Source organism: Sphingomonas oligoaromativorans, assembly GCF_011762195.1.
Lineage (GTDB): Bacteria > Pseudomonadota > Alphaproteobacteria > Sphingomonadales > Sphingomonadaceae > Solisphingomonas > Solisphingomonas oligoaromativorans.
Genome location: NZ_JAASQK010000001.1, coordinates 1 through 53,580, shown reverse-complemented (window position 1 = coordinate 53,580; position 53,580 = coordinate 1). Strand labels below are relative to the sequence as shown.

General features: G+C 67.0%; 58 protein-coding genes and 1 tRNA gene (1 of these 59 only partly in view). 35 read left to right on the top strand and 24 right to left on the bottom strand.

The window, feature by feature from the left end; translation table 11 throughout:
• The 3 genes from FHS98_RS00295 to pth all read left to right on the top strand — a co-directional run.
• On the top strand, nt 1–291 hold the end of the coding sequence (locus FHS98_RS00295; protein ID WP_167098131.1) for a TraB/GumN family protein. Its footprint begins 630 nt before the window's first position; the window shows 291 of its 921 coding nt (coding positions 631–921); the start codon falls outside the window, past its left edge; its stop codon occupies nt 289–291.
• Between the two features lie 270 nt (nt 292–561).
• Nucleotides 562–1,185: a 50S ribosomal protein L25/general stress protein Ctc gene (locus tag FHS98_RS00290; RefSeq protein WP_167098128.1), complete on the top strand. Its 624-nt coding sequence runs from the start codon at nt 562–564 to the stop codon at nt 1,183–1,185.
• A 129-nt stretch (nt 1,186–1,314) separates the two neighbouring features.
• Nucleotides 1,315–1,884 (top strand): aminoacyl-tRNA hydrolase, encoded by a 570-nt coding sequence (gene pth, locus FHS98_RS00285; RefSeq protein WP_167098125.1) that lies wholly within the window; start codon nt 1,315–1,317, stop codon nt 1,882–1,884.
• On the opposite strand, the gene gcvA is transcribed toward pth, so the two are convergent.
• Entirely contained in the window at nt 1,881–2,786 is a 906-nt protein-coding gene (gene gcvA, locus FHS98_RS00280; protein WP_167098122.1) for a transcriptional regulator GcvA, read from the bottom strand. The two genes, pth and gcvA, sit on opposite strands and share 4 nt — an antisense overlap.
• 116 nt (nt 2,787–2,902) lie before the next feature.
• Between gcvA and FHS98_RS00275 the strand changes: the two genes are divergently transcribed.
• From FHS98_RS00275 to ychF, 6 genes are all read left to right on the top strand, one after another.
• The gene (locus FHS98_RS00275; RefSeq protein WP_157602554.1) at nt 2,903–3,067 is read left to right on the top strand and encodes a hypothetical protein; all 165 of its coding nucleotides are present in this window, start codon (nt 2,903–2,905) and stop codon (nt 3,065–3,067) included.
• A gap of 94 nt (nt 3,068–3,161) precedes the next feature.
• The gene (gene purC, locus FHS98_RS00270; RefSeq protein ID WP_167098119.1) at nt 3,162–3,941 is read left to right on the top strand and encodes a phosphoribosylaminoimidazolesuccinocarboxamide synthase; all 780 of its coding nucleotides are present in this window, start codon (nt 3,162–3,164) and stop codon (nt 3,939–3,941) included.
• 8 nt (nt 3,942–3,949) lie between these two features.
• Nucleotides 3,950–5,104 (top strand): acyltransferase family protein, encoded by a 1,155-nt coding sequence (locus tag FHS98_RS00265; protein WP_167098116.1) that lies wholly within the window; start codon nt 3,950–3,952, stop codon nt 5,102–5,104.
• On the top strand, nt 5,101–5,331 hold the full coding sequence (gene purS, locus FHS98_RS00260) for a phosphoribosylformylglycinamidine synthase subunit PurS (RefSeq protein WP_167098113.1): 231 nt from the start codon (nt 5,101–5,103) through the stop codon (nt 5,329–5,331). Before FHS98_RS00265 ends, purS begins: the two co-directional genes overlap by 4 nt.
• Nucleotides 5,332–5,343: 12 nt before the next feature.
• Nucleotides 5,344–6,009 (top strand): phosphoribosylformylglycinamidine synthase subunit PurQ, encoded by a 666-nt coding sequence (gene purQ / locus FHS98_RS00255; protein WP_167098111.1) that lies wholly within the window; start codon nt 5,344–5,346, stop codon nt 6,007–6,009.
• A gap of 225 nt (nt 6,010–6,234) precedes the next feature.
• A complete protein-coding gene (gene ychF, locus FHS98_RS00250; RefSeq protein WP_167098108.1) occupies nt 6,235–7,335 on the top strand; it encodes a redox-regulated ATPase YchF in 1,101 nt (366 codons plus the stop codon).
• 39 nt (nt 7,336–7,374) lie between these two features.
• Here the strand turns inward: ychF and FHS98_RS00245 are convergent, their stop codons facing one another.
• Nucleotides 7,375–7,617: a hypothetical protein gene (locus FHS98_RS00245; protein WP_167098106.1), complete on the bottom strand. Its 243-nt coding sequence runs from the start codon at nt 7,615–7,617 to the stop codon at nt 7,375–7,377.
• Nucleotides 7,618–7,726: 109 nt separating this feature from the next.
• On the opposite strand from FHS98_RS00245, the gene FHS98_RS00240 reads away from it, so the two are divergent.
• The gene (locus FHS98_RS00240; protein ID WP_167098104.1) at nt 7,727–8,173 is read left to right on the top strand and encodes a MaoC family dehydratase; all 447 of its coding nucleotides are present in this window, start codon (nt 7,727–7,729) and stop codon (nt 8,171–8,173) included.
• Nucleotides 8,170–9,264: an acyltransferase family protein gene (locus FHS98_RS00235; RefSeq protein WP_167098101.1), complete on the top strand. Its 1,095-nt coding sequence runs from the start codon at nt 8,170–8,172 to the stop codon at nt 9,262–9,264. Before FHS98_RS00240 ends, FHS98_RS00235 begins: the two co-directional genes overlap by 4 nt.
• Here the strand turns inward: FHS98_RS00235 and FHS98_RS00230 are convergent.
• The 5 genes from FHS98_RS00230 to petA all read right to left on the bottom strand — a co-directional run bounded on the left by FHS98_RS00230 (nt 9,209) and on the right by petA (nt 13,032).
• Nucleotides 9,209–9,619 carry an NUDIX hydrolase gene (locus FHS98_RS00230; protein WP_208401884.1) on the bottom strand — a complete coding sequence of 137 codons (411 nt, stop codon included), beginning with the start codon at nt 9,617–9,619 and terminating at the stop codon, nt 9,209–9,211. The genes FHS98_RS00235 and FHS98_RS00230 overlap by 56 nt on opposite strands.
• Entirely contained in the window at nt 9,619–10,161 is a 543-nt protein-coding gene (locus tag FHS98_RS00225) for an adenine phosphoribosyltransferase (protein ID WP_167098098.1), read from the bottom strand. Before FHS98_RS00225 ends, FHS98_RS00230 begins: the two co-directional genes overlap by 1 nt.
• A gap of 109 nt (nt 10,162–10,270) precedes the next feature.
• The gene (locus FHS98_RS00220) at nt 10,271–11,110 is read right to left on the bottom strand and encodes a cytochrome c1 (RefSeq protein ID WP_167098095.1); all 840 of its coding nucleotides are present in this window, start codon (nt 11,108–11,110) and stop codon (nt 10,271–10,273) included.
• A gap of 21 nt (nt 11,111–11,131) precedes the next feature.
• Nucleotides 11,132–12,418, bottom strand: coding sequence for a cytochrome b (locus tag FHS98_RS00215; protein WP_167098092.1), 1,287 nt, complete (start codon nt 12,416–12,418; stop codon nt 11,132–11,134).
• A gap of 26 nt (nt 12,419–12,444) precedes the next feature.
• On the bottom strand, nt 12,445–13,032 hold the full coding sequence (gene petA, locus FHS98_RS00210) for a ubiquinol-cytochrome c reductase iron-sulfur subunit (RefSeq protein ID WP_167098089.1): 588 nt from the start codon (nt 13,030–13,032) through the stop codon (nt 12,445–12,447).
• Nucleotides 13,033–13,233: 201 nt separating this feature from the next.
• Between petA and FHS98_RS00205 the strand changes: the two genes are divergently transcribed.
• The 3 genes from FHS98_RS00205 to FHS98_RS00195 are packed head-to-tail and all read left to right on the top strand — an operon-like array spanning nt 13,234 to nt 15,142.
• A complete protein-coding gene (locus tag FHS98_RS00205; protein ID WP_167098086.1) occupies nt 13,234–13,683 on the top strand; it encodes a tRNA (cytidine(34)-2'-O)-methyltransferase in 450 nt (149 codons plus the stop codon).
• Nucleotides 13,680–14,531, top strand: a complete 852-nt coding sequence (gene hemF / locus FHS98_RS00200; RefSeq protein WP_167098083.1) for an oxygen-dependent coproporphyrinogen oxidase — start codon at nt 13,680–13,682, stop codon at nt 14,529–14,531. The genes FHS98_RS00205 and hemF overlap by 4 nt, the downstream gene beginning before the upstream one ends.
• Nucleotides 14,528–15,142, top strand: coding sequence for a GNAT family N-acetyltransferase (locus tag FHS98_RS00195; RefSeq protein ID WP_167098080.1), 615 nt, complete (start codon nt 14,528–14,530; stop codon nt 15,140–15,142). The genes hemF and FHS98_RS00195 overlap by 4 nt, the downstream gene beginning before the upstream one ends.
• On the opposite strand, the gene FHS98_RS00190 is transcribed toward FHS98_RS00195, so the two are convergent.
• Nucleotides 15,091–15,906: a hypothetical protein gene (locus FHS98_RS00190; RefSeq protein WP_167098077.1), complete on the bottom strand. Its 816-nt coding sequence runs from the start codon at nt 15,904–15,906 to the stop codon at nt 15,091–15,093. The two genes, FHS98_RS00195 and FHS98_RS00190, sit on opposite strands and share 52 nt — an antisense overlap.
• Nucleotides 15,907–16,011: 105 nt before the next feature.
• Between FHS98_RS00190 and lipB the strand changes: the two genes are divergently transcribed.
• The 3 genes from lipB to FHS98_RS00175 all read left to right on the top strand — a co-directional run bounded on the left by lipB (nt 16,012) and on the right by FHS98_RS00175 (nt 17,913).
• A complete protein-coding gene (lipB, locus tag FHS98_RS00185) occupies nt 16,012–16,671 on the top strand; it encodes a lipoyl(octanoyl) transferase LipB (RefSeq protein ID WP_167098074.1) in 660 nt (219 codons plus the stop codon).
• Nucleotides 16,672–16,756: 85 nt separating this feature from the next.
• Nucleotides 16,757–17,023: a hypothetical protein gene (locus FHS98_RS00180; RefSeq protein ID WP_167098071.1), complete on the top strand. Its 267-nt coding sequence runs from the start codon at nt 16,757–16,759 to the stop codon at nt 17,021–17,023.
• Nucleotides 17,024–17,244: 221 nt separating this feature from the next.
• On the top strand, nt 17,245–17,913 hold the full coding sequence (locus FHS98_RS00175) for a hypothetical protein (protein ID WP_167098069.1): 669 nt from the start codon (nt 17,245–17,247) through the stop codon (nt 17,911–17,913).
• Between the two features lie 44 nt (nt 17,914–17,957).
• Here the strand turns inward: FHS98_RS00175 and queE are convergent, their stop codons facing one another.
• From queE to FHS98_RS00145, 6 genes are all read right to left on the bottom strand, one after another.
• On the bottom strand, nt 17,958–18,593 hold the full coding sequence (queE, locus tag FHS98_RS00170) for a 7-carboxy-7-deazaguanine synthase (RefSeq protein ID WP_167098066.1): 636 nt from the start codon (nt 18,591–18,593) through the stop codon (nt 17,958–17,960).
• Complete coding sequence (queC, locus tag FHS98_RS00165) at nt 18,590–19,306, bottom strand: 7-cyano-7-deazaguanine synthase QueC (protein ID WP_167098063.1); 717 nt, start codon at nt 19,304–19,306, stop codon at nt 18,590–18,592. Before queC ends, queE begins: the two co-directional genes overlap by 4 nt.
• A 219-nt stretch (nt 19,307–19,525) precedes the next feature.
• The gene (locus FHS98_RS00160) at nt 19,526–20,422 is read right to left on the bottom strand and encodes an Hsp33 family molecular chaperone HslO (protein ID WP_167098060.1); all 897 of its coding nucleotides are present in this window, start codon (nt 20,420–20,422) and stop codon (nt 19,526–19,528) included.
• A gap of 142 nt (nt 20,423–20,564) precedes the next feature.
• Nucleotides 20,565–21,494 (bottom strand): ornithine carbamoyltransferase, encoded by a 930-nt coding sequence (gene argF / locus FHS98_RS00155; protein ID WP_167098057.1) that lies wholly within the window; start codon nt 21,492–21,494, stop codon nt 20,565–20,567.
• Nucleotides 21,495–21,625: 131 nt separating this feature from the next.
• Nucleotides 21,626–22,816 (bottom strand): aspartate aminotransferase family protein, encoded by a 1,191-nt coding sequence (locus FHS98_RS00150; RefSeq protein WP_167098054.1) that lies wholly within the window; start codon nt 22,814–22,816, stop codon nt 21,626–21,628.
• A gap of 160 nt (nt 22,817–22,976) precedes the next feature.
• A complete protein-coding gene (locus FHS98_RS00145; protein ID WP_167098051.1) occupies nt 22,977–23,825 on the bottom strand; it encodes an ABC transporter permease in 849 nt (282 codons plus the stop codon).
• 62 nt (nt 23,826–23,887) lie between these two features.
• Here FHS98_RS00145 and FHS98_RS00140 point away from each other — a divergent pair, with 62 nt between their 5' ends.
• The 8 genes from FHS98_RS00140 (at nt 23,888) to FHS98_RS00105 (ending at nt 30,756) form a co-directional block, all read left to right on the top strand.
• Entirely contained in the window at nt 23,888–24,613 is a 726-nt protein-coding gene (locus FHS98_RS00140; RefSeq protein WP_167098048.1) for a GcrA family cell cycle regulator, read from the top strand.
• 204 nt (nt 24,614–24,817) lie between these two features.
• Complete coding sequence (gene parE, locus FHS98_RS00135) at nt 24,818–26,797, top strand: DNA topoisomerase IV subunit B (RefSeq protein ID WP_167098045.1); 1,980 nt, start codon at nt 24,818–24,820, stop codon at nt 26,795–26,797.
• A gap of 95 nt (nt 26,798–26,892) precedes the next feature.
• Nucleotides 26,893–27,114: a hypothetical protein gene (locus FHS98_RS00130; RefSeq protein WP_167098042.1), complete on the top strand. Its 222-nt coding sequence runs from the start codon at nt 26,893–26,895 to the stop codon at nt 27,112–27,114.
• Nucleotides 27,115–27,134: 20 nt separating this feature from the next.
• Entirely contained in the window at nt 27,135–28,415 is a 1,281-nt protein-coding gene (locus FHS98_RS00125) for a RelA/SpoT domain-containing protein (RefSeq protein WP_208401883.1), read from the top strand.
• A gap of 355 nt (nt 28,416–28,770) precedes the next feature.
• Complete coding sequence (gene dapB / locus FHS98_RS00120; protein ID WP_167098039.1) at nt 28,771–29,529, top strand: 4-hydroxy-tetrahydrodipicolinate reductase; 759 nt, start codon at nt 28,771–28,773, stop codon at nt 29,527–29,529.
• 2 nt (nt 29,530–29,531) lie between these two features.
• Nucleotides 29,532–30,224 (top strand): endonuclease III, encoded by a 693-nt coding sequence (gene nth, locus FHS98_RS00115; RefSeq protein ID WP_167098036.1) that lies wholly within the window; start codon nt 29,532–29,534, stop codon nt 30,222–30,224.
• A 16-nt stretch (nt 30,225–30,240) separates the two neighbouring features.
• Nucleotides 30,241–30,621 carry a hypothetical protein gene (locus tag FHS98_RS00110; protein ID WP_167100146.1) on the top strand — a complete coding sequence of 127 codons (381 nt, stop codon included), beginning with the start codon at nt 30,241–30,243 and terminating at the stop codon, nt 30,619–30,621.
• Between the two features lie 58 nt (nt 30,622–30,679).
• Nucleotides 30,680–30,756, top strand: a tRNA-Arg gene (locus FHS98_RS00105).
• A gap of 41 nt (nt 30,757–30,797) precedes the next feature.
• On the opposite strand, the gene FHS98_RS00100 is transcribed toward FHS98_RS00105, so the two are convergent.
• Entirely contained in the window at nt 30,798–31,700 is a 903-nt protein-coding gene (locus tag FHS98_RS00100) for a sigma-70 family RNA polymerase sigma factor (RefSeq protein WP_167098034.1), read from the bottom strand.
• Nucleotides 31,701–31,807: 107 nt separating this feature from the next.
• Between FHS98_RS00100 and FHS98_RS00095 the strand changes: the two genes are divergently transcribed.
• From FHS98_RS00095 to FHS98_RS00065, 7 genes are all read left to right on the top strand, one after another.
• Nucleotides 31,808–32,272, top strand: coding sequence for a carboxymuconolactone decarboxylase family protein (locus FHS98_RS00095; protein WP_208401882.1), 465 nt, complete (start codon nt 31,808–31,810; stop codon nt 32,270–32,272).
• Between the two features lie 2 nt (nt 32,273–32,274).
• The gene (locus FHS98_RS00090) at nt 32,275–32,757 is read left to right on the top strand and encodes a carboxymuconolactone decarboxylase family protein (RefSeq protein ID WP_243847788.1); all 483 of its coding nucleotides are present in this window, start codon (nt 32,275–32,277) and stop codon (nt 32,755–32,757) included.
• Nucleotides 32,758–32,893: 136 nt separating this feature from the next.
• Nucleotides 32,894–33,538 (top strand): PepSY-associated TM helix domain-containing protein, encoded by a 645-nt coding sequence (locus FHS98_RS00085; protein ID WP_167100137.1) that lies wholly within the window; start codon nt 32,894–32,896, stop codon nt 33,536–33,538.
• An 11-nt stretch (nt 33,539–33,549) separates the two neighbouring features.
• On the top strand, nt 33,550–34,029 hold the full coding sequence (locus FHS98_RS00080) for a DUF2271 domain-containing protein (protein ID WP_167098031.1): 480 nt from the start codon (nt 33,550–33,552) through the stop codon (nt 34,027–34,029).
• 11 nt (nt 34,030–34,040) lie between these two features.
• Nucleotides 34,041–34,898 (top strand): DUF4198 domain-containing protein, encoded by an 858-nt coding sequence (locus tag FHS98_RS00075; RefSeq protein WP_167098028.1) that lies wholly within the window; start codon nt 34,041–34,043, stop codon nt 34,896–34,898.
• Between the two features lie 11 nt (nt 34,899–34,909).
• Nucleotides 34,910–35,884, top strand: a complete 975-nt coding sequence (locus tag FHS98_RS00070) for an FAD:protein FMN transferase (protein WP_341785996.1) — start codon at nt 34,910–34,912, stop codon at nt 35,882–35,884.
• 106 nt (nt 35,885–35,990) lie between these two features.
• Nucleotides 35,991–36,770 (top strand): IclR family transcriptional regulator, encoded by a 780-nt coding sequence (locus tag FHS98_RS00065; protein ID WP_341785995.1) that lies wholly within the window; start codon nt 35,991–35,993, stop codon nt 36,768–36,770.
• A 4-nt stretch (nt 36,771–36,774) separates the two neighbouring features.
• Here FHS98_RS00065 and FHS98_RS00060 read toward each other — a convergent pair whose 3' ends face one another.
• The 5 genes from FHS98_RS00060 to FHS98_RS00040 are packed head-to-tail and all read right to left on the bottom strand — an operon-like array spanning nt 36,775 to nt 42,505.
• Nucleotides 36,775–38,283 carry an MFS transporter gene (locus tag FHS98_RS00060; protein ID WP_208401881.1) on the bottom strand — a complete coding sequence of 503 codons (1,509 nt, stop codon included), beginning with the start codon at nt 38,281–38,283 and terminating at the stop codon, nt 36,775–36,777.
• Nucleotides 38,283–39,395: a beta-galactosidase BglB gene (gene bglB / locus FHS98_RS00055; protein ID WP_167098025.1), complete on the bottom strand. Its 1,113-nt coding sequence runs from the start codon at nt 39,393–39,395 to the stop codon at nt 38,283–38,285. The genes FHS98_RS00060 and bglB overlap by 1 nt, the downstream gene beginning before the upstream one ends.
• Nucleotides 39,396–39,414: 19 nt before the next feature.
• A complete protein-coding gene (locus tag FHS98_RS00050) occupies nt 39,415–39,729 on the bottom strand; it encodes an L-rhamnose mutarotase (RefSeq protein ID WP_167098022.1) in 315 nt (104 codons plus the stop codon).
• Nucleotides 39,726–41,267 carry a rhamnogalacturonidase gene (locus FHS98_RS00045; protein WP_167098019.1) on the bottom strand — a complete coding sequence of 514 codons (1,542 nt, stop codon included), beginning with the start codon at nt 41,265–41,267 and terminating at the stop codon, nt 39,726–39,728. Before FHS98_RS00045 ends, FHS98_RS00050 begins: the two co-directional genes overlap by 4 nt.
• 2 nt (nt 41,268–41,269) lie before the next feature.
• Nucleotides 41,270–42,505 carry a rhamnogalacturonan acetylesterase gene (locus FHS98_RS00040; protein WP_243847787.1) on the bottom strand — a complete coding sequence of 412 codons (1,236 nt, stop codon included), beginning with the start codon at nt 42,503–42,505 and terminating at the stop codon, nt 41,270–41,272.
• A 47-nt stretch (nt 42,506–42,552) separates the two neighbouring features.
• On the opposite strand from FHS98_RS00040, the gene FHS98_RS00035 reads away from it, so the two are divergent.
• Nucleotides 42,553–43,212, top strand: a complete 660-nt coding sequence (locus FHS98_RS00035; protein WP_167098016.1) for a DUF6250 domain-containing protein — start codon at nt 42,553–42,555, stop codon at nt 43,210–43,212.
• Here the strand turns inward: FHS98_RS00035 and FHS98_RS00030 are convergent.
• The gene (locus tag FHS98_RS00030) at nt 43,199–44,011 is read right to left on the bottom strand and encodes a rhamnogalacturonan acetylesterase (RefSeq protein WP_243847786.1); all 813 of its coding nucleotides are present in this window, start codon (nt 44,009–44,011) and stop codon (nt 43,199–43,201) included. The genes FHS98_RS00035 and FHS98_RS00030 overlap by 14 nt on opposite strands.
• A gap of 2 nt (nt 44,012–44,013) precedes the next feature.
• The gene (locus FHS98_RS00025) at nt 44,014–47,019 is read right to left on the bottom strand and encodes a TonB-dependent receptor (RefSeq protein WP_167098014.1); all 3,006 of its coding nucleotides are present in this window, start codon (nt 47,017–47,019) and stop codon (nt 44,014–44,016) included.
• Between the two features lie 254 nt (nt 47,020–47,273).
• Between FHS98_RS00025 and FHS98_RS00020 the strand changes: the two genes are divergently transcribed.
• The gene (locus tag FHS98_RS00020) at nt 47,274–48,368 is read left to right on the top strand and encodes an aldose epimerase family protein (RefSeq protein WP_167098010.1); all 1,095 of its coding nucleotides are present in this window, start codon (nt 47,274–47,276) and stop codon (nt 48,366–48,368) included.
• Nucleotides 48,358–51,339 carry a beta-galactosidase gene (locus FHS98_RS00015; protein WP_167098007.1) on the top strand — a complete coding sequence of 994 codons (2,982 nt, stop codon included), beginning with the start codon at nt 48,358–48,360 and terminating at the stop codon, nt 51,337–51,339. Before FHS98_RS00020 ends, FHS98_RS00015 begins: the two co-directional genes overlap by 11 nt.
• A gap of 45 nt (nt 51,340–51,384) precedes the next feature.
• Here the strand turns inward: FHS98_RS00015 and FHS98_RS00010 are convergent, their stop codons facing one another.
• Together FHS98_RS00010 and kduD are read right to left on the bottom strand one after the other, a co-directional pair.
• Nucleotides 51,385–52,728 (bottom strand): oligogalacturonate lyase family protein, encoded by a 1,344-nt coding sequence (locus FHS98_RS00010; RefSeq protein WP_167098004.1) that lies wholly within the window; start codon nt 52,726–52,728, stop codon nt 51,385–51,387.
• A 92-nt stretch (nt 52,729–52,820) separates the two neighbouring features.
• Nucleotides 52,821–53,573, bottom strand: coding sequence for a 2-dehydro-3-deoxy-D-gluconate 5-dehydrogenase KduD (gene kduD, locus FHS98_RS00005; RefSeq protein WP_167100120.1), 753 nt, complete (start codon nt 53,571–53,573; stop codon nt 52,821–52,823).
• Nucleotides 53,574–53,580 lie beyond the last annotated feature (7 nt).

Below are 53,580 nucleotides of genomic sequence, written 5' to 3'. Positions count from 1 at the left end.
GTCGATCAGAAGGGCAATGACGCAGCCGATTTCGGCAAGATGCTCGGCGCCTGGTCGCATGGCGACGAGAAGGGCATCTCGGCGAGCTTCGACAAGGACATGAAGAAGTCCGACGTGCTGCGCACCGTGCTGATCGCGCGGCGGGACCAGCATTGGGCCGACGCCATCGTCAGCCGGCTCGGCCAGCCGGGGACGCAGTTCGTGGCGGTCGGCGCGGGGCATCTGGTCGGGCCGGATTCGGTGCAGGCGATGCTGGCCAAGCTCGGCTACAAGGCGGAGCGGGTGGAGTAGGCGCGGCAAACCCGTCATCCCGGCGGAGGCCGGGATCCATTCGACACTCCGCCCACTGCACCCCGCTTGTATATCCAAGCAGCCCCGCATCACACCACAAGCGGAGCGCGTCTGGATCCTGACCTCCGTCAGGATGACGATGAATCGATTTGCCGATTTATCGATTAGTGGACTTATCGATCCTTTTCCCCTATGCGCGCCCGCTTGCCGGTCAGGGTCATCCCTGGAGGCCTGGTCGGCAATGGTACAAACCAATTGGAGAATTGAGCGATGAGCGATCAGCTAACGCTGGCTGCCGAAACGCGCGATCGGGCTGGCAAGGGAGCCTCCCGTCATCTGCGCCGTGAAGGCCGCGTCCCCGCCGTGATCTACGGCGACAACAAGGAACCGGTCTCGATCCACGTCAACGAGCGCGAGCTCATGAAGGCGCTGAACACCGGCCACTTCATGAACTCGGTCGTGATGATCGAGGGCACCGGTGCGGCCATCCGCACGCTGCCCAAGGATGTGCAGCTTCACCCGGTCACCGATCGCCCGCTCCATGTCGACTTCTTCCGCATCGGCGAGCACTCGACCGTCCATGTCAACGTGCCGCTGCACTTCGTCGACGAAGAGCTGTCGCCGGGCCTGAAGCGCGGTGGCGTGCTCTCGATCGTCCGTCACGAGATCGAGCTGATCGTCGATGCGGCGCTGATCCCCGACCAGATCGTCGTCAGCATGAAGGGCTTCGACGTCGGCGAGTCGGTCCACATCTCGTCCGTCGCCCTGCCGACCGGCGCGAAGCTCGCGATCGAAGACCGTGATTTCACCGTCGCGACGATCACCGCTCCGTCGGCGCTGAAGTCGGCCGAAGGCGCTTCGGCTGACGAAGCCGAAGGCACCGCCGAGGCGTAAGCCAGGACACCATCCCTCCGTCACCCCGGCGAAAGCCGGGGTCCAGGGCTGCAAGCGCAGTGCCTGGGGCTCTGGATCCCGGATCAAGTCCGGGATGACGGAAAGGGATCGTCAGCGGAGATCGTGACCATGCAGCTCTGGGTCGGTCTCGGCAATCCGGGCGCGCAATATGCGCTGCACCGGCACAATGTCGGCTTCATGGCGGTGGACGCCATCGCCGAGACCCATGGTTTCGAACCGTGGAAGAAGCAGTTTCGCGGATGGTCGTCGCTGGGCCGCATCGGCTCGCAGCGCATCCTGCTCCTGAAACCCGCCACCTTCATGAACGAGAGCGGCCTGTCGGTCGGCGAAGCGGCGCGCTTCTACAAGCTCGACGTGGGCGCGATCACGGCCTTCCACGACGAACTCGACATCGCCCCCTTTCGCGTGAAGGTGAAGACCGGTGGTGGTGCTGCCGGCCATAACGGCCTGCGCTCGATCGATCAGCATATGGGGCAGGATTATCGCCGCGTCCGCCTCGGCATCGGCCATCCGGGCCACAAGGACCGCGTGACCGGCTATGTGCTGGGCAACTACGCCAAGGCGGAGATGGACCCGCTCGCCGACATGCTCGGTGCCGTCGCGGCGGAGGCCCCATGGCTCGCGGCCGGCGGCGACGCACGCTTCATGAGCGAGGTCGCGCTCCGCCTTCAGGATTAGGACTGGCCGGCCGCGAGATCGCGCGCCACCTCGGCCAGCAGCCATTCCCGGAAGCGCTTGATCTTGGGCACCGAGCGCCGGTGTTCGGGCACCACCAGCCAATAGGCATAGCCTCGTGTCGAGGTCTGCGCGAAGGGACGCACCAGCCGCCCGTCGGCCAGATCGTTGCGCCAGAAGAAGGGCGTGAGCATCGCCATCCCCTGCCCCGCCATCGCGGCATTGCCCTCGTTCGCCTGCGAATCCATGCGCACGCCGGGGCGCATGTCGCCCTCCGCCACCTCGACCCCCGCCTCGCGCAGCCAGTGCGACCACCACGGATCATGCTGCGAGATCATCGGCAGACGCGGCAGATCGGCGGGGCGGAGCCTGTCGCCGCCGTGCCGCTCCAGAAAGGCGGGGCTGCACATCGGCGTGAAATCGACCGGGATCAGCAGGTCCGCCGCCAGCCCCGGCCACGCCCCACGCCCGGCCCGCACGGCGACATCCACTTCGTCGGTGACGAAATCGGTGAGCGCGTCGTCCACCGACAGCCTGACCGCCATCTCGGGATGCGCCATCTGGAAGCCGCCCAGCCGCCATGCCAGCCAGGTGTTCGCGAAGGTGAGCGAGGTGGAGATGGTGAGCATCCCCTCATCCTCGGTACGGAGCTGCGCGAAAGCGGCATCGATCGCATCGAAGGCGCGCCCGATCGGCGCGGCGGCGCGGCGGCCGGCGTCGGTCAGCATCACGCGCCTTTTATCGCGCCGGAACAACGGCACGCCGAGACGCTCCTCCAGCAGGCGGATCTGATAACTGACCGCCGCCTGCGTCATCCCGAGTTCGGCCGCGGCGCTGGTGAAATTCTCGTGGCGCGCGGCCGCCTCGAACACGCGGACGGCGGCCAGGGGTGGAATGCGACGCATGACCGGGATGATAAGGCCAGCTTGTCGATTGCGTCCAGCCTTTCGTTGGCGCGCGCCGGCCAAACTTGCCATTTTCCAGCACGGACAGGGAACCCGCTCTGGGGATGGAGGCGACGATGATCGATCAGGAATTGGCGCAGATGTGGGCCAGCCATCATGTGGCGCTCGGCAAATGGGTGCGCGATGCGGCGCATCAGGTCGGCGACGCGTTCCGTGTGCTGGCGCGCGTCCAGTACGACCGGCCGTGGGATCGGGACGGACAGCCGCGTGCGCGTCATTGAAAAGCCGGTCCGGTTTCGTTAGAGGGCGTCAACGCCCCGGCTGCGTCCGCAAACGCACCGGGGCGTCCGTCTTTTAGGCCGACAGGAACCGCGCATGGCACGCCGCCGCCAGATTTACGAAGGCAAGGCCAAGATCCTCTATGAAGGGCCTGAGCCTGGCACTCTCATCCAGTATTTCAAGGATGACGCCACCGCGTTCAACGCCCAGAAAAAGGGCACGATCAGCGGCAAGGGCGTCCTCAACAACCGCATTTCCGAGCATGTCTTCACGATGCTCGGCAATATCGGCGTGCCGACGCACTTCATCCGCCGCCTCAACATGCGCGAGCAGTTGATCCGTCAGGTCGAGATCGTGCCGATCGAGGTCGTGGTGCGCAACGTCGTGGCGGGCTCGCTCGCCAAGCGCCTCGGCATCGAGGAGGGCACCCAGCTCCCCCGCACGATCATCGAATATTATTACAAGGACGATGCGCTCGGCGACCCGATGGTCACGGACGAGCATATCGCCTGCTTCGGCTGGGCCAGCCAGGAAGAGATGCACGACATCGCCGACATGGCGATCCGCGTGAACGATTTCCTGACCGGGCTGTTCGCCGGCATCAACATCCGCCTGATCGACTTCAAGCTGGAGTTCGGCCGCATCTACGAGAATGATTTCGCGCGGGTGATCCTCGCCGACGAGATCAGCCCCGATGGCTGCCGCCTGTGGGACATGACCACCAACGAGAAGCTCGACAAGGACCGCTTCCGCCGCGATCTCGGCGGCGAAGTGGAGGCCTATCAGGAGGTCGCCCGCCGTCTCGGCCTGCTTCCCGAAGGGGCGGAGAACGCCGTGCTCGACCTGGAGAGCCATCGCAAGAAGCGGGGCCAGTAACCTTCGGCATGAAGGCAGACCGGGCGGACCCGCTCCGCCATGCCATCGGCATCGCCCGTGTCCTGGGCATTTTGGGCATCATCTATGTCCATGCCTGGACCGGGCGGACCGCCGAGGAACTCGCTGTCCTCGACCAGACCCCGCAGGGGGTGCTGCGCTGGGCGCTGATCGAGATGGTCGGCTACAGCGCGGTGCCGCTGCTCGGCATCATCTCAGGCTGGCTCGTCGGCCCCTCCTCCGCCAGGCGGAGCTATCGGGATTTCATCGCCGTCAAGGCGCGGACGATCCTGCTCCCCATGCTGCTGTGGAATGCGATCACGATGGCCGTGGTCGTCGGGCTCGCCGTCTGGGGCGGGCTTGCGGCGCCCGTGCCGAGAAGCTTCGGCGAGACGCTCGACTGGTGGCTCTGCCTCACCCAGCCCAACCCCATCAACGTCCAGATCGCCTTCCTGCGCGACCTGTTCGTCTGCATGGTGATCGCGCCCCTGCTGGCCCGGCTGCATGATCGCTGGCTGGTGGCGCTGCTGCTGGCGACGCTGGGCTGGGCGATCTCCGCTTATGCCTTCCCGCTGCTGCTCCGCCCGCAGATCCTGAGCTTCTTCCTGATCGGGATATTGGCGCGGCGGCACGATTTGATCGAACGGGTGGCGCGGTGGCCGCTCCTCGCCAGCGTCGCGCCCTATCTGGTGATGGTGCCCGTGCTGGTGTGGCTCACCAGTTCGGACGACGCGTGGCTGCACGGTCATCTCCAGCGCGCCAACGCCATCGATCTCGTCATGCGGGTCTCCGCCGCGCTGGCGCTGTGCCGCGTCTCGATGGCGCTGGCGCCGACCCGCGCGGGCGCGTTCATCCTCAAGGGCGAGCGCTACGCCTTCCTGCTCTTCTGCGGCCATATGCTGCTGATGTGGTGCGGCGGGCCGGCGATCGGGCTCTGGACCGGGCCGCTCGGCAGCCCGCTCTATCCACCGCTGCTGATCGCCGAGCCGATTCTCGTCTTCCTGCCCATCCTCCTGATCGGCCGGGCGCTGGAAGCCACCTCACCCGCCCTCGCCAATGTGCTGAGCGGAGGGCGCCTCGCCGCGCCGAAACGCCACGCCCCCTTGCCCCGAAGCGCCGCTTCCGCCAAAGAGCCCGCAAACTCGCCCCCCGGAGCTGCGCCATGAAGACCCGCGTCATCGTCACCCTCAAGTCCGGCGTGCTGGACCCGCAGGGCAAGGCCGTCCACCATGCGCTGACCGGCCTCGGCTTCGACGGCGTCAACGATGTCCGCATCGGCAAGATCGTCGAGCTGGACCTCGCCGACGGCACCAGCGAAGCGCAGATCGACGAGATGTGCCGCAAGCTGCTCGCCAACACGGTGATCGAGAATTACCGCATCGAGCAGGCCTGAGGAGTTCGACCGATGAAGAGCGCCGTCATCGTCTTCCCCGGTTCCAACTGCGATCGTGACCTTGCCGTCGCCTTCCGCGACGTGACCGGCAAGGACGCCGCCATGGTGTGGCATGGCGAGAGCACGCTGCCCGACGGCATCGACGTGATCGGCATCCCCGGCGGCTTCTCCTATGGCGACTATCTGCGCTCCGGCGCGATGGCCGCCCGCTCGCCGGTGATGCGCGCCGTGGCCGAGGCGGCCGCCAGGGGCGTCGCCGTGATCGGCGTGTGCAACGGTTTCCAGGTGCTGACCGAGGCAGGGATGCTGCCCGGCGCGCTGATGCGCAACGCCACGCTCAACTTCGTCTGCCGCGACGTGGACCTGACGGTCGCCAACAGCCAGACGATGTTCACCAGCCAATATGCCGACGGCCAGTCGATCCGCATTCCGGTCGCGCATCATGACGGCAATTTCTCCGCCGACGAGGCGACGCTGGACCGCCTCGAAGGCGAAGGCCGCGTGGCCTTCCGCTATGCCGGCAACGTCAACGGCGCCGCGCGCAACATCGCCGGCATCGTCAACGACGCCGGCAACGTCCTCGGCCTCATGCCCCACCCGGAGCGCATGACGAGCGACGCCCATGGCGGCACCGACGGCCGCCGCATCTTCGAGGGCCTGTTCTCGGCCCTGGCCTGAATCTGGACAGACGCCCGCTTAGGCAATAGCGGGCGTCGCCACCGCCACGGCGAGCAACGCAGCCGCCGCCAGCAGCGCCAATGCATGTTTCATGGCCGCCTCCTGCGCAGGGACGCCGCATCAACGCGCGGGCACGCCAGCCGTTGCCGCGCGAGACTGGCTTTGGCGCGCCTTGTCCGCTAACGGGCAGGGCAATCCCCGTCCATTGACCAAGGTACGCACATCATGGGTTTCCGCTGCGGCATCGTCGGCCTGCCCAACGTCGGCAAGTCGACCCTCTTCAACGCGCTGACCGAAACGGCCGCCGCGCAGGCCGCCAACTATCCCTTCTGCACGATCGAACCGAATGTCGGCCAGGTCGCCGTGCCCGATCCGCGCGCCGACAAGCTCGCCGGGATCGCCGGCTCCGCCAAGATCATCGAGACGCAACTCGGCTTCGTCGACATCGCAGGCCTCGTGCGCGGCGCGTCGAAGGGCGAAGGCCTCGGCAACCAGTTCCTCGCCAACATCCGCGAGGTGGACGCGATCGTCCATGTCCTGCGCTGCTTCGAGGATGGCGACGTCACCCATGTCGAAGGCAAGGTCGATCCCATCGCCGATGCCGAGACGGTCGAGACCGAGCTGATGCTCGCCGACCTCGAAAGCCTCGAACGCCGCGTGCCCAATCTCCAGAAGAAGGGCCAGCAGGGCGACAAGGACGCCAAGGCGCACGCCGCCGTCCTCGCGCCGGTGCTCGATCTGCTGCGCGACGGCAAGCCCGCCCGCCTCGGCCGCCCGAGCGATCCCGAAGAGGCCGCTCTCTTCGATCAGGCGCAGCTCCTGACCGGCAAGCCCGTGCTCTATGTCTGCAACGTGGAGGAGGCGTCGGCCGCCGAGGGCAACGCGCTCTCCGCCCGCGTCTTCGAAAAGGCGAAGGCCGAGGGCGCGCAGGCGGTCGTCGTCTCCGCCGCGATCGAAGCCGAGATCGCCACCATGGCGATCGAGGACCGCGCCGAGTTCCTCTCGGACCTCGGCCTCCATGAGACCGGCCTCGCCCGCGTGATCCGCGCCGGCTATGCGCTGCTCGATCTCATCACCTTCTTCACGGTCGGCCCGAAGGAAACCCGCGCCTGGACCGTCACCAAGGGCGCCAAGGCCCCGCAGGCCGCCGGCGTGATCCACACCGATTTCGAGCGCGGCTTCATCCGTGCCGAGACGATCGCCTATGAAGATTATGTCGCCTTCAAGGGCGAAGCCGGCGCGCGCGACAACGGCAAGCTGCGTTCGGAAGGCAAGGAATATGTCGTCGTCGACGGCGACGTGATGCTGTTCCGCTTCAACGTCTGACCGGCTTCGGGGCGGCGGGACCGATCGCCGCCCCTCCCCTTATTTGTTCTGGTCCACCGCATCGCCGATCTTGTCGGCCGTGCGCGACACGCTGTCCGCCGCGCCGGTGATCGCCTTGTCCCTGGCGTTCCGCTGTGGCGCCATGGTGAAGAGATAGAAGGCGCCGACCGCCACCGCGAACAGCAGCACGATCGCGAGCAGGATCGTGCCCCCGCCGCCCCGCCGTTCGATGATCGTGGTGCGCGTGCCGCCTTCGGCATCGGTGGTGCGATGATCGTCCATAATCAGCCTCTCCCGAAGCCCCGCCTGTTCAGAACCGGCCGCCCCGCGCCCCGGTTCCGCCCTTGGCCGTCCGTTGCGATCTGCTACGCAGGACACAGAGGAGACGGACATGCCTTATTTCGAGGACTTCACGGTCGGCCAGACGGCCTCCTTCGGCCAATATGAAGTGACCCGCGACGAGGTGCTGGAATTCGGCCGGCGCTGGGATCCGCAGCCCTTCCACCTTTCCGACGAGGGCGCCGCCGACACCTATTTCGGCGGGCTCTCCGCCAGCGGCTGGCATACCTGCGCGATGACCATGGCGATGACGGTCGCCGAATGGGACAAGAGCGAGGGCGGCACGCTGGGCGCGATCGGGGTGGATCATCTGCGCTGGCTGCGGCCCGTCCATCCCGGCGACGTGCTGCGGCTGGAGGCGGAGATCATCGAGACGCGCCCCTCCGGCTCGCGGCCGGACATGGGATCGGTGAGGAGCCGCAACACGGTCTACAATCAAAAGGGCGAGCCGGTGATGCGGTTCGAGCCGATCGTGCTCTACCGGCGGCGGGGGGCGTGACAGAAGGGGTGGGCACGGCCGGCGGCCTCGATTGCGCGCCGGGGCAGGCCGCCCGCCACGCCCGTTTCCCCGCACTCGATGCGATGCGCGGCGGGGCCGCCATGGTGGTGATGCTCTATCACATCGGCATCGCATCCGGGCATCCGCAGCTCGCCCCTTTCGGTTTCCTCGCCGTCGATCTGTTCTTCATGATGAGCGGCTTCGTGATCGCGAAGGCCTATGAGCCGCGCCTGCGCGACGGCCTGCCCTTTCGCGCCTTTGTCGGCCTTCGCATCGGACGCATCTATCCGATGCTGGCGGCCGGCGTGCTGATCGGAGCCGCGGTCGCCGCCGTTCGCGGCGGGCCGGCGTCGATCGGCGTCGCGGCGCTGCGCTCCCTGCTGCTGCTTCCCGATTGGAGCGGGCATCTGCTGTTCCCGCTCAACCCCGTCCTGTGGTCGCTCTTCTATGAGCTGGTGGCCAATCTGCTGCATGCATCGCTGGCGCGGCATCTGACGACACGGCGGATCGCGATCGCCGCCCTGGTGGCGGGCGCGCTCTTTGCCGCCGCCATCTATCGCTATCATGAAGCCGGTTTCGGCTGGGGAGCCCAAAATTTCGCGGAGGGGTTCGCACGCGCGGGCTGGGGCTATCTGACAGGCATGTTGATCGCCCGCGTCCGCATCCCGACAGGACGATCGGCTCCCCTGTTCCCTTTGGTGGGGCTGGCGCTTCTGATCGCCCCGGCCACCGGCTTCGTACCCGTGCGCGTGATCGCGATGCTGTTCCTCGCCTTCCCGCTGGCGCTTCTCGGCGCGGTGCGGACGCCGCATTGCCGGTGGCCGCGACTGGCCGCGCATCTCGGCAATCTCTCCTATCCGCTCTACGCCATGCACCAGCCGCTGGTGATGGGCGCGGCGGCCATGATGCCCTCGCCCTATGCGTGGGCGGGCCTCGCCCTTGCGCTGATCCTTCTCGCCGCCGTCACCGGCCGGTATATCGATGCTCCGGCACAGATCCTCCTCCGGCGCCTTCTGGCGGGGAGGCGCGGAGCGCCTACACCAGGCTCCGCGCCCGCCACGCCGCCATCGCGGCGACCGTGGAGGCGGTGAGCGGCGCCGGCAGCGCGTCCAGCGGGAACCAGTCGAGCCCGGCATGTTTCTCCGGCTCGAGGATTCGCGGCGTGCCCGCATAGGCCCCGGCCAGATAGACCGCCGCGACCCAGTGCGTGCCGCCCGCGCGATCGATCTGATCGACGAAGCAGAGAAGCTCGCCCGTCTCGACGACGATCCCCAGTTCCTCCTCCACCTCGCGCCGCGCGGCGACGGTCGCCGTCTCATAGAGATCGACCTTGCCGCCGGGCAGGCCCCAGCAGCCGCTCTCCGGCGCGGTAGCGCGTTTCAGCAGCAGGATGCGGCCGTCGACGATGATCGCGACTCCGCAGCCGACGCGGGGTTCCGTCTGCATCAGTCGCCCTCGAAGCTCACCAGCGTGTGGACCGGCACGCCCTCGGCACGCAGCTTGTCGGCGCCGCCGAGATCCGGCAGGTCGATCACGAAGGCGGCGCCCACCACCTCGGCGCCGGCCTGACGCAGCAGGCGCACGGCCGCGAGCGCGGTGCCGCCGGTCGCGATCAGATCGTCCACCAGCAGCACCTTCTGCCCCGGCACCAGCGCATCCTCATGCATCACCACGCGGTCGGTGCCATATTCCAGCGCATAGTCGACGCCGATCGTCACGCCGGGCAGCTTGCCGTCCTTGCGGATCAGCACCAGCCCCTTGCCGAGATGATGCGCGACCGCCGAGGAGAAGATGAAGCCCCGCGCCTCGATCCCCGCGATCAGGTCCACGCCCTCGGGCGCCGCGTCCGACAGGCGCGACACCGACGCCGCGAAGCCCTTGGTATCGAGCAGCAGCGTGGTGATGTCGCGGAACTGGATGCCGGGCTTCGGGAAATCGGGGATGGTGCGGATCAGCGCGGCAAGGTCTTCATGATGGGCGGCGGTCATCCGGGGGCTCCGTCGAAAAACAAGGTCACAAAGAGGCGGGCCGGGAGGCCGCCGGATGGTTGCCCATCCCGGCGGCGCCCCGGCCCGTCCGGTTCGTGAGCGCTTTAGCTCAGTGCTTCTTGCCGGCCCAGATATTCCGATAGGCCGCGAACACCAGACCGGTCGCGATCAGCAGATAGAGGACCACCGCGATGCCGGTGCGGTGGCGGTTCTCCAGCTTGGGCTCGGCCGCCCACATCAGGAAGGCGGAGACGTCGGTCGCCATCTGCTTGCGGGTGGCGACGGTGCCGTCCGAATAGGTCACCTGCCCGTCGCTGGTGAGCGGCGGCGGCATCGCGATGTTGAGGTTCGCGAAATAGGGGTTGAAGTGCAGGCCCGTCGGCACCTGGAAGTCCGGGAACTCCTTCTTGAGCGAAGCGGGCACGTCCTCATAGCCGGTGACCAGCGACTCGATATAGGCCGGGCCGCCCTCACGCGCCTTGGCCAGCAGCGACATGTCCGGCGGCAACGCGTTGTTGTTGGCCGCCCGCGCCGCCGTCTCGTTGGCATAGGGGCCGGGGATGAAATCCGACGGGATCGGCTTGCGCGTCGCGGGCTCGCCGGTGTCCGGGTTGATCGAGGGCGTCTCGGTCGCCCAGTTCTTGGCGATCGCCTTCACCTCGGGTTTGGTGAAGCCGATCTCCTCCAGATCGCGGAACGCCACCAGCCGCATCGAATGGCAGGCCGAGCAGACCTCCTTGTAGACCTGGAAGCCGCGCTGAAGCTGCTGCCGGTCATAGCGGCCGAGCGGCCCCTCGAAGCTGTAATGAACCTCGTTGGGCTCGCGATGATATTTGTCCGCCGGTTGCAGCGCGGTCGGATCGCGGTGGGAGAAGAAGGCGCAGCCCAGCGCCAGCACGAACAGCGCGCCGACGACCGGGGCGATGAAGGGAGCGAAGAAGCGAAGCATGTGCGTTCAGTCTCCCTTGGATCAGGCGGCCGGGTGGCCAAGCGCGGCGTCGTCCGAGCCTTCGCCCAGCACCGATTCGGTGATCGAGTTGGGCAGCGGCAGAGGCTTCTCTGCCCAGGCGATCAGCGGAATGATGATGAGGAAGTGCGCGAAATAATAAGCCGCCGCGAACTGGCCGATGCGGACATAGGGCTCCACCGCCGGGCTCTTGCCGATGAAACCCAGGAGCAGCACGTCGGCGACCAGCACCCAGAAGGCGATCCGGTACATCGGACGATAGCGCGCCGAGCGGATCGGCGAACGGTCGATCCACGGCAGGAAGAAGAGCAGCGCGATCGCCGAGAACATCGCCACCACGCCCCACAGCTTCGCCGGTACCCACAGGAAGTCGAAGGTGAAGGCGCGCAGGATCGCGTAGAACGGCCAGAAATACCATTCCGGTACGATGTGCGCGGGCGTCGAGAGCGGGTTGGCCGCGATATAGTTGTCCGGGTGCCCCAGCGCGTTCGGTGCGAAGAACAGCAGCAGCGAATAACAGATCAGGAACACGCCGAGGCCGAAGCCGTCCTTGGCGGTGTAATAGGGGTGGAAGGGCAAGGTATCCTGCGGCCCCTTCACCTCCACGCCCGTCGGGTTGTTCGAGCCCGGAATGTGCAGCGACCAGATGTGCAGCACAATCACCGCCGCGATCACGAACGGCAGCAGATAGTGGAGCGAGAAGAAGCGGTTGAGCGCGGCGTTGTCCGGCGCGAAGCCGCCCAGCAGCCATTGCCTGACCGGCTCGCCCACCACCGGGATCGCCGAGAAGAAGCCGGTGATGACCTGCGCGCCCCAATAGCTCATCTGCCCCCAGGGGAGCACATAGCCCATGAAGGCCGTCGCCATCATCAGCAGGAAGATCACCACCCCCAGCAGCCACACCATCTCGCGCGGGGCCTTGTAAGAGCCGTAATAAAGGCCGCGGAAGATGTGCAGATAGACGACGATGAAGAAGAAGCTCGCGCCGTTCATATGGGCGTAGCGGATCAGCCAGCCCGAATTGACGTCGCGCATGATGTGCTCGACCGAATCGAACGCCACCAGTCCGTTGGCGGCATAATGCATCGCCAGGATGACGCCGGTCAGGATCTGGATCACCAGCGCGGCACCGGCTAGAACGCCGAAATTCCAGAAATAATTGAGATTGCGCGGCACCGGATAGCCGGCGCCCACCGCGTTGTAGACGAGGCGCGGAAGCGGCAGCTTCTCGTCCATCCAGCGCATGAAGGGATTCTTCGGCGCGTAATGCTCAGCCCAGGGGAAGCTCATAAGATCTACCTCAACCGATCTGGCGGTTAGCCGATTTGAACCGTGGTGGCCGACTTGAAGCTATATTCCGGCACGACGAGGTTCTTCGGCGCGGGGCCGCCCCGGATGCGGGCTGCGGTGTCGTATTGCGAGCCGTGGCACGGGCAGAAATAGCCGCCATAAGGCCCGCGATTCTCGCGCGGCGTGATGCCGAGCGGCACGCAGCCGAGATGGGTGCATACCGCCATCGTGATGAGCCAGTTCTTGTGGCCGGGCTTGGTGCGCTGCTCCAGCGTCTCGGGATCGCGCAGCGACGCGAGCGGCACGGCGTCCGCGTCGGCGATTTCCTTGGGCGTCAGGTTGCGCACGAAGACCGGCTGCTTGCGCCAGCTCACCTTGATGCCCGAGCCGAGCTCGATCTTCGAGATATCGACCTCGATCGAGGCCAGCGCCAGCACGTCGGCCGACGGGTTCATCTGGTTGACCAGCGGGATCACCACCGCCGCCGCACCCACGCCCGCGAAGCTGACGGCGGCGATATTCAGGAAGTCGCGGCGGCGAGGCCCCTGCCCCTCCTCTTCACCCCCGATGAGCGGAGGCCGCTGGTTAGGGTCGGTGGTCTCAAGCGTCGCCATGCACTCAGCCCCTCAACATTCTAGAACGTCACCTCTTGGAGGAGAGATGGCCCAGAACGCCGCGGACATCCCCCAAGCAAACGCAACGGTTCCATGTATCCTGAAACTCGTCCACAGGATTGATAGCGTTCGTTTCGCGGCTTTGCCAACCACGTTTTTGTAGCGCTTGCGGAACCACTGCCGGGAGCCTAGCGGCAATACATGCGGATCGCGCTTCACCAGCCCGAGATCGCCGGCAATGTCGGCACCATATTGCGCCTCGCCGCCTGCCTTGGCCTTCCGGTCGACGTGATCGAGCCGTGCGGCTTCGCCTTTTCGGATCGGGCGCTGGCGCGGGCGGGGATGGACTATGCGGAACGCGCCGCCGTCGCCCGCCATGCCGAGTGGAGCGCCTTCCGTGCCGCGCGCGCCGGGCGGCTGGTGCTCTTCACGACCACGGGCGACATCCGCCTGCCCGACATGCGGTTCGAGCGCGACGACGTGCTCCTGTTCGGGTCCGAGGGTTCGGGCGCGCCGGCGCATGTCCATGAGGCGGCGTCGTGCCGCGTCCGCATTCCGATCGCGCCCGACGCGCGCTCGCTCAATCTCGCCGTCGCCTGCGCCATGGCCGCGGGCGAGGCGCTCCGGCAGACAGGAGGCTGGCCCCTATGATCCCCCTCGACGAGCAACAGACCCGCGCCCGCGCCTGGTTCGAGAGCCTGCGCGACCGCATCTGCGCCGCGTTCGAGGCGATCGAGCGCGAGGCCGGCTCGTCGGCCGCCTTCGCCTATACGCCGTGGGAGCGCGAGGATGTCTCCGGCCCCGGCGGCGGCGGGGTGAAGGGCGTCATGAAGGGCCGCGTGTTCGAGAAGGTGGGCGTCAACGTCTCCACCGTCGCGGGCAGCTTCTCGCCCGAGTTCGCCAAGTCGATCCACGGCGCGCACGACGATCCGCGCTTCTTCGCGACCGGGATCAGCCTCGTCGCGCATATGGCAAACCCCCATGTGCCCGCCGTCCACATGAACACGCGCTTCCTGCGCACGACCAAAAGCTGGTTCGGCGGCGGGGCGGACCTCAATCCGCCGATCCCCTATGAGCAGGACACCGCGGACTTCCACGCCGCGATGAAGGCCGCCTGCGACGCGCACGCGCCGGTCGGCGACTATCCGCGCTATGCCAAATGGGCGGAGGAGTATTTCCACATCCCGCACCGCCAGGTGCAGCGCGGCGTGGGCGGCATCTTCTACGACCATCTCGACGCCGATGGCGCGCATTTCGAGCCGGCCTTCGCCTTCACGCGAGACGTGGGCGAGGCGTTCCTGTCGATCTATCCGAAGATCGTCCGCCGCCGGCTCGACACGCCCTTCACGCCCGAGGAGGAGCGGCAGATGCTGGCGTGGCGCGGCCGCTATGCCGAGTTCAACCTGGTCTACGACCGGGGCACGCTGTTCGGCCTGCGTACCGGCGGCAATATCGACGCGATCCTGATGAGCCTCCCGCCGCGGGCGATTTGGGAATGAGCCTCACCGCCGTCCCCGAGGGGCAACTCGCCACGATCGTCACCTCGCTCCAGATGCTGGAGCGGCCGAAGGCGCGGCCGATGCCGCCGTCCAACCTCCGGCTCGACCGCTGGCGGGAGCCCGCGCCCGATCGCTATCGCGCGCTGTTCCGCCGGGTGGGCGAGCCGTGGCTGTGGTTCTCGCGGCTGGTGATCGGCGACGCGGCGCTGACCGCGATCATCCATGATCCGGCGGTGGAGGTCTATGCCGTCACCGATCTGCGCGGCATCGAGCTGGGCCTGCTGGAGCTGGATTTCCGCAATGCGGGGAATTGCGAGATCGCCTATTTCGGCCTCGTCCCCGAGCTGACCGGGCAAGGCGAAGGCCGCTGGCTGATGGCGCAGACCCTCGCGCTCGGCTGGCGCAAGGGGGTGGAGCGGATGTGGGTCCACACCTGCACGCTCGATCATCCCAAGGCGCTCAATTTCTACCGCGCGCAGGGCTTCGTGCCCTTCGCCCGCTCGGTGGAGACGTTCATCGATCCGCGGCTGGCCGGGCTCGCCCCGGCCAGCGCGGCGCCTCACATCCCGTTGATCGGGGAGCCGTTCACCGAGGCGTCCAGCCGGCGGTAGAGCCGTGCCACGAATACCGTCCAGATGCCGCCGATCATCGCCACCATCAGGCCGGTGGCGATGAAGGACAAGAGGATCGACACCGACGCCCCGCCCGCCAGCGTGCCGATGAGCTGCGCGATCGCCCCGATCGGGATCAGCAGCACCAGCATCAGCAGCAGCGAGGCGAACACCATCACCACGCGCAGCAGCAGCAGCTTGGGATAGCAGCCGCGCGTCAGCCGGAAAGCGGCACGCACCGCCTCCCAAGGCCGCTGCGCGCGATCGGAGAGCACCGCCCAGATCGGCATCAGCCGCACGAACAGCCAGATCGTCACCGCGATGCAGGCGAGGTTGGCGATCATCGAGACCGGGCCGATCCGCCCGGCGAGCTTCAGCTCGATCACGCTGATGAGGCCGAGCGGCACCGCCATGGCGAGCTGGAGCCCGACATAAAGCAGAAACAAGCCGAGCGCCGACAGCATCCGCGACACCGCCACGCCAAGGCTCTCGCGCACGCTCACCCCCGGCCGGAGCGCCAGCGCGGAAACCGCGAGCGAGCCCAGCATCGACAGCGCGCCGCACGGCAGGAACCAGAGCATCCACAACCCCGGCTTCAGCATCCCCACCTGCGTGGCCTCCATCGGCACCGCCAGCAGCATCACCACCGTCGGCAATCCGAATCCCAGCATCGCCACCGGCAGCAGCAGCGAAAGCTCTGCGCGCACGAATGCGACGGTTTCTTCCCAGATGGCGCCCAGCGCCAGATCGGTCCTGTCCCTCATATCCGCCCCTCTAGAGCCAATTCGGGGGTGCTGGAAAGCCGCCTCTCCGCAGCCCGGCGCACGCGCGACTTGATCGCGAGGCCCGCCCGCGCCATCTCCCGCGCCATGTTGGGCGACGATATCGAATGGCGGGTCTCCGAAGGCCTGCTCCCCTATCCCGAGACGCTGGCCAAGATGGAGGCGCGGGCGACCGCGATCCGCGACGGCACGGCGCGCGAACTGGTGTGGCTGCTGGAGCATCCGCCGCTCTACACCGCCGGCACCAGCGCGATGGAGACGGATCTCATCGCGCCCGGCCGCTTCCCGGTCTATCCCGTTGGGCGGGGCGGGAAATATACCTATCACGGGCCGGGGCAGCGGGTCGGCTATCTGATGCTGGACCTCGACAGGCGCGGCCGCGACGTGCGCAATTTCGTGCAGCAGCTCGAAGCCTGGCTGATCGGCGCGCTCGCCAGGCTCGACACGCCGTCGCACATCGCGCCCGGCCGCGTCGGCATCTGGGTGGATCATGAGGGGCAGGAGGCGAAGGTCGGCGCGATCGGCGTGCGGGTACGCCGCTGGGTGACGCTGCACGGCTTCGCGGTGAACGTGGAGCCCGATCTCAGCCACTTCGGCGGCATCGTTCCGTGCGGCCTGCCGGAGTTCCCGGTGACCAGCCTGGCCCAGTTGGGGAAGGTTACCGCCATGAAACAGTTTGACGATGCGCTGCGAATTGGCTTTGAGTCCTTCCTGTCCGGGCTGAGCGGCGTGAAGAACGACGCCTGAGGCCATCGGACGGGAAGTTTCGATCCGATCGCGGGGGCAATCGGAGCAGTCACCGAACCCGCATCATTTTCCCAGGGAGTCTATCATGCGCAATCTCGTCTCGAAGTTCGCCACCGGTTCGATGATCGTCGCCGCCTCGCTGTTCGTCGCCGCCTGCGGCCACAGCGAGAACGCCGCCAACACCGCCGACACCAACATGACCGACATGAACACGGTCGACAGCACCACCGGCACCACCAACGACATGAGCGCCACCGACGCCACCGCGACCGACGCCAACATGGCGATGGACAACAGCGCGATGGCCGCCGTCGCCGGCAGCAACGAGGCGGCGCCCGCCAACCAGATGTAAGAGCCCCAACAGGGTCCGGGAAAAGGGCTGTCCGGGGAAACCGGGCGGCCCTTTTTTCATGGCCGGGCCGCTGGCGGCCGCACGCCGGATCGCGCCGCCCCTTCCTTGATGCCCCCTTCCCTTGATGCCACGCCCGGATCGGTTAAGGCTGTATGCAGATCGGCCGCCTCAGGGTGCGGCCGGGCCTGTGCCCCTCGGGGGGCTTGTGGAGAGGGTGTATCATGAAGGTTGGTTCGCGCCGCTATGCGGTGGCGTTGATGGGCGTTGCAGCGGCGTTCGCGGCTCCGGCTTCCGCGCAGCTCTACTGGGAATCCCCCAACTTTCAGGGTGCCCCGGTGACGGGCACCGAACCGGGCGTCATCATCGCGCTGCCGGGCGCCACGCCGGCCGAACTCAATGCCGAGATCGTCTGGACGATGCGCGCCGGCCTCAACTTCGCGGCGCTCCAGTGCCAGTTCGCGCCGTCGCTGATGACGGTCTCCAACTATAACGAGCTGCTGAAGCATCACGGCAAGGAGCTGGCTGCCGACTACAAGCTGCTTCAGGGCTATTTCAAGCGCAGCGCCAGGAAGGGCACCAGCCAGGCCGCGATCAACGCCGCCTTCGACAGCTTCAACACGCGCACCTACAGCAGCTTCTCGTCGGTGTTCGCGCAGATCGGCTTCTGCCAGACGGCCTCGCGCATCGGCACCACCGCGCTGATGACGCCCAAGGGCTCCTTGCAGGTCGTCGCCCACAACCGCCTTCAGGAGCTGCGCAACAGCCTGAAGCCCGCGGCGGACCGGCTCTATGCCTCGCCGCCCTATGTCCAGTTCGTCGGCGCCAATGTGCCGGCCTTCGGCCCCGAATGCTTCGACAGGAAGGGCCAGATCAAGAAGCGCTGCCTCTGACCGAACGCCCGGCCGGCTCGGTGTAAACGAGCCGGTCGGGGCATTCAGCGGATGCCGATCACCTTGTGGGTCTGCACCGACAGCCGCCAGCGCGGATGATCGATCACATACTGGATCGCCGCGGCGTGATTCTCGTTGGCGGCCGGGTTGTCGAGCGGCTGGACGAGGAAATGGTCGAAAGCCCATCCCTCCATCGCCTGCGGATCGATGCCCGCCTGCGGCCAGACCAGCTTCAGCTCGCTGCCCGAGCGCTGCACCACCGCGTTGCCCGCCTTGGGGCTCACCGTGATCCAGTCGACGCCGGGCGTCACCGCCAGCGTGCCGTTGGTCTCCATCGCAATCTCGAAGCCGGCGGCATGGAGCGCATCGACCAGCGCCCCGTCGACCTGGAGCATGGGCTCGCCCCCGGTGATGACCACCAGCGGCCTGCCCTCGCCCTGCGCGCCCCACAGTTCGGAAACCTTGGCGGCGAGCGCGGAGGCATCCGGGTAGCGGCCGCCATGATCGCCATCCATGCCGACGAAATCGGTGTCGCAGAAAGTGCATTGGGCGGTCGCGCGATCCTCCTCGCGGCCGCTCCACAGGTTGCAGCCGGAGAAGCGCAGGAAGACGGCGCGCCGCCCCGCGTTCAGCCCCTCGCCCTGAAGCGTGAGGAATATCTCCTTGACCGCATAGCTCATGCCGCGCTCGCGTAAACCGTCGGATCGGGGAGGCCGGCTTCCTCGAAGCCCTTGCGGCGCAGGCGGCAGCTATCGCACAGCCCGCAATGCTGGCCCTCCTGCGGATCGTAGCAGGACCAGCTCATCCCCGCGTCCAGACCCAGACGGTGCGCCTCGCGCACGATGTCGGCCTTGGTCATGTGCAGCAGCGGGGCGTGGACCTTGAAGCGGTCGCCCTCGACGCCCGCCTTGGTGGCGACGCCGGCAAGAGTCTCGAACGCCTCGACGAAGGCCGGCCGGCAATCGGGATAGCCCGAATAATCGAGCGCGTTGATGCCGAGGAACATGTCCCGCGCATCGTCCGCCTCGGCCCAGCCGAGCGCCAGCGACAGGAAGATGGTGTTGCGCGCCGGCACATAGGTGACCGGGATCACGCCCGCCTCCTCCTCGCCGAGGCCGACGCCTTCCTTGGGCACGTCGATATCTGCGGTGAGCGACGAGCCGCCGAAGGCGCGCAGGTCAATCGGCAGCACGACATGCCGCTCAGCGCCCAGCTCGGCCGCGATGCGGCGCGCGGAGGCCAGCTCGACCAGATGGCGCTGGTTATAGTTCACGGTGAGCGCCAGCAGCGAATAGCCGGCCTCGCGGGCCAGACCCGCGGCCACCATCGAGTCGAGGCCGCCCGAAAGCAGCACGACGGCCTTGCGAGGGCCGGTTCGGTTCATGTCGGTCATTGCGTATCCCGCGCTACCTCCGGGCGATCCCGCAGGCAAGCGCCCAAAGAGCGGGCCGCCCCGAAGGGAGCGGCCCAGTTTTGCCCTTTCTCAGGGCTCTCAGGGAGACATGCTCGTCCCGCCATCCTCGGGACAGGCATCCGTCCATACCCCCATGCACATAAATAGCGGCTTAATGCCAGCCAGGATTGGCCGGATCGGCCTGAGCCGTTCCCCGCGTCAGGCCGGCAGCGCGACCGGGAAGCTTTTGGCGCAGAACTCGCAGTCGACATGGACCAGGCCGTTCTCGTCCGCCATCGCCGCGCGCTCCTCGGGCGGGAAGCGGGCGATCACCGACTGGATATGCTCGGCCGAGCAGCGGCAGCCCTTGCGGATTTGGCCGAGCGGCATGGTGCGGACCTCCTGCTCCTCATGGAACAGGCGCCACAGCAGGTCGTCTAGCGGCAGCGCCGGGTCGGCCAGCTCATCCATGCCCACCGTCTGGGCGAGCGCCTCGACATGCTGCCACTCGGGATGATCGAGCCGGGTGTGGAGACGCTCACGCCCCTCCTCGCTCTCGGGCAGATGCTGGACCAGCAGCCCGCCCGCCGCATAGCGGCCATCCCCCAGATCCTTCACCGCGACGCGGACGAGGCTGGGGATCTGCTCGGACTGGGCGAAATAATGCTCCGCCGCCTGCGCCAGCGATCCGCCTTCGAGCGGCACGATGCCCTGATAGCGCTCGCCCGAAACCGCCTGATCGAAGGTGATCGCCAGATAGCCCTTGCCGAACAGCGCGAACAGCGAGGGGGTCGCCGGCGCCTCGGCCATGCGGTCGGCGTCGAAGCGCAGATAGCCGCGCATCTCGCCGCCACGATAATCGACGACGAGCAGATCGACGACGCCACCCTCGGCCTGCGCCTGGATGGTGAGTTGGCCCTCCTCATGCTTCAGCGTCGAGCCGAGCAGGCCGGCAAGCACCAGCGCTTCGGCCAGCAGCTTCGCCAGCGCGGGCGGATAGGCGTGCGCGGCGAGGATCGAATCCAGCGCCGGCCCCAGCCGCACCACGCGGCCGCGCGCATTGCGGGAAGCGATGGTGAAGCCCAGAATGTCGGGCGAGGTGGTGTCTGTATCCATCTTCTTCTTATCCTCAGGCCCCACGACCCCGTTCGCGCCGGGCCTTGCCCGAAGGCTCCGGCCGGCTCGACCCGAACGATGCGTGGAGGAAATCGCGAGCGCATATCGGTTCGGGCGCCCGCGATTTCCAGCCTCGGCCCGGTCAGAGCAGGCCGAAGCTCCACAGCAGCACGGATTTCTGCGCGTGGAGACGGTTTTCCGCCTCGTCCCAGATCGCCGACTGCGGGCCGTCGATCACCGCGTCCACCACTTCCTCGCCGCGATGCGCGGGCAGGCAGTGGAGGAAGGTCGCGCCGGGCTTGGCGCGGGCCATCAGCCCGGTCGTCACCTGATAGGGCATCATCGCGGCGAGCTTCTGCTCGGCATGGCTCTGCCCCATCGATATCCAGGTATCGGTGACGACGATGTCCGCGCCCTCGACCGCCTTCACCGGATCGCGCTCGATGCGGACCTTGCCGCCCTGATTGACGGCCGAGCCGATCACGTCCGCGTCGGGGTCATAGCCCTCGGGGCACGCCGCGACGACCTCGAAGCCCATCAGCGCGCCCGCCTCGACGATCGAGTGGAGGACGTTGTTGCCGTCGCCCAGCCACGCCCACTTGCTGCCGGCGAGCGATCCGCGACGCTCGATCACCGTCTGCATGTCGGCCATGATCTGGCAGGGATGGCTGGCGTCGGTGAGGCCGTTGATGACGGGCACGGTCGCATGGCGGGCCATCTCGACGATCTTGGCGTGATCGTCGGTACGGATCATGATCGCGTCCACCATGCGCGAGAGGACGCGCGCGGTATCCGCCACCGTCTCGCCGCGGCCGAGCTGCATCGAGCCCGCGTCCATCACGATCGTCGTGCCGCCGAGTTGGCGCATCGCCATGTCGAAGGAGACGCGCGTGCGGGTGGAGTTCTTCTCGAAGATCATCGCCAGCGTGCGCCCGGCGAGCGGTGCGTCCGGGTCCACCATGCCCTTGGGGAGCGCCGCGCGCGCCTTCTTGCGGGCCGCCGCATCGTTCAGCATCGCCGCGATCGCGGCCGGCCCGGCATCGGAAAGGTCGAGGAAATGACGGATGGTCATGGCATTCCAGCCTCGCATCAAACGATCCGTTCGTCCTGAGCCTGTCGAAGGGCGTGCAACAAGCGCTGCGCCTGAGGCCCGTCCTTCGACTTCGCTCAGGACGAACGGAACCCAAAAGTTCCCGTCGAAACTCAATCGTCAGCCGGCGGCACATAGGTGCGCGCGGCTTCGGACAGCTTGGTGACGAACTCATCGATATGCGCCTGCTCGATGATGAGCGGCGGCAGCACGCGCACGACATTGTCGCCGGCCGAGACGGTCAGCAGGCCATGATGGTCGCGCGCATGGCCGACGAAGCGGCGGCTGTCCGACTTCATCCTGACGCCGAGCATCAGGCCGAGCCCGCGCACGCTCTCGAAGAGATGATCGTGGTTGGGGATCATCTGCTCCAGCGCGGCGCGCAGGCGGGCGCTCATCTCGTTGACATGATCGAGGAAGCCCGGCTCCAGCACCACATCGAGCACCGCCTGCCCCGCCGCCATGGCGAGCGGGTTGCCGCCATAGGTGGAACCGTGGGTGCCGAACACCATGCCCTGCGCGGCCTTCTCGGTGGCGAGGCAGGCGCCGAGCGGGAAGCCGCCGCCGATGCCCTTGGCCACCGCCATCACGTCCGGCACGATGCCGTACTGCTCATGCGCGAAGAAGGTGCCCGAGCGCGCATAGCCGCACTGCACTTCGTCCAGCACCAGCAGCAGGCCATGCTTGTCGGCCAGCGCGCGCAGGCCCTTCAGGAACTCCTGGGACGCCGGGCGGAGGCCGCCCTCGCCCTGCACCGGCTCGACAAGGAAGCCGGCGGTCGTCCCGTCGATCAGCGCTTCCGCCGCCGCGAGATCGTCGAACGGCGCATAGGCGAAGCCCGGCAGCAACGGCTCGAACCCGCCGCGCATCTTCTCCTGATCGGTCGCCGAGATGGTGCCGAGCGTGCGCCCGTGGAAGGCGTTCTTGAAGCAGATCAGCGTGTGACGCTCAGGATTGCCGGTGACGAAATGATAACGGCGCGCGGTCTTGATCGCACACTCGACGGCTTCCGCGCCCGAATTGGTGAAGAACACCGTGTCGGCGAACGTGTAGTCGACGAGGCGCTGCGCGAGGGCCTCGCCCTGCGGCGAGCCGTAGAGGTTGGAGACGTGCATCAGCGTCGCCGCCTGCTCCTGGATGGCCTTGGTGAGCACGGGGTGCCCATGGCCGAGCAGGTTCACCGCGATGCCGGACGCGAAATCGAGATAGCGCTGGCCGTCCTCGCCGATCAGGTAGCAGCCCTCGCCTCGGACCGGTCGCACACCACAGCGCGGGTAAACCGGCATGAGGGGTGTGATGGCCATGATCTGGGCTCCTTCCAATGACAAACGGATGACGGAAAAACAGCTCCGGGAACGCAAAAAGGCGGCCGCTTCCGGCCGCCCTGTCGGGAGTGCGAGCCACTAGCGCCCGAAGGCGCCCCCCGTCAACGCGGCGCTGACGCCGCGCGGACGAGCCGGCCGCTCAGTTCTTGATCTTCCAGCCCTTGCGCAGCAGCGTGTAGCAGGCGACGCCCATCACGACGTTGATCGCGAGCAGCAGGCCCGCGCCGAACACCACCGGCGAATCGGCCACGCCGAGGAAGCCCGAGCGGAAGCCCGAGATCACATAGAAGATCGGGTTGAAGTGGCTCACCGTGCGGAAGGACGGCGCCAGCTTCTCGACCGAGTAGAAGGTGCCCGAAAGCAGCGCCAGCGGCTGCACCACGAAGTTGGTGACGGCGGCGGCATGATCGAACTTGTCCGCCCAGATCGAGGTCAGCACGCCGAGGAAGCTCAGCAGCAGCGCGCCCATCAGGCCGAACCACAACACGGCCAACGGGTTCGCCATGCCGACATGCACGCCCGGCCACAGCGACATCGCGACCCACAGCGCCGTCCCGACGAGGAAGGCCCGCGTCACCGCCGCGCCGACCAGACCGGCCAGCAGCTCGGAAGTGGAAAGCGGCGGCATCAGATAGTCGACGATCGTGCCCTGCATCTTGCCGACCAGCAGCGAGAAGCTGGAATTGGCGAACGCATTGGTCATCATGCCCATCACGATCAGGCCCGGCGCGATGAAATCCGCGAAGGCGACCGTCGTCCCGCCGACATGCACCGCCGCCCGCGCGCCCAAGGCCACCGTGAAGATGACCAGATACAGCAGCGTCGTGACCGCCGGCGCCCACACGGTTTGAAGCTGGACCTTGAAGAAGCGGCGCACCTCCTTCACATAGAGGGTGCGCAATCCTCCCCAGTTGACCTGTCGGATCACGGGCTCGCCCGGGGGGGAGATTTTATTCGCGGGCGATGCGCCTGATGTCTGATCGAGCATGGCGCTCGAATTAAGGCCTCGGGTTGAGCCTCGCAAGGGATACGACGGAGCAGATACGAACCATGGCGTGGACTGACGAGCGGATCGACAAGCTCAAGAGCCTGTGGGGCCAGGGCCTCACCGCCAGCCAGATCGCCGACGAGCTGGGCGGCGTCAGCCGCAACGCGGTGATCGGCAAGGCGCATCGGCTGGGGCTGGAGAGCCGTCCGTCGCCGGTGAAGGGCAATGAGAGCGCCGCCCCGGCCGCCGAGGCGCCTGCTGCCCCGGCCGCGCCCAGGGAAGCGGCGCCACCGCCCGCGCCCAAGCCCGAGCCGGTGAAGCCGCGCCCCGTGGCCGCCGAACCGCGCCCGCAGCCGGCGCCCGTCCGCGCCGAACCCGCGCCGCGCCCGGCTCCCGCCGCCCCGCCCGCCACCGCCGCGGACGCCGCGACCGATTCGCCGGGCACGCCGCAGCCGGTCTATCGCTCGATCGGCCCCGGCGGCTTCCAGCGCCAGCAGCCGGGCGAGCAGCAGTCGCCGATCCCGCCGGCCCCGCCGCGCCGCCTCGTGCCGGCCAAGCCGTCCGCCGAGATCGCGGACAAGACCTCGCTGCTCGATCTCAACGACCGCATCTGCAAGTGGCCGCTGGGCCATCCGGGCGAGCCGGACTTCCACTTCTGCGGCGATCCGGTGAACCCCGGCTTCCCCTATTGCGTGGCGCATTGCGGCCTCGCCTATCAGGCGCAGATGCCGCGCCGCGATCGTCGCCCGCCGCCGCCGCTGCCCTATGGCGGCCCGCGCGTGCGCTGAGTCGCGGATCGCATGACGATCACCGGGAAGGCCGTCCGCAGCGATGCGGGCGGCCTTTTCCGTTCCCCCTCGTCCTGTTCTTTTCACCGTCGCCCCAGTGGAGGCTGGGGCGACGATGTTTCTCCCAGGTTCGACACATTCTCAGATACAAAAACGGAACATCGCTTTGCGTTGGCCGCTGCGACCCGCTAGGCTCCCCGGACAATGGCCGACGATCTCTTCGCTTCCTCCCGCTCCGCGACGCCCGAAAGCTATGACGCCTCCGCGATCGAGGTGCTGGAAGGGCTCGAGCCCGTCCGCCGTCGCCCCGGCATGTATATCGGCGGCACCGACGAGCGCGCGCTGCACCACCTCGCCGCCGAGGTGCTCGACAATGCGATGGACGAGGCCGTCGCCGGCCATGCCAGCCGCATCGAGGTGACGCTTTCGGCGGGCAACCGCCTCACCATCACCGACAATGGCCGCGGCATCCCGATCGACGAGCATCCCCGCTATCCGGGCAAGTCGGCGCTGGAGGTGATCCTCACCACGCTGCATTCCGGCGGCAAGTTCTCGGACAAGGCGTACCAGACCTCGGGCGGCCTGCACGGCGTCGGCATCTCGGTGGTGAACGCGCTCTCCACCGACACGGTGGTCGAGGTCGCGCGCAACAAGGAGCTGTTCCAGCAGCGTTTCTCGCAGGGCCATGCGCTGGCGCCGCTGGAGAAGATCGGCGCGGCGCCCAACCGGCGCGGCACCTCGGTGGCCTTCACGCCCGATCACGAGATTTTCGGCGAGCTTCGCTTCAAGCCGCAGCGGCTCTATCGCCTTGCCCGCTCCAAGGCCTATCTGTTCGCCGGCGTCGAGATTCGCTGGAAGTGCGATCCGTCGGTCATCACCGACGACACGCCGGCCGAGGCGATGTTCCAGTTCCCCGGCGGCCTCTCCGATCATCTGAAGGAACAGATCGGCGCGCGCGAATGCGCCACGACCGACTTCTTCGCCGGCCGCCACGACTTCCCCGAGGGGCAGGGCTCGGCGGAATGGGCGGTGGCGTGGCCGCTCTATTCGGACGGCTCCTACAGCTATTACTGCAACACCATCCCGACGCCCGACGGCGGCACCCACGAGCAGGGCCTTCGCGCCGCGCTGGTGAAGGGCATTCGCGGCTTCGCGGACCTGGTCGGCAACAAGCGCGCCAAGGATATCGCGCCCGAAGACGTGATGGTCGGCTCCGAGCTGATGCTGTCGGTCTTCATCCGCGATCCGCAGTTCCAGTCGCAGACCAAAGACCGCCTTACCTCGCCGGACGCGGCGCGTCTGGTCGAAGCGGCGGTGCGCGACCATTTCGACCATTTCCTCAGCCACAACATGGACCGCGGCAAGGCGCTGCTCGGCTATGTGCTCGATCGCATGGACGAGCGCCTGCGCCGCAAGGCGGAGCGCGACGTCAAGCGCAAGACGGCCACATCGGGCCGCAAGCTGCGCCTCCCCGGCAAGCTCACCGACTGCGCCTCGGACTCGCCGGAGGGCACGGAGCTCTTCATCGTCGAGGGCGATTCGGCCGGCGGCTCGGCCAAGCAGGCGCGCGATCGCAAGACGCAGGCCGTGCTGCCGATCCGCGGCAAGATCCTGAACGTGGCCTCGGCCAACATGGCGAAGATCCTCGCCAATCAGGAAATCGCCGATCTCATCCAGGCGCTCGGCTGCGGCACGCGCGACAAGTGCGACGCCTCGGCGCTCCGCTACGAGCGCATCGTCATCATGACGGACGCCGACGTCGACGGCGCGCATATCGCCACGCTCCTGATGACCTTCTTCTTCCAGGAGATGCCGGATGTGGTGCGCCGCGGGCACCTCTATCTCGCCCAGCCGCCGCTGTATCGCCTGACGGCGGGGGCCAAGTCGCTCTACGCCAGGGACGATGCGGATCGCGCGCGGATCGAGGCCGGCCCCTTCAAGGGCAAGAAGGTGGAGGTCGCGCGCTTCAAGGGTCTGGGCGAGATGAACCCGTCGCAGTTGCGCGAAACGACGATGGACAAGGCGACGCGCACGATGATCCGCGTGACGCTGCCGCAGGAATATGAGGAGCGCGCGGCGGTCCGCGATCTGGTCGACCGGCTGATGGGCAAGGAAGCGTCGCACCGCTTCGCCTTCATCCAGGAGAACGCGGCCCGGCTCGACGAGGAAGAGATCGACGCCTGAGGGGATGGATGAAGCAGGCGAATAGCACCTCCCTCGCTTCCTCCGTCTGGCCTCCATCGTCACCCCGGACTTGATCGGGGGTCCAGAACCGGATCATGGAGCGCTTGCTGCTCTGGATGCCGGATCAAGTCCGGCATGACGGAAACTGGTGGGAAACGGTCGTCCGCTTTGGAGCAGCGAACAAATGTAAGCCGACGTCCATCGAACGCTTTGAAAATGGTGGCCGGAGTCAGATTCATCGCGCCTTTGCGAGCAACAGCCGCGCCATCAAAAGGCTATACGACCACGTTGCTTGCAAAGGCTCCTATGATATCTAAAATCGCGCCACGGGGTAAAATTGGACATCGAGATGGCACTTTCGAAAAGTCGCATTGATAAAGCGGGCCGATCGCTGGCCAATCCTGGCGAGTTAACAATTGAATCGATGGAGCTTGAGGAGGATTTCGACGAATATCGGATTTCCCATCTCGAACCGCTCTCGTTGACCACCCTTGAACTTCAAAACTGGCTTCATGGATACGGAAGCAGTTACTACATTGCTCAACGCGTAAAGCGCAAACCACAGATAGTTCGCAAACTGCGGCGTCTAAGTGTGCGATTAACTCAACTTCAAGACATTGGCGGATGCCGCATTATCGTCGAAAATAATGAAAATGTTGACCAATTGATACCATTTATTAGAGATAATGTTACAAAGATTGGTGGTTTTTCGCTTAGACGCGTTACTGACTATCGCGAGAAGGGGCGTGACCAGACGGGGTATCGATCTGCGCACCTTCTTCTTGAGCGAGACGGGCGCTCACTCGAACTTCAAATCCGTAGCCGTATCCAGCATTATTGGGCGGAATCCATCGAGCGCACATCTGTGATCTACGGCAGACACCTCAAAGAACAGGAAGGAGATCCGGCTGTCATTGATTATTTTAGGCAACTTTCTGATGTTTTCTATGAGATCGAAAGTAGTCGAAATCCGAATGTCCAATCCAAAGTGGCGCTTGACCGCAAAAGAGAACAGGCTCAGCGCATCATATACGAATCCGACAAGAATCGTATATTCGATAGTTCAGTCAATGAAGATATAGTTCTAACACTGGCGAATATGCAAGGTGGTGATAACGATCTCACAAATTGGATTATGGTTTTCAATTGGAACACCGGTGATTTCGTTACTTGGGATGTCGTTGGACGGGAAGCCGAAAGCGCAAAAGCAAAATACACACAATATGAAAGCCAATTTTCTTCGGAAGCCGGCTTCGAGGTCGTTATGATTGGATCATCCGACATTGCCACGATCCGTCAAACTCATAGCCATTACTTTGGAATAGAGAAATTCGATACAATCCTAGAAAGTTTGGATCAATCTATCGTTGGATTTAAAACGCGGATGGACATAGATGTTGGCGCACGTCAAATTCTAGCTCTTCTGGTGCGGAAAAAGTACTGGGGCAGGAAGGGCGCAACTATCGATACCCTAAAGAACCACTTTGCAAAGGGTGTGAATACGTTTGAATCTTCTCTCTCCACGTTAAGAGAGCGAGAATTGGTGACGATGAGCGATTTTCAAGCGCCAGTTTCCTTAAATATAAAGAAAAAATCGGAGATTGAGAGCTATCTATGATCCTCGGCATGGAGCGAATGCGGTCATCGGGAGATGTCTATGACGATGCTGACGCTAGCGATTACCGCCCCTATTCGCCACCCTCGCTCGGCACGAGCCCACCACCAGCGGTCGCCGTAGTAGAATGGTTCGTTTGACATGGTCCGAACCGCGTCGGCTTTTGGAGATATCGACAAGATGGTTCAATGCCCGCAACTGGACGAAACCCGCCCTCCCGAAACCCGGTTCCAATGTGGGATTCCGAATGGCATGAGGCTCCCATGAGCATCGCCACCGCCCGCCCTCACCCCGCAAGCGCCACGCGCGTTTTGGCCATCACTCGTGTCACCTGCGCCAACTCCGCACAGGCCGCACGATGAGCGGGATCGGCATTCTCGGCGTCACCGGGCGCATGGGCCGCGCGATCGCCAACGTCGCCGCCTCGCAGGACGTCGCGATCGCCGGCGGCATCGATCGCAACGGCGAGGTCCATGGCGACCATCCCGACGCCCCCGCTCTGGCGAAAGCGGCCGATGTCCTCATCGACTTCACTTCCCCTGACGCGCTCGCCGAGCATCTCGACGCGGCGGTCGCGGCCGGCACGCCGATCGTCATCGGCACCACCGGCCTCTCGCCCGAGCATCATGCGCTCATCGACGACGCCGCCCGGAAGATCGCGCTCGTCCAGACCTACAACACCTCGCTCGGCGTCAACATGCTGCGCGGGCTGGTCGAAGAGGCTGCGCGCCGGCTCGGGCCGGACTGGGATATCGACATCGTCGAGATGCACCACCGCCACAAGCTCGACACCCCCTCGGGCACGGCGCTGCTGCTCGGCGCGTCGGCGAATATCGGGCGGGGTGCGAAGGACGGCCGCGCGCTCAACCGCTTCGACCGGATGCAGGAAGGCCCGCACGAGCGTGAGGAAGGCGGCATCTACTACGCCTCTCTGCGGGGCGGCTCGGTCGCGGGCGACCATCAGGTGATCTTCGCCACCGACGGCGAGCGCATCGAGCTCGGCCACCGCGCCGAGAGCCGGGCGATCTTCGCCAAGGGCGCGGTGAAGGCCGCGCTCTGGCTCACGCAGGGCCGCGCGCCGGGGCGCTACACCATGGCCGACGTGCTGGGGCTCTGAGCTTGAAGAAGGCCGATATCTTCGAGTTCTACCGGCGGCTGGCGGAGACCGATCCCGCGCCCGAGACCGAGCTTCAGTGGACGAACCCCTATACGCTACTGGTCGCGGTCGCGCTCTCCGCGCAGGCGACCGATGTCGGCGTGAACAAGGCGACCCGGCTGCTGTTCGAAGAGGTCGACACCCCGGCTGGGATGCTGGCGCTGGGCGAGGCCGGCCTCAAACAGCACATCAAGACGATCGGCCTGTTCAACACCAAGGCCAAGAATGTCATCGCCGCGGCCCACATCCTCGTAGACCGGCATGGCGGCGTGGTGCCCGAGGATCGCGCCGCGCTGGAGGAGCTTCCCGGCGTCGGGCGCAAGACGGCGAATGTCGTGCTGAACGTCGCCTTCGGCCATGCGACGATCGCGGTCGATACGCACATCTTCCGCGTCGCCAACCGCACCGGGCTTGCGAAGGGCAAGGATGTCCGCGCCGTCGAGGACAAGCTCGAAAAGGTCACCCCCGAACCCTTCCGGCTGCACGCGCACCACTGGCTGATCCTTCATGGCCGGTACATCTGCAAGGCGCGAAAACCGGAATGCTGGCGATGCCCCGTCATCGATCTCTGCGCGTTCCGCCCGAAGACGCCCGCGCCCGCCGCGAAGGGCATTGAACCGGGCGCCGTTCCGCAGGCTCTAACGGGCGATGCCTGAACCGGAGGAGGATGCCATGTTCCGTCCTGTCGTCTTCGCCCTGATGATCGCCACGCTCGCCGGCCCCGCCCTCGCGCGGCCCCTGAAGCCCGAGCAGGAGGCGAAGATCCAGCCCGCCGGCAAGCCCGAGCACTGCATCTCGGCCTCGAACATCCGCGAGACCCGCGTGCGCGATGACAGCACGATCGATTTCTACATGCTGGGCGGCAAGGTCTATCGCAACAAGCTGCCGCAGAGCTGCCCCCAGCTCGGCTTCGAGGAGCGCTTCGGCTACAGCGTCACCAACAACCAGCTCTGCTCGGTGGATATCATCCACGTCATCCAGTCCCCGCCCTCGATTCCGGGCGCGGCGTGCGGGCTGGGGGACTTCCAGCCGATCACCGGCGCGCCACGCTGACAAGAAGCGCAACGAGGGGCTGGCGGGGCACGAAAGGCTCTGCTAGGTGCCCCCTCAGGCACCCGTAGCTCAGCTGGATAGAGCGCTGCCCTCCGAAGGCAGAGGCCACAGGTTCGAATCCTGTCGGGTGCGCCATCAAACCCAATAAAATCAGTCGCTTCGCTCGCAGAACCGAGCTATCCGGCGTTGCTGAAACGCTGATCGGCGTCGAGCATGGTCACGTCCAACCCGTCCAGGCTTTCGCGATCCGCCACGGCCTCGATGCCGATGATATGATCGCCTTTCAGGGTGACCCGCAGCACAAGCAACAGGCGGCCACCGGCCTCGACCGCGATACCGAGCGCTCCGTCGAACATGGCCGGCCTGGCGCTGCGGGCGCGTCCGTTGAACGCGTTGGCGACCGCCGCGGGACCGCGCAGTTCCGCCTGCGAACCCAGCCGCATCGCAGCCTCGTCGGCCCGGAACACGACATCGGGATCGAAAATGGATAACAGCGCCTCGAAATTGCCGTCGCGCGACGCCGCGATAAAGGCCTCGATCACGTCACGCCGGCGGGCGCGATCCGCTTGCGGAGAGATTGGGCTGCCCTGCATCCGCTGACGGGCGCGACTGGCAAGTTTGCGAGTTGCCTCGGTCGTGCGCCCGACGATCGGGGCGATGTCGTCGAACGGCAGGTCGAACATGTCGTGCAGCACGAAGGCGACGCGCTCGGCCGGGCCGAGCGTTTCCAGCACGACCAGCATGGCAAGGCCGACGGAATCGGCCATGGCGATCTCATATTCGGGATCATAGGAGGCGGTGCCGGCTTCGGACGGCAGGTCGGCCTCGTCCCCGCAGATGGCATCTTCCCGCCGCAGCTTACGGGATCGCAGCATATCCAGGCAGATGCGGGCCACCACGGTTCTCAGCCAACCGCCCAGATTCTCGACATCACTGACATTTGTCCGATCCAACCGCAGCCATGCCTCCTGCACGGCATCTTCGGCCTCTGTTCGGGAGCCCAGTATGCGGAAGGCGACGACCGTCAGATGAGCGCGGTTTGCCTCGAAGTGCCCCGCCAGAATTCTTTTTTCGTCCATCGGTCACATTCCCCCTCAGCCATACGTCATGCCCGTGACGAACGGAATCCAGCCGATGTGACCAACGGGCGCCGGAATCGTCGCGAACCCGATCTAGCACGGAGAAAATGGCCATGCAGGCGCGAATGAAGAACCCCGTCCTTGTCATTCCCGAAGCGATGCAGGCGCTGATGGCGCTCAACAAGGCAACGGAAATGAGCGGCCTTTCCGAGGTCACCATCAAGCTGGTCCATCTTCGGGCCAGCCAGATCAACGGGTGCAGCGTGTGCGTGGACATGCATGCGCAGGAACTGAAGAAGGCAGGCGAAACCGATCGGCGCATCTTCGCCGTGGCGGCTTGGCGCGACACGCCGTTCTTCACCGAGGCCGAGCGCGCGGCGCTGGCCCTTGCGGAGGCCGTGACCCGCATTGCCGACCGGGCGGACGCGGTGCCGGACGACGTCTGGAACGAGGCGACCCGATATTATGACGAGAAGGCTCTGTCCGGGCTGCTCCTCCAGATCGCACAGATCAACGTGTGGAATCGGCTGAACGCCAGCGTGAGGCAGGTGGCCGGCGCGGCGTGGAGCTGAACATGCCGGAGACCGCGCGCGCCGCGGCCGAACAGCGTGCGGGAAGCAAAAGTGAGGATTGCATGACGAACGGCATCCCGAAGTCCGGCGAAAGCCGGCTGGAGCGCGGCAAGCGGACACTCGCCGAGATCGATGGCGAGGCCGGCAATAATGTGGTGGCCGCGCTGGCCGATATTGCCCCGGACTTCGCAGACTATCTGTTCGAATTCCCCTTCGGCGACATCTACAGCCGTCCGGGCCTCGATCGGCGCGCTCGCGAGATCGCGACCATCGCCGCGCTGACGGCGATGGGAAACGCAAGCGCGCAATTGAAAGTCCATATCGAGGCCGGCCTCAATGTCGGGCTGACCAGGGATGAAATCATTGAGATCATCATGCAGATGGCGGTCTATGCCGGCTTCCCGGCGGCCCTCAACGGGCTGTTCGCAGCCAAGGACGTCTTCGCTGCCAGATTCCCGGTCGAGCAGGACGACGCGCCATCCTGACGGCGGGGATCGAGCCGGTCGCCCATTCGCATTGACGGCTCATCCCCACCGCGTCACGAAGCACATTAATGCGATCTGTTCGCATTAGCTATTGAGCAAGTCCGTCTGCCGTTCTAGGCCCTGCTGCGTGACCCAGATGCAGCCTCCTCCCGTCCGCCACCGCCGCAAGCCCGCGCTCAAGTGGCGGAACTGGTGGCTCAAGCAATTGCACACCTGGCACTGGGTCAGCGCGGCCATCTCGTTGACCGCCATGCTCGCCTTCGCGATCACCGGCATCACGCTGAACCACGCCGCCTCCATCCCCGCGCATCCCGTCACCGTCGATCGGGAGGCGTTGCTGCCCGCGTCGCTCCGCCCGCTGCTCGCGCACCCGGCGGCGAAGGACGCGCCCCTGCCCGAGCCGGTCGCGAGCGCGGTCAAGGCGGAGGTGGGGCTCGATGCCGGCGGAAGGGCGGCGGAATGGTCGGACGATGCGGTCTATGTCGCCCTGCCCCGCCCCGGCGGAGACGGCTGGGTCAGCATCGATCGGGCGAGCTGGAAGATCACCTCCGAGGTGACCGATCAGGGCTGGATCTCCTACCTCAACGATCTCCACAAGGGCCGCAACACCGGCCGCGCCTGGTTCTGGTTCATCGACGTCTTCGCGGTGGCGTGCGTGTTCTTCACGCTCACCGGGCTGGTGCTGCTCTATATCCATGCCAAACGGCGGCCCGCCACCTGGCCGCTGGTGCTCGGCGGCTTCGCCATCCCCTTTCTCCTCGCCGTCCTGTTCATCCATTGAGGGATATCGCCATGCGTCCAACCTCCGTCCTGCTGCTCGGCGGCGCGCTCGCCGCGCCCGCGACCGCCGGCACCGTGACCGTCACGGTGCCCCGATTGAGCGTCGCCGAATATCACCGCCCCTATGTCGCCGTGTGGCTGGAGCCGGCCGGCGGCGGCACGCCGCGCACGCTGGCGGTGTGGTACGATATCAGGAAGGCCGGAAACGAGCCGGGCACCAAGTGGCTGTCCGAGCTGCGCGCCTGGTGGCGCAAGGGCGGGCGCGGCATGGCGATGCCCGCCGACGGGATCAGCGGCGCGACGCAGGCGCCGGGGCCGCACAATATCGCCCTTCCCGCCGATCTGAAGCCCGGCGCCTATGTGCTCAACGTCGAGGCCGCGCGCGAGACGGGGGGCCGCGAACTGGTCTCCGTTCCGGTCAACCTGCCGGCGGGCAATGCCCGCGCGACCGGCAAGGCCGAGCTTGGCGCCGTCACCCTCTCCGCCCGCTGAAGGACCATTCCATGAGAGCGCTCGTATCCCGCCTGCTCGTCGCCACCGCGCTGCTGTCCGCGCCGGCCGCCTTGTCCGCGCATCGCCAGTGGCTGCTGCCGTCGACCACCATCGTGTCGGGCACCGATAACTGGGTGACGGTGGATGCCGCCGTCTCCAACGATCTCTTCTATCCCGATCATTTCCCGATGCAGACCGAGAGCATCCAGGTGTGGCAGCCGGACGGCTCGACCGGCGCGATCCAGAATGCGGCGAAGGGGCGCTATCGTTCCACCTTCGACGTGCAGCTCGACAAGCCGGGCACCTGGAAGATCGGCACCGCCAGCACCAACGTGTCCGGCAGCTTCAAGCTGAACGGCGAGGACTGGACGGTCGGCCGCCGCCGCGGGCCGCCGCGCGGCCCCGAGGGCGCCGGCCGCCCCGCCCATTCCGTCGCCACCGCCGCCGACATCCCGGCGGGCGCCACCGACGTGAAGCTCACCGAGATGAGCAGCCGCAACGAGATCTTCGTGACGGCCGGCGAACCCACCGCCACCGTGCTCAAGCCCACCGGCAAGGGCCTCGACATGGAGCCCGTCACCCACCCGGACTCGCTCGTCTCGAACGAGCCGGCGCGCTTCCGCTTCCTGATCGACGGCAAGCCGGCGGCGGGCCTCAAGGTGACGCTGATCCCCGGCGGCAAGCGCTATCGCGACAGCGAGGGCGTGATGGAGCTGGCGACCGGCGCCGACGGCGTGCTGGAGGTGAAGTGGCCGGCGCCCGGCATGTACTGGCTGAACGCCACGACGACCGACAATCACCCCGCCACCCCGCGCGCGACCGAGCGGCGGATGAGCTACACCTCCACGCTGGAGGTGATGGCGCCCTGAACCCGCCGATCGTGAGGATCGCGCTCCCGCCCGCCATTTCGGCGCAGGCCTTCGCCGGGCGGGACGCGGCCGCGCCGGTGATCGCCCTCGCCGGCGAGACGATGGGGACGACGTGGAGCGTGCGGTTCGCCCGCCCGCCCCATGTCGATCCACAGGCCGTGCGCGCGGCCATCGTCGCGCGGCTCGACGGGCTCGTCCGGGAGATGAGCCATTGGCAGGCGGATTCGCTGCTCTCGCGGTTCAACCGGGCGGCGGCGGGGCAATGGATCGCGCTGCCGCCCGATTTCGCGCAGGTGATGGCCGAAGGCCTCGCCATCGCCGAGCGGAGCGGCGGAGCGTTCGATCCGTCGATCGGGCGGATCGTCAACCTGTGGGGCTTCGGACCGGTCGCGGCGCCTCATCCCCCCTCCGGTGACGGGATCGACGCCGCATTGGCCTCCGCGGGATGGCATCGGCTCGCCTATGACGCCCCGGCGCGGCGGCTGCGCCAGCCGGGCGGCACGATGCTCGACCTGTCCGGCATCGCCAAGGGCCATGCCGTCGATGCGGTGGCCGATCTGCTTCATGCGTCGGGCATCCGCCATGCCCTTGTGGAGATCGGCGGCGAGCTGGTCGGGCGCGGCGTGCGGCCGGACGGCGATCCCTGGTGGGTCGATCTCGAAGTGCCGCCGGGGCTGGACGTGGCGCCGCTGCGCATCGCGCTGCACGGCCTCGCGGTGGCGACATCGGGTGACTATCGGCGCGGCGCCCATACCCTTGATCCGCGCACGGGGCGGCCGATCGCGCACGGCACCGTCTCGGTGAGCGTGCTCCATGACAGCGCGCTCCGGGCCGACGCCTGGGCAACCGCGCTGACCGTGCTCCACCCGGAGGAGGCCATGGCGCTCGCCACACGCGAAGCCATCGCCGCGCGCCTCCTCATCGTGGCGGACGGCGAGACGCGCGAACGCGTCACGCCCGCCCTCGCCGCGATGCTGGAGGACTGAGGGAGATTAGCCGCCTCTTTCGCCGGACATGCTTTCGCGGACCTTGCTCGCGCTCGCCCGGAGTTTCCGCTAGCGTGCGGACAACGATCAACCTCAAGGTGTTTGGGTGAAAGACGAGAAGACGACCGGCGGCGTGGATTCGCCCAGTGGTGCTCAAACCCTCATGCGTGCGCTCGACATCCTCGACGAGACGCTGGACGGGCCGACCAAGATCCAGGATCTCGCGACCAAGCTCGGCCTCACCAAGACGACCGCGCATCGCCTCGTGAAGGCGCTGCGCTCGCGCGATTATCTGGCGTTGACGCCGGACGGGCTGACGCTGGGGCCGAAGCTGCTCCAGCTCGGCCAGAAGGCCCGCGAGCATATGGACCCGGCGCGCGTCGCCCGCCCGCATATCGAGCGCCTCTCCGAGCTGACCGGCCATTGCGCCTTCATCGGCAAGCGCGAGGGCGACTGGTCGCGCCATCTCGATCGCGTCACCGGGCGGCAGCGCCTGCTGGTCGCCACCTCGCCGGGCGATCGCCGCCCGATCGCGGAGACGGGGATGGGCAAGGCGCTGCTGCTCGACGAAAGCGAGGAGGAGCTGCGCCGCCTCTATGATCTGGCGAAGGGCGGCCATGCCGCGCCCGCGCGGATGAAGGCGTGGCTGGCCGAGATGAAGACCAACCGGGAGCAGGGCGTGGTGCTCCACGATAGCGAGATCGGCGACGGCGTGCGCTCGATCGCGGCGCCGATCCGGGGCGCCGACGGGCGCATCTCGCTGGCGATCAACATCGCCAGCGCCGCCCATTATCTCGACGACGCGGCGATGGAGAAGATCGCCCCGCAGGTCCGCCAGACGGCGGCGGACATCAGCGCGGCGCTCGGCTACTCGCCGAAGGCCTGAAGGCTCAGCCCCGGCCCCACAGCCGCTCATAGGAGCGGCCGGACAGATCCTCCACGATCTCCCGCGCCTCGGGGGACGTGGGGGTCCGGGCGCCGGCCTTGAGATGCTCGATCTCGGCCATCAGCACGCCATGCGTGCGGCTGTCGAGGCGGAAGCGGAAGGAGACGGCGATCCCCGCCGCCAGCACCGCGAGCGTGCCTGCCGCCAGCACCCAGGCCAGCACATGGATCGCACCGGCGCTCTGCACCGCCGCCCTGGACTGGAACCCGCCCGCCTGCATCACGAGGCCGACGCCCGCCACCGCGGCCGCCTGCGCCGCCTTGCGGATGAAGGTCATCACGCCGGCGAAGCTGCCCTCGCGGCGCTTGCCGGTCATGATCTCGTCGACGTCGGCCATGTAGTTGTAGGTGGCCCACGGGATATAGTTGAGCGCCCCGCGCCCCAGCCCGGCGAGCGCGATGGGGATGTAGAGCGTCCAGCTCGCGCCCGTCTCCCCGCCCCACCATAGGCCGATCAGCGCCACCACGCCCGCGCCGAAGCTCAGCGCCGCCAACCGGTACGCGCGGGCGGGGGAACTCCTCAGCGCCATGTTGATGGCGATGAACACCGCCACAAGCTGCACGACATAGAGCGTGCCGAGCAGCCCCGAGGCGATCGCCGTCGTCCCCGCCAGCGCGAAGATCACGAAGAAGGTGAAGGCGGCGTTGAAGATGTCCTGGCTGATATAGCCGCCCAGATACATGCCGAGATGCAGCCGGAACGCCCGCACCCTCATCGTCGAGAACAGGTTGCGGTAGAGCGCGGTGAAGGCGCTGCCGACGCCCTCCCCCTTGCGCCCTTCCAGAGCGCTCGCGGGCAGATGCCGCTCCCAACTGAAAGCGTAGAGAAACCCCGCCGTGGCCATGAACAGCCCGGCGAAGATCACGCCCATGTAGAAGAAGGTCTGCGGGCTGTCCTTGCCCAGCCATTCGATCAGCCAGAGCGGCATGAACCCCGCGAGGATCGCCGAGACCTGCCCGAACAGGATGCGATAGCCGGCGAACTTCGCCTTGGTGGCATAGTCGGTCGACATCTCGGCGGCGAGCGTCTCGAACGGGATGATCTCCATCGCGTAGACCATCTCGAACAGCACATAGGTGACGAGATAATAGAGGAAGCCCTGCCCCGGCAGCCACATCAGCGCGAAGGAGGGCAGCAGCGGGATCGCCGCGAGGATGAAGAAGCGCCGCCGCCCGAACCGCCGCCCGAGCCAGTGCCCGCCGAACCGATCCGAGATATGCCCGATGAGCGGCGAGGTGAACGCATCGAGGATGCGCGCCACCGCGAAGATGGTCGCCGCCTGCCCCGCCGAAAGCCCGCAGAACTTGGTGTAGAAGATCAGCACCCAGCCCGACACGATCGCCATCGATCCCGCGCCGAGGAAGTCGTTCGAGCCATAGGCGATGAAGTTGATGAGCCCCACCCGGCGGGCGGGCGGGGCTTCCTGTTCGGCGATCGGGCGGGGAGCGTTCATCAGATGTAGCTGCGCAGGAATTCGCCGAGCGCGCAGATGGCGAGGCTCTGGCCATAAGGCATCGAGGTCAGCGGGATGTCCTTGTAGAACTGCATCGTGTCGCCCATCGCCGTGCCGAACGACACCTGCTGAAGCTCGCCCGTCTCGTCGATATTGGCAAGCACGCCATGGATCGCCTTGAGGCCGACCGGCAGATACTCCGCCGGCAGATAGCCCTTCCGCACCCCCTTCAGGATGCCATAGGCGAAGCCCGCCGTGGCGGAGGCCTCCAGATAGCTGGTCGGGTCCACCACCAGCGTGTGCCACAGGCCGCTTTCGTCCTGCGTCTCGGCCAGCGTCTTCACCTGGGCGGCGAGCGTGTCGATCAGGAAGGTGCGGAGCGCATCGCCCTCGGGCAGATCGAGCATCTCGATGATCTCGGGGATGGCGATCGTCACCCAGCAATTGCCCCGCGCCCAGAGCGCGCCCGCGAAATTGTGCCGGCCCTCGAAGGTCCAGCCATGATACCAGAGGCCCGTCTTGCGATCGGCCAGATATTTGATGTGGACGAGGAACTGGCGCTTGGCCTCCTCGACATAATGCGGCCGGTCGAGCAGCAGGCCGATCTTGGCGAGCGGCAGGACGGACATCATCAGCGTGTCGTCCCACATCTCCTGCGGGTTCTCGTCGTTGAAGACGATGTGCTGGAAGCCGCCCTCCTCCGTCTTGGGCAGGCCGTCGGGCGCCATCAGCCATTCCGCCCAGGTGTCGAGATAGGGGATGTAGCTGATGTCGCCGGTCCGCTCGTAGAGATAAGCGAGTGTCAGGAAGGGCGCCATCGTGTTGATGTTCTTGGTGGGCGTGCCGGCCGCGAAGCGGTCGCGGAACCAGTCGATCATCACCCGGAAGGCGGTCTCGTCGCCGGTCTGCTCATAGAAGCGATAGAGGCCGAACAGGCCGACGCCGTGGGTCCATTCCCAATCGTTCCAGCCCTTGGTGTCGATGACGCGGCCGTCGTCGAGCCGCAGGAGGAACTCGCCCGTCTCGTCCTTGATGTTGACGAGATTGTCGATGAGCCTGGCGATGGCGTCCAGCACGTCCTGTCGGGGAACGTCGTGGGTAAGGGCGGCCATGGAAAACAATCCTCTTGGGTTAAGCGAGGTGAAACAAGGGGGTAAGCGGCCATTCGCGCGGGCGGTTGCCGGGCTCGACCTCCATCAGCGGGGCCATATGATCCCACCAGCGCTTCATGATCGGATGATCGGGCAGGCTGTCGCGGCGGTTGTCGTCGGCGAGGTCGAGCACGGCGAACAGCGCCAGCGTCTCCTCGTCGAGGAAGATCGAATAATCGCTGATGCCGGCGTCGCGGAGAAGCTCGGCCAGCTCGGGCCAGATGGCGTCGTGGCGGCGGCGATATTCCTCCACATGGCCGGGCTTGAGCTGCATTCGGAAAGCGTGACGGGTCATGATACGCGGCCCTTTTGGTCGATACGGTTGTGCCAGAGCGGGGTGTCGGCGACGGCGATGCGCTCCACGTCCTCGGTCATCATCGGAGGGCGGGCGTCGGGGGTGGCGGTGCTGATCTCCAGCCCCCGGATGCGGATGTCGCGCGCGTAGCGCATCCACAAGCCCCAGGCGGGCAGCGTGCCGAACATCGAGGGCTCGGGATAGGCATCGGCCACCTCCGCCGGGCGCAGCGCCGCGTCGGCCACCGTGCCGCCGCCCGCGAAGCCGAGATGGATGCGCTCCAGGCTGACATCCGCGACGGGATGGCCGGGAAGCCCCGCGAGAATGGCGGGGTAGCGGTGATCTATGCCGGTCGCGTCGATGTCGGAGAGGCGGATGCCGGCCGTGCTGCCGATGCCGGTTCCCTCCGGCCCGCGCCTGCGGTCGCCGACGCGGACGAAGATTGGCGCGGTGGTGACGTCGCGCATCACGATGTCGCGCACGGTGACGTCGCGCATCGCGCCGCCGTCGACCGTCTCCAGCGCGAGGCCGCGGCAATGCTCGAAGCGGCAACGTTCCACCAGGACGTGCGCGTAGCCGCCATTGCTCTCGGTGCCGAGCTTGATGCGGCCGGTCGGGCGGTCACGATCGGGGGCGAGCGCCTGCGTGGTGCCGCGCGTGCCGTCGAGCATGGTGCCGATATCGTAGCCCGAAACGGTGCAGTCGCTGATGACGACATCTTGCGCCGCCTTGAGATGCCCGAGCGCGAGGCTGCTCTTCACCACGATCGCGTCGTCATTGGGCGAGTTGACGCGGCAGCCGCGCACCCGTGCGCCCTGCACGCAGTCGAGGTCGATGCCGTCGCGCTGGGTATCGATACTGAGATCGTCGATCTCGATGCCTTCGGTGCCGGTCGCGAGGATCGCCATGTGCCCGCCGCGCAGGATCGTGAAACCGGAGAGGCGGATGCGCCCGCCGCCCCGCAGCGCAATCGCCTTGTTGCCCTGCCCGTTCATCGCAGCGGCATCAGGTTCGAGCCTCGCGATGGCGTGGTCGTCCAGTCCGCGCATCGAAAGCGGGCGCTCGCCGGTCGTCTTGTGCCAGCGCGCGCCGGGGCCGTTGCGGGTAAGGCCGCGCCCGTCGATCAGGCCGGGGCCGGTGATGGATACGCGCTCGACGCCGTCGCCCCAGAACAGGCTGTTCGCCCAATGGCTGTGCCCGAAATCCTGATAGAGGACGTCGCCGCGATCCTCGGGCAGATCGTACCGGCCGCGATGGCGCGCGGGGTCAGCCGCCTCGATCACCGCGCCGGACTCGAAGACCAGCGCCACGTCGCTGCGCAGCCGGATCGAGAAGCAGAGATACCGCCCCTTGGGGATGACGACCGTGCCGCCCCCCGCCCGCGCCGCCTCGGCGATGGCGCGGTTGAAGGCGCCGGTGTCGAGCGTCACGCCATCGCCGCGCGCGCCGAGCGTCCGCACGTCGAGCGGCGTCGCGCCCCGCGCGGCTCCGGGGAGCATCGCCACCGCGCCTGTCAGGAGGGCCTCGCGCCGGGTCATGCTCAGTTCCCCGCCGGACGCGCGCTGCTGCGCGCGACGCTCTCGGGGATGCGCACCTGCTCGGGCAGAGGCGGTTTCGCCGGATCGAAATGCACCGCCCCCGGCGCGATATGCGCGGCCAGCGACGGATCGACCTTCGCCAACTGCTCCGCCACCGCGTTGGCGAGCAGCCATGCGCCGTAATTGTCGTTGTGCGTCCTGTCCCTGCCGCCATCGTTGAAGGCGAGCGGCGATCGCGCCGGCCCCAGCGCCTCGTAGATCGCGCGGCTGGCGGCGTTGAGATCGACGAGCGCGACATGCTCCTCCGCCGCCACCTTGCGCATCGCGGCAACATACTCGTCCAGCGTGCCGACGAGCTTGCCGTCCGCGCCGAAATTGCGCCGCTCGGGCGGGGTCACCAGCACGGGCGTGATCCCGCGCCGCTGCGCCTCGGCGATATACGCCTTCAGATAGGCCGGATAGGTGTGGACCGGATCGACATAGGTCTGCGGCCACTGCGCCTTCTGGTCGTTATGGCCGAACTGGATCAGCAGCCAGTCCCCCGCCTTCGCCTGCGACAGCAGCTTGTCGAGCCGCAGGCCCGAGAGAAACGACTTCATCGTCTCGCCGGACCAGGCATGGTTCGCCACCGCCACCTTGTCGTCGAGAAGGGCCGGCAGCATCTGGCCCCAGCTCGCGGCGGGCTCGCTCGGCTGGTCGGTGACGGTGGAATCGCCGGCCAGGAAGAGCGTCGGCGCGGTGGCGGGTTCGATCGTCACCGTCTTCACGCGGGGTTGCCCGAGGAACTCCAGCGTCAGCCGGTCGTCCCAGTCGGGCACCTTCGCCTCGGCGGCCCCGAGCCGAACATGATCGCCGCCGGGCGCGTTCAACGGCGGCGGCGTGAGCGCGGGCGTGCGCACCGCGACGAGGAAGCTCCGCGTGACGCTCCGGCCGGGCCGCGCCGTGACGTCGAGCAGCATCAGGCGGCGGCTCTCCGCCTTGACGGTGGTGTGGCCGACCCCGAACGTGACGGTGACGCGGTACAGCCCCTCGGGCACCGCCGCCGACAGCAGAAGGGCATCGGCGCGGCTCCCCGGCTCATAGCCGGCACCGCCCGCGCGATAGGGCTGGCCGGCAGGAACCGGGACGAAACCCTGCTTCGCGCCCGAACCGTCGAGCGACAGGCGCCACAGCGGCTCGGCCGGCGCGGGGGCGGCGCTCATCGCCGCAGCGAGTGCGATCAGGGCGAAAGCCTTCATGTCAGACCTTTCGCCGCGCGGCGATTCGCGTTTAGGATCAGCGCCCTATGACCAAGCTCCGCTTCGCCCTGCCCATCCTGCTGCTCGCCGCGGCCTCCCCGCCCAAGGGCGACGATTTCCGCCACGGTCTTGGCCAATGGCGCATCGAGGCGGAGGCACCCGCCAAGGTCAGCGCGCACGACGGCATTCTCGATATCGACAGCCCCAAGGGCATCTCGCTCTGGTATCGCCCGGCGCTCAGCGGGCCGGTCCGCATCGAGTTCGACGCGCTGCCCGTCTCCGAAGGCGGCCCCGACGACGCGGTGAGCGACGTCAACGCCTTCTGGATGGCGCACGACGTCGGCGCGACGGACCCGCACACGCCGCCGCACAAGCGCAGCGGCGCCTTCGCGGAGTATGACGACCTGCTGACCTATTATGTCGGCATCGGTGGCAACCGGAACACGAGCACGCGCTTCCGCCGCTACATCGGCAAGCCCGGCAACCGCCCGCTGCTGCCCGAGCATGATCGCAGCGACGCGGCCGCGATGCTCCAGCCCAATCGCTGGACGCATGTGACGCTGATCGCGGACGGCCATCATATCGCGGTGGAGCGCGATGGCGCGACGCTGTTCACGCTGGAGGATCGGGAGCCCTACAGCGCCGGTCATTTCGCGCTGCGCACGACCAAGAGCCATCTGCGCATCCGCAACCTCACGATCCACTAGCCGCGCAAACGGGGGAGCCGAGCGCCGACACGGCATCGGCATCCCCCGCCCGCACCGCCCGCGCGACGGGCAGCGGGAGCGCCGCCAGATCCTTCGCGACGATGGCGGCGGCCGCGCGCGCACCCAACTCGTTCAGGTGGGTCGTGTCATGATGCCCGTCGGGGAAGCGGACGACATGATCCTCGGGCGCGTAGATCAGATAATAATGTGCCGATGCGGCCTCGCCCTTGCCGTCGATGAAGGCCCGGAAGTCCGCGTCGAGATCGATCAGCGGCGTGCCGGTCTCCGCCGCCACCGCGCGCACCGTGGCCGAGTAAGCGCCGTGCGTGTCCTTCGCATGACCGCCCTCGAACTCGTGGCGCGCGATCGGGGTGACGAGCACCGGCTGCCCGCCCTTCGCCCGCACGTCGGACACGAAGCGGGTGAGATTGGCCTTATATTCGGCGTCCGGCTCGGTGTGCCGGTACATCTTGGTGCGATCCTCGTCATTGTGGCCGAACTGGATCAGCACCGTGTCGCCGGGGCGGAGCGTGGCGAGCAGGCCATACCACAGCCCCTCCTCCAGAAAGGTCTTCGTGCTGCGCCCGCCGCGCGCGAGGTTCATCACCGATACGCGCGGAGACAGGTTGCAGCCCAGGAACATGCCCCAGCCCATCTGCGGGAACTGGCTGGGCTTGTAGACCGCCGCCGTGGAATCGCTGGCGATCAGCACCCGGCCGGGAGCCGGAGCGGCATGGGCGCCGCCGATGGCCATCGAGGCCATGGCGACGCCCAGCGTCCAGGGAAAGCGCGGGATCATCCTCAGAACTTGTACCGCGCGCCGAAGAAGAATTGCTGCCCGGTCTTGGAATAGACCTGCTGGTCCTGGCGATCCTCACCGTCCCAATAGCTGGTCGGCTGGTTGGTGAGGTTGAGCGCGTCCACGCTCAGCGTCAGCTTGTCGGTCAGCTTGTAGCTCATCGACGCATCGACGTTGGTGCTGGAGAAGGCGCCCGCCGTGTCGGCAAGGCCCGCGCGCACCGGCACGATGCGCAGATACTGGTCGCGATAGGCCAGCGACACGCGGGCCGAGAATTTCGCATCCTCATAATAGAGCGTCGCGTTCGCCGAATTGGGCGAAACGTTGATGAGCGGCGCGATCAGCGTCGGCCCGCTCGCGTTGGTGGTGAGGATGTACGAGATCTTCGAGTGGATGTGCGTGTAGTTCACGATTCCGCCGAAGTGCTTGAGGAAGCCCGGCAGGAAGGTGAAGGGCTGCTGCCACGCCAGCTCGAAGCCGTCGATATTGCCGCCCTTGGTGTTCTCGTAGCTGGTGACGTTGGTGGTGCCGTTGGGATCGCCGCTCGCCGGCAGCAGCTCGAGCGGCAGGCCGGCGGCCGAATAGGTCGTCGTCTGCGTCACCTGCTGCACGAAATTGCTGACATTCTTGTGGAAATAGGCGGCTGACAGCATCGCGCCGGTCTGGAAATACCATTCCACGGCGGCATCGATATTGGTGGCGCGATAGGGATCGAGGTTCGGATTGCCGACCGTCGCCGAATAAGGCACCTGCGCCGTGCCGATCGAGCCGCCCGGCGTCAGATAGCTGAGCGACGGACGCGACATCACCTTGGCGACGGCGAAGCGCGCCGTCAGCTTGGGCGTGATGTCGAGCGCGAGGTTCCCGGCCGGCAGGAAGTCGTCATAGTTGCGCCGCGCCCTGGTCAGCACGCCATTGCCGACATAGCCGGTCGAATGCTGGTTGGTGTGGGCATAGCGCAGGCCGCCATTGCCGCGCAGCACCATGCCGAAGGGCAGGTCGAACTTGAAATCGAGCTGCGCATAGGGGCTGAGATCGCGCTCGATCACCGAGCGGTTGTCGCCCTGCGCACCGGTGCCGAGCGAGCCCAGGCGCCAGTCGCCATACTGGTTCACGCAGCCGCAATCGACGTCGAACATGTTCATGATCTTGTCGATGTTCGGTACGATGAACGAGCTGGTCGAGCCCGACGGCAAGCCGATATCGTCGATCGAGACGCGGCTGCTGATGTCGGCGATGCTGGTGCCGGCAGGAAGCTGCGGGATGGTCGTGTTGTCGACGATCCGCTGCTCACGCTTCGAGACGAAGCTGAACCGCTTGTAGGTGATGCCCGCCTTGGCGGTCAGCGCGTCGCTGAGCTGATATTCGAAATCCGCCTTCAGATCGCGGAAGCGGTTGTTCACGCGCGACTTATATTCGCGGATGCTGTCATAGCCCGGCTGGAACGCCCAGTTGTTGGGGTCCGTCGCGTCGAAACCATAGTTCAGGTAGGGCGTGTGCGGCGAGTTGCGCGCGTCGTAGACGAAATTGTCGCCATCGAAATGGCTGAACGTCACCAGCCGCGAATAGGGATTGTTGAACAGCGACGCCGACTGGCCGTAGAGCAGTTTGAGCTTGCCGCGGCTGCCGACATCCTGCGTGGCACTGATGTTCCACTGATAGAATTGCGTCGTGGAGACGTTCTTCGAATTGGTGACACTGAAATCGGTGTCGTCGAACACGCCATAGACCATCTCGCCCGCGTCGTTCGCCTCGAAATCGCGCACCTTCATGTTGGGGCGGCCGGCGAGCTGGGCGGCGGTGAGCGTCGAATTGGCGTTCGCCACGCCGTTGCCGCGATTGAGGCTGATCGGGTTGGTGGCGAGGTCGTTCTGGTTCTGGTGATAGCGCGAATAAGCGAGATCGACCGTGATGAGCGTATGATCGGTCGGCCGCGCCTGGAAGGAGGCGGTGACGCCGAGGCGCTCCTCGCGATCGATGAAGCGGCCATAACCCGGCAGGCGCGGCACGAACACGTTGGGCTGGTTGAGCTTGTTATAGGCGTCCGGCGTCGAGCCGGGGAACTCGCCCGGCGCCGCGATGCACTGGGAGGCGTGCGGCGCGGTGCCGATCAGCGGGTTGACCGGCGTGACGGCGCTGCCGGGCACGACCGGGCAGAAGCCGTTGTTGAGATCGCTGAAATCGGCCAGCGCCGTGTCGGAATAGGCGTCTTCCTGCACGCGGCGCTTGGAATAGGCGGCCGAGACCAGCACGCCGAAGCGATCGTCGTCGAACGTCTTGCTGATGAGGCCCGCGAAGCGCGGCGCGGCGGACTTGCCCATCGGATAATAGGCGCCCTGCCCGGAAATCGCCGCCTGGAAGCCGGGATGGTCGAACGGGCGGCCGGTCTGGAGATCGACGGTCGCGCCGAGCGAGCCCTCGTCCACCTCGGCCGACTGCGTCTTGTGGACGACGATCGAGTTGAACAGCTCGGAGGCGAACACGCTGTAGTCGAAGCTGCGGCCCTTGTTGATGCCGCTGCCGAGCGTCGAACCGGTGGTGGCGGCGATCGCCTCCAGCCCGTTGAAGCGGGTGCGGCTGAAATCGCCGCCGAGGCCGCGCACCGTGATGTTGCGGCCCTCGCCGCCGTCGCGCTCGATCGAGATGCCGGGGATGCGCTGGAGCGAGTCCGCGAGATTGGCGTCGGGGAAGGCCGCGATATCCTGCGCGTTGATCGCGTCCACCACTTCGGCGGACTTCTGCTTGATGCGGATCGCGGACTGGAGGCTCTGCCGGAAACCGGTGACGACGATCTCCGGCGCGCCGCCCTGAGCGGCGACATCGGGAGCGGGCGCGTCGGCGGGGGCCGGAGCCGCCGCGGGGGTCGCCGCCGGCGTGGCGGCGGGTGCCGCCGGATCGGCGGCCCATGCCGCCGCCGGCGCGCCAAGCAGCAGAACACCTGCGATACCAGTACCAACGCTGCCACGAAGGCGCTGTGAAAGACGAACGGTCCGCCGCTTGGTCATCATACCCCTCTCCGGGTGAAATCCATAATGTGGAATTATGTTCTATCTTGTGGAGTATGCCGCAGATTGATTCGGTGTCAATCCTCTGATGACGTTTTGTCGCAATTTATGAGAGACAGTGCCACCAAATGGAATATCGAAAGGCAGTCGGGGATGCCCGCCCCCTCCAATCACCGCTTGCCGGCCCGGATATTGTAAGACATATCCTGGGAAGCCTGTGCAGATAATGGGAACAAGGGGATAAGGATGCCACGTCGATGATCGCCGCTTTGTCTCTCGCGCTGGCGAGCGTGGTGGCCATGCCGGCCGGCAAGCTCGACGACGGACGCACGGTCGAACGCTATGTCCTCACCAACGCGCGCGGCCATCAGGTGAGCCTGCTGACGATCGGCGGCGCGATCGACGCGATCCGAATGCCGGATCGTCATGGCAGGCTCGCCAATGTCGTGCTCGCCCTCCCCAGCCCCGCCGACTATGCCGAGCGCACCAATTTCGGCAGCATCGTCGGCCGCTATGCCAACCGCATCTCGCAGGGCGGCTTCACCATCGACGGGCATCGTTACGCGCTCTCGCCCGATCCGACGGCGACGATCCTGCACGGCGGCAAGGACGGCTTCTCGGAACGCATCTGGAAGGCCGAGCCCTGCCGCACCGCCGGATGCAGCGCGGTGACGCTCCGCCTCACCAGCCCGGACGGGGACGGCGGCTTCCCCGGCACGCTGGAGGTGGCCGTCACCTACAGCCTCTCGGCCGACGACACGCTGCGCATCGACTATCGCGCGACGACCGACAAGCCGACCGTCGTGAACCTCACCAACCACAGCTATTTCAACCTCGCCGGCGCCGACAGCGGCAGCGCGGACGGGCAGACGATCCAGATCCTCGCCTCGCATTATACGCCCGCCGACGAGCATCGCCTGCCGACCGGCGAGTTCCGGTCCGTCGCCGGCACGGTGTTCGATCTGCGCACCCCGGTGGCGATCGGCACGCGGGTGAACCGCGACGATCCGCAGCTCCGCGCGGCGCACGGCTTCGACCATAATTTCGTGCTGGACGGGCCGAAGGGCGACACCCCCACGCTGGCCGCCGTCGCCCACGATCCGGCGAGCGGGCGGACGCTCAGGCTCTACACCACCGAGCCGGGCCTCCAGTTCTACACCGCCAACGGCTTCGACGGCGGGATGACCGGCGCGGACGGCACGCTGCTGCGCCAGGGCGCCGGCTTCGCGCTGGAGACGGAGCATTTCCCCGACAGCCCGCACCACCCGGATTTCCCGACGACCGTGCTCAGGCCGGGCGCGGTGTTCCACTCGACCACCCTCTATCGCTTCGGGGTCGACGATGCGCGCTAGCCGTCGCCGGCTGCTCGCGCTCGGCGTGGCGCTTGGCGCCCTCGCGGCGCCTCTCCGGGCCGCCGACGCCCCCAGATCGCGCGTCACCTACGACCATTACTCGATCCTGATCGACGGCAAGCGGACCATGGTGTGGAGCGCCGAGTTCCACCCCTTCCGCCTGCCGAGCCCCTCGCTGTGGCGCGACGTGCTCCAGAAGATGAAAGCGTCCGGTTTCAACACCGTCTCGCTCTATTTCGACTGGGGCTATCACACGTCGCAGCCCGGCCGGTACGACTTCCACGGCATCCGCGACATCGACCGCGTGCTCGACATGGCGCGCGACGAGGGGCTCTACGTCATCACCCGCGCCGGGCCTTATGTGAACGCGGAGCTGGCGCGCGGAGGCTTCCCCGGCTGGCTGACGAGACAGGCCGCGCAGGCCCGCACCGACGCACCCGAATATCTCGCCGCCGCCGACGAGTGGATGACGCAGATCGACCGGATCATCGCGCGCCACCAGATCGACACCGGCAAGGGCACGGTGATCCTGCATCAGATCGAGAACGAACTGAGCGCCACCAATCCCACCCAGCAGCGCTATATGCGCCACCTCTATGACAAGGCGCGGGCGGACGGCATCACCGTGCCGATCTTCCACAACGATCCGGGCCGGCAGGGTCGCTGGGTGCCGCCGGGCGCCGATGTGCCGGGCACGGTGGAAGGGCCGAACGACCTCTACGCCTTCGACGGCTATCCGGGCGGCACCTGCGACGTCCACAACCAGCCGACCAGCGGCACGCCCGCGCCCGACTGGGGCCTGTGGGGTCCGGGCGGCGCGCAGGGCGGATCGAGCGCTTCGCCCCACACGCCGGGCTTCCTCGCCGAGTTCGGCGGCGGCTGGTTCGATTATTGGGGCTCGAACGGGCTCTATCCCTGCAACGCGATCCAGCGCGGCAAGGGCTATCAGCGCGTCTTCTACGGCACCAACATCGCCAACGGCATCGCCATCCAGAATTTCTACATGGGCTATGGCGGCACGAGCTGGGGCTGGATGCCCGCGCCCGTGGTCTACACCTCCTATGATTATGGCGCGGCGATCGCGGAGGATCGCACCGTCCGCCCCAAGGCGCTGGAGCTGAAGCAGCTCGGCGAATTCGTTCAGGCCGTCCCCGATCTGGCGCAGCTCGACAAGGGCGCGCCCGTCACCATGTCGTCGCCCGCCGTCCGCGTCTATCGCGACGTCAATCCGGCGACGCACGCGCAACTCCTGTTCGTCACGCACCAGCCGTCCAACGCGCGCGGCGATGACGCTTTCACCATCACCGCGGACCTCCCCGACGGCCAGTATCGCCTGCCGCAGGAGGGCGAGATGCGGCTTGACGGGCTGGACGCCAAGCTGCTGGTCGCGGGTGTCGATCTGGAACGGCAGCGGCTGGTCTACTCGACCTCCGAATTGCAGACGGCGCTGCGCCGGGGGGCGGAGGACATCGCGCTCCTCTACGGCCGCTCGGGCGAGCCCGGCGAGACGGTGCTGCGCTATGCCAGCGCGCCCAAGGTGACGGTGATCGACGGCGCCGTCCGCTCGATATGGGACGAGGCCCGCCACGACCTGCGCCTCGACTATGCGCATAGGGGCCTCGCCCGCGTCCGCATCGAAGGCGGTGGACGCGCGCCGCTGCTGCTCCTGATCGGCGATGAGGCGGAGGCGCAGCGCTTCTTCCGACAGGACGCGACGCTGGAGCGCGGGCCATCGCTGGTCCGCACCGCACGCGCCTCGGGTGGGACGCTGGCGCTGACCGGCGATACCGCCGGCGCCGAGCCGCTCGAAGTCTGGGGACCGGCCACGCTCCGCCGCGTGAACTGGAACGGCGCGGCCGTCCCGGTGATGCCCTCCCCGAGCGGCAGCCTCGTCGCGACGAGGCCCCTGCCCGCCCCCCGTGCCTTCTCGCTCCCCGACCTCACGCAAGCGACCTGGCGCTATGCCGAGGACATCCCGGAAGCCCGCCCGGACTTCGACGACAGCGCGTGGGCCGAGGCCGCCCACGCCCCGGATCGCAGCACCATCAAGGCGCCGACCGGCCAGCCCACGCTCCAGATGGACGCCTATGGCTTCCACCAGGGCGATGTCTGGTATCGCGGCCGCTTCCACGGCTCGCCCGACGCGCGGCGGATCACGCTGCATTATGGCGGCGGCGGCGCGGGGATGCTCCAACTCTGGATGGACGGGCATTTCCTCGGCGAGCATGAGCTGCCCGCCGGCCTCGCCAGCCCGGTGACGACGGGCGTGGCGGAGTTCACCCTCCCACCCGAGGCCGAGAGCGGCGACCATCTCCTCTCGGTGATGGTCCGCAACGACGGCAACAATTGGGACTTGCTGGTCGACGACGCGCACAAGGAGCCGCGCGGCCTCATCTCCGTCTCGCTCGACCGCCCCGGCGGCATGAGCTTCGCCGTGCCCGTGTCGTGGAAGATACAGGGCACCAAAGGCGGCGAGGCGCTGGCCGACTGGGCGCGCGGCCCGCTCAACAATGGCGGCCTCCACGGCGAGCGCGAGGGCTGGACGCTGCCCGGCTTCCCCGATTCCGGCTGGGCCACGCGCAAGGTGCCCGATGCGACGCCCGTCACCGGCACGAGCTGGTATCGCAGCGGCTTCGATCTCGCCGTGCCGGCCGGCGAGGATGCCACCATCGGCGTGCAGATCGGCGATCCCTCAACGCCGCGCTCGCCGGGCCGCTATCGCGTGCTGATCTTCGTCAATGGCTGGAACATGGGCCAGTTCATCGCGAATATCGGCCCGCAGCGCGTCTTCCCGATCCCCGAGGGCATCCTCCACCATCGCGGCCACAACACCCTCGCTCTCGCGGTGACGAGCGACGGCCGGCCGGGCAACGGCCTCGAAGCGGTGAAGCTGGTGACGATGCGCCACGTCCGCGGCGGCGTGCCGGTCGAGCCGGTGGCGGCGCCCGACTACAAGGCGCTGTTCCCCTGATCCGGGAACTCCGGCCGGGATGCGACATCCCGGCCGGAGCAGACTTCACTGCGCCTTCGCCAGCTCGACGGCGTAGACCTGCGTGCCGCCGAACATGTTGGAGCGGAACACCAGCCACTTTCCGTCCGGCGTGAAATTGCCGTTGGGCTCCAGCCGGTAATCCTGCTTCGACATGTTCACCAGCTTCTCGGCCTTGAAGAAGCCGGGCTTGATGAGCGCATCGGCGTTGGGCGCCTTGATGCCGGCGACGTCGGGGATGGTCTGCGGGCGGAAGAGGTACATCCACTTCCCGTCCGGCGCATGGGCGACCATCTCATTGTCGCCGCCGTCGCCCGAGAACAGCGTGCCGTCGGGCGAGCTGTGATAATGCACCGACCATTCGTTGCGCTGGAGGTGATACCAGGTGCGCTTGCCCGTCGCGATCTCATAGCCGGCGACCCAGAAGTCCTCGCCGCGCGGCGTCTGGAGATCGTACCAGATGGTCTTGCCGTCGTGTGAGAACCACTCGTGGCCGGCGATCTCCATGTTCATCGTGCGGTGATGGATGGAGACCGGCTTGGCGCCCGGCTGATCGGTGCGGATCGTCCAGAGTCGGTCCACCTTGTGCCACGGCCCCTCGTGGCAGAACATCAGCAGGCCGGGGTCGGTCGGCGAGAATTGCAGGTGGTTGAGCCAGTCCGTCGAGCCATAGACCGCCTTCTTCGCGCCGGTCTTCGTGTCGATGGTGAACATCGTCATCGGGATCTTGGCTTCCAGGCGCTCGTTCATCCGCGTCTCCTTCGCCTCGGCGTAGGTGAGCGGTTTCCCGTCCGGCCCGGTGGCCTTGTAGTCGGCCTGATCGTAGCGCGTGTCGCGCTTCTGGAAATAAGCGAGGCTGGCGGATGCGGCGCCCGGATCGGTCTCGACGCCGCCGAGCAGCGTTTCGTCGGCGTTGATCGTCTGGATGTCGCCATGGGTCACGTCGGCGATCTTGCGCGTGCGCCCGGTATCGACGTCGGCGGCATAGACCGTCTTCGGCGCATCGCCCTTCCCGGGCATGGTGATGTAATAGACGCTCCGGGTCTTGTGCCCGGTGAAGAGCATCCGAAACGGCGTCTTGATCCGCACGATGATCGTCAGCTTGCGCGTCTTGAGGTCCACCGTGGCGATGCCTTCGGGCACGGTGATGAGCAGCTTGTCGCCCTGCGGCGTGTAGCCGTTATAGTTGAAATAGAGGCTGGAGCTGCCCGGCTCGTCCGACAGGCGGACGATGCGGTGGCCGGTGTCGGGATCGATCCATTCGCGGGGAATGTCCGCCTTGGCGACGGATTGGGGGGCGGTGGCCGGGGGAGCCGCCGCCAGCGGGCTTCCGGCCAGAAGGAGCGTCGCGATCAGGGATAGGCGCTTCATGGATCCTCTCATCGGCCGATGGCCGGCCGCTCTCGATATGGGCTCCCCCCGGAGCATATGGGCCGGGCACAGGTAGCCCGGCCGATCTCATGTCACCTTGCGAGCCATCCACCATCGACGGCGAGGATATGTCCGTGGACATATCGTGCGGCGTCGGAGGCGAGGAAGACGGCGGCGCCGCCGAGGTCTTCGGGGCGGCCCCAGTCGCCCGCCGGGATGCGCTCGCGGATCGCCCTGTCGCGCGCCTCGTCGGCCTGCAACGCGGCGGTGTTGTTGGTCGCGATATAGCCCGGCGCGATCGCGTTGACGTTGACGCCCCTGGCCGCCCACTCGTTGGCCAGCAGCTTGGTCAAGCCGCCGACACCCGACTTCGACGCCGTGTAGCTCGGCACCCGGATGCCGCCCTGGAAGGTCAGCATCGAGGCGATGTTGATGATCCTGCCCGAGCCCCGCGCCAGCATGTGGCGACCGGCGGCCTGGCACAGGAAGAACACCGACTTCAGATTGGTGTCGATCACCGCGTCCCAGTCTTCTTCCGTGAAGTCGACCGCGTCCGCCCGCCGGATGATCCCGGCATTGTTGACCAGGATGTCGAGCTTGCCCAACCCCTCGACCACCGCGTCGACCACGCCTGTGACCGGCGCGATGGTGGAGAGGTCGGCCGGCACGATCTCCGCCCGCCGCCCGAGCGCGCGGATGTGCGCCGCGGTCTCCTCCGCCGGCGTCCGCCCGATCAGCGCGACGTCCGCGCCCGCCTGCGCCAGCGCCAGCGCGATGCCCTGCCCGATGCCGGTGTTGGCCCCCGTCACCGCCGCGACCCGGCCCGAAAGGTCGAACGGGCTCATGCGAGCT

What these genes read in the sequence shown, in the direction of transcription:
- FHS98_RS00290 (WP_167098128.1), top strand. Translation starts at nt 562, where the DNA reads ATGAGCGATCAGCTAACGCTGGCTGCCGAAACGCGCGATCGGGCTGGC.
- pth (WP_167098125.1), top strand. Translation starts at nt 1,315, where the DNA reads ATGCAGCTCTGGGTCGGTCTCGGCAATCCGGGCGCGCAATATGCGCTG.
- gcvA (WP_167098122.1), bottom strand. Translation starts at nt 2,786, where the DNA reads ATGCGTCGCATTCCACCCCTGGCCGCCGTCCGCGTGTTCGAGGCGGCC.
- FHS98_RS00275 (WP_157602554.1), top strand. Translation starts at nt 2,903, where the DNA reads ATGATCGATCAGGAATTGGCGCAGATGTGGGCCAGCCATCATGTGGCG.
- purC (WP_167098119.1), top strand. Translation starts at nt 3,162, where the DNA reads ATGGCACGCCGCCGCCAGATTTACGAAGGCAAGGCCAAGATCCTCTAT.
- FHS98_RS00265 (WP_167098116.1), top strand. Translation starts at nt 3,950, where the DNA reads ATGAAGGCAGACCGGGCGGACCCGCTCCGCCATGCCATCGGCATCGCC.
- purS (WP_167098113.1), top strand. Translation starts at nt 5,101, where the DNA reads ATGAAGACCCGCGTCATCGTCACCCTCAAGTCCGGCGTGCTGGACCCG.
- purQ (WP_167098111.1), top strand. Translation starts at nt 5,344, where the DNA reads ATGAAGAGCGCCGTCATCGTCTTCCCCGGTTCCAACTGCGATCGTGAC.
- ychF (WP_167098108.1), top strand. Translation starts at nt 6,235, where the DNA reads ATGGGTTTCCGCTGCGGCATCGTCGGCCTGCCCAACGTCGGCAAGTCG.
- FHS98_RS00245 (WP_167098106.1), bottom strand. Translation starts at nt 7,617, where the DNA reads ATGGACGATCATCGCACCACCGATGCCGAAGGCGGCACGCGCACCACG.
- FHS98_RS00240 (WP_167098104.1), top strand. Translation starts at nt 7,727, where the DNA reads ATGCCTTATTTCGAGGACTTCACGGTCGGCCAGACGGCCTCCTTCGGC.
- FHS98_RS00230 (WP_208401884.1), bottom strand. Translation starts at nt 9,619, where the DNA reads ATGCAGACGGAACCCCGCGTCGGCTGCGGAGTCGCGATCATCGTCGAC.
- FHS98_RS00225 (WP_167098098.1), bottom strand. Translation starts at nt 10,161, where the DNA reads ATGACCGCCGCCCATCATGAAGACCTTGCCGCGCTGATCCGCACCATC.
- FHS98_RS00220 (WP_167098095.1), bottom strand. Translation starts at nt 11,110, where the DNA reads ATGCTTCGCTTCTTCGCTCCCTTCATCGCCCCGGTCGTCGGCGCGCTG.
- FHS98_RS00215 (WP_167098092.1), bottom strand. Translation starts at nt 12,418, where the DNA reads ATGAGCTTCCCCTGGGCTGAGCATTACGCGCCGAAGAATCCCTTCATG.
- petA (WP_167098089.1), bottom strand. Translation starts at nt 13,032, where the DNA reads ATGGCGACGCTTGAGACCACCGACCCTAACCAGCGGCCTCCGCTCATC.
- FHS98_RS00205 (WP_167098086.1), top strand. Translation starts at nt 13,234, where the DNA reads ATGCGGATCGCGCTTCACCAGCCCGAGATCGCCGGCAATGTCGGCACC.
- hemF (WP_167098083.1), top strand. Translation starts at nt 13,680, where the DNA reads ATGATCCCCCTCGACGAGCAACAGACCCGCGCCCGCGCCTGGTTCGAG.
- FHS98_RS00195 (WP_167098080.1), top strand. Translation starts at nt 14,528, where the DNA reads ATGAGCCTCACCGCCGTCCCCGAGGGGCAACTCGCCACGATCGTCACC.
- FHS98_RS00190 (WP_167098077.1), bottom strand. Translation starts at nt 15,906, where the DNA reads ATGAGGGACAGGACCGATCTGGCGCTGGGCGCCATCTGGGAAGAAACC.
- lipB (WP_167098074.1), top strand. Translation starts at nt 16,012, where the DNA reads ATGTTGGGCGACGATATCGAATGGCGGGTCTCCGAAGGCCTGCTCCCC.
- FHS98_RS00180 (WP_167098071.1), top strand. Translation starts at nt 16,757, where the DNA reads ATGCGCAATCTCGTCTCGAAGTTCGCCACCGGTTCGATGATCGTCGCC.
- FHS98_RS00175 (WP_167098069.1), top strand. Translation starts at nt 17,245, where the DNA reads ATGAAGGTTGGTTCGCGCCGCTATGCGGTGGCGTTGATGGGCGTTGCA.
- queE (WP_167098066.1), bottom strand. Translation starts at nt 18,593, where the DNA reads ATGAGCTATGCGGTCAAGGAGATATTCCTCACGCTTCAGGGCGAGGGG.
- queC (WP_167098063.1), bottom strand. Translation starts at nt 19,306, where the DNA reads ATGACCGACATGAACCGAACCGGCCCTCGCAAGGCCGTCGTGCTGCTT.
- FHS98_RS00160 (WP_167098060.1), bottom strand. Translation starts at nt 20,422, where the DNA reads ATGGATACAGACACCACCTCGCCCGACATTCTGGGCTTCACCATCGCT.
- argF (WP_167098057.1), bottom strand. Translation starts at nt 21,494, where the DNA reads ATGACCATCCGTCATTTCCTCGACCTTTCCGATGCCGGGCCGGCCGCG.
- FHS98_RS00150 (WP_167098054.1), bottom strand. Translation starts at nt 22,816, where the DNA reads ATGGCCATCACACCCCTCATGCCGGTTTACCCGCGCTGTGGTGTGCGA.
- FHS98_RS00145 (WP_167098051.1), bottom strand. Translation starts at nt 23,825, where the DNA reads ATGCTCGATCAGACATCAGGCGCATCGCCCGCGAATAAAATCTCCCCC.
- FHS98_RS00140 (WP_167098048.1), top strand. Translation starts at nt 23,888, where the DNA reads ATGGCGTGGACTGACGAGCGGATCGACAAGCTCAAGAGCCTGTGGGGC.
- parE (WP_167098045.1), top strand. Translation starts at nt 24,818, where the DNA reads ATGGCCGACGATCTCTTCGCTTCCTCCCGCTCCGCGACGCCCGAAAGC.
- FHS98_RS00130 (WP_167098042.1), top strand. Translation starts at nt 26,893, where the DNA reads ATGGAGCGCTTGCTGCTCTGGATGCCGGATCAAGTCCGGCATGACGGA.
- dapB (WP_167098039.1), top strand. Translation starts at nt 28,771, where the DNA reads ATGAGCGGGATCGGCATTCTCGGCGTCACCGGGCGCATGGGCCGCGCG.
- FHS98_RS00110 (WP_167100146.1), top strand. Translation starts at nt 30,241, where the DNA reads ATGTTCCGTCCTGTCGTCTTCGCCCTGATGATCGCCACGCTCGCCGGC.
- FHS98_RS00100 (WP_167098034.1), bottom strand. Translation starts at nt 31,700, where the DNA reads ATGGACGAAAAAAGAATTCTGGCGGGGCACTTCGAGGCAAACCGCGCT.
- FHS98_RS00095 (WP_208401882.1), top strand. Translation starts at nt 31,808, where the DNA reads ATGGCCATGCAGGCGCGAATGAAGAACCCCGTCCTTGTCATTCCCGAA.
- FHS98_RS00090 (WP_243847788.1), top strand. Translation starts at nt 32,275, where the DNA reads ATGCCGGAGACCGCGCGCGCCGCGGCCGAACAGCGTGCGGGAAGCAAA.
- FHS98_RS00085 (WP_167100137.1), top strand. Translation starts at nt 32,894, where the DNA reads ATGCAGCCTCCTCCCGTCCGCCACCGCCGCAAGCCCGCGCTCAAGTGG.
- FHS98_RS00080 (WP_167098031.1), top strand. Translation starts at nt 33,550, where the DNA reads ATGCGTCCAACCTCCGTCCTGCTGCTCGGCGGCGCGCTCGCCGCGCCC.
- FHS98_RS00075 (WP_167098028.1), top strand. Translation starts at nt 34,041, where the DNA reads ATGAGAGCGCTCGTATCCCGCCTGCTCGTCGCCACCGCGCTGCTGTCC.
- FHS98_RS00060 (WP_208401881.1), bottom strand. Translation starts at nt 38,283, where the DNA reads ATGAACGCTCCCCGCCCGATCGCCGAACAGGAAGCCCCGCCCGCCCGC.
- bglB (WP_167098025.1), bottom strand. Translation starts at nt 39,395, where the DNA reads ATGGCCGCCCTTACCCACGACGTTCCCCGACAGGACGTGCTGGACGCC.
- FHS98_RS00050 (WP_167098022.1), bottom strand. Translation starts at nt 39,729, where the DNA reads ATGACCCGTCACGCTTTCCGAATGCAGCTCAAGCCCGGCCATGTGGAG.
- FHS98_RS00045 (WP_167098019.1), bottom strand. Translation starts at nt 41,267, where the DNA reads ATGACCCGGCGCGAGGCCCTCCTGACAGGCGCGGTGGCGATGCTCCCC.
- FHS98_RS00040 (WP_243847787.1), bottom strand. Translation starts at nt 42,505, where the DNA reads ATGAAGGCTTTCGCCCTGATCGCACTCGCTGCGGCGATGAGCGCCGCC.
- FHS98_RS00035 (WP_167098016.1), top strand. Translation starts at nt 42,553, where the DNA reads ATGACCAAGCTCCGCTTCGCCCTGCCCATCCTGCTGCTCGCCGCGGCC.
- FHS98_RS00030 (WP_243847786.1), bottom strand. Translation starts at nt 44,011, where the DNA reads ATGATCCCGCGCTTTCCCTGGACGCTGGGCGTCGCCATGGCCTCGATG.
- FHS98_RS00025 (WP_167098014.1), bottom strand. Translation starts at nt 47,019, where the DNA reads ATGATGACCAAGCGGCGGACCGTTCGTCTTTCACAGCGCCTTCGTGGC.
- FHS98_RS00020 (WP_167098010.1), top strand. Translation starts at nt 47,274, where the DNA reads ATGATCGCCGCTTTGTCTCTCGCGCTGGCGAGCGTGGTGGCCATGCCG.
- FHS98_RS00015 (WP_167098007.1), top strand. Translation starts at nt 48,358, where the DNA reads ATGCGCGCTAGCCGTCGCCGGCTGCTCGCGCTCGGCGTGGCGCTTGGC.
- FHS98_RS00010 (WP_167098004.1), bottom strand. Translation starts at nt 52,728, where the DNA reads ATGAAGCGCCTATCCCTGATCGCGACGCTCCTTCTGGCCGGAAGCCCG.
- kduD (WP_167100120.1), bottom strand. Translation starts at nt 53,573, where the DNA reads ATGAGCCCGTTCGACCTTTCGGGCCGGGTCGCGGCGGTGACGGGGGCC.